The sequence below is a fragment of the Rhodospirillales bacterium genome (genome assembly GCA_016710335.1).
Lineage (GTDB): Bacteria > Pseudomonadota > Alphaproteobacteria > Rhodospirillales > Defluviicoccaceae > JADJXQ01.
Map to the genome: position 1 here is coordinate 1 of JADJXQ010000026.1, position 57,671 is coordinate 57,671.

The 57,671-nt window shown below is 65.8% G+C and carries 46 protein-coding genes and 4 pseudogenes (1 of these 50 running past the window's edge); 23 read left to right on the plus strand and 27 right to left on the minus strand.

Going from position 1 to position 57,671, the window contains the following annotated elements; all coding sequences use genetic code 11:
• Window positions 1-91 precede the first annotated feature (91 nt).
• From IPM60_17675 to IPM60_17700, 6 genes and pseudogenes are all read left to right on the plus strand, one after another.
• A pseudogene (locus tag IPM60_17675) lies at window positions 92-250 on the plus strand (transposase).
• Window positions 251-663: 413 nt separating this feature from the next.
• Window positions 664-1,215, plus strand: a complete 552-nt coding sequence (gene petA / locus IPM60_17680; GenBank protein MBK8909620.1) for a ubiquinol-cytochrome c reductase iron-sulfur subunit — start codon at window positions 664-666, stop codon at window positions 1,213-1,215.
• Between the two features lie 76 nt (window positions 1,216-1,291).
• A pseudogene (locus IPM60_17685) lies at window positions 1,292-2,499 on the plus strand (cytochrome b N-terminal domain-containing protein).
• Window positions 2,496-3,110: a cytochrome c1 gene (locus IPM60_17690; GenBank protein ID MBK8909621.1), complete on the plus strand. Its 615-nt coding sequence runs from the start codon at window positions 2,496-2,498 to the stop codon at window positions 3,108-3,110. Before IPM60_17685 ends, IPM60_17690 begins: the two are co-directional and overlap by 4 nt.
• Before the next feature lie 214 nt (window positions 3,111-3,324).
• Window positions 3,325-3,729: a hypothetical protein gene (locus tag IPM60_17695; protein ID MBK8909622.1), complete on the plus strand. Its 405-nt coding sequence runs from the start codon at window positions 3,325-3,327 to the stop codon at window positions 3,727-3,729.
• A complete protein-coding gene (locus IPM60_17700; protein ID MBK8909623.1) occupies window positions 3,729-3,926 on the plus strand; it encodes a hypothetical protein in 198 nt (65 codons plus the stop codon). The genes IPM60_17695 and IPM60_17700 overlap by 1 nt, the downstream gene beginning before the upstream one ends.
• 150 nt (window positions 3,927-4,076) lie before the next feature.
• On the opposite strand, the gene IPM60_17705 is transcribed toward IPM60_17700, so the two are convergent.
• Together IPM60_17705 and IPM60_17710 are read right to left on the minus strand one after the other, a co-directional pair.
• Entirely contained in the window at window positions 4,077-4,475 is a 399-nt protein-coding gene (locus IPM60_17705; protein MBK8909624.1) for a hypothetical protein, read from the minus strand.
• A gap of 144 nt (window positions 4,476-4,619) precedes the next feature.
• Entirely contained in the window at window positions 4,620-6,731 is a 2,112-nt protein-coding gene (locus IPM60_17710) for a bifunctional aldolase/short-chain dehydrogenase (GenBank protein MBK8909625.1), read from the minus strand.
• 127 nt (window positions 6,732-6,858) lie between these two features.
• On the opposite strand from IPM60_17710, the gene IPM60_17715 reads away from it, so the two are divergent.
• The 7 genes from IPM60_17715 (at window position 6,859) to IPM60_17745 (ending at window position 16,382) form a co-directional block, all read left to right on the plus strand.
• Window positions 6,859-7,569, plus strand: a complete 711-nt coding sequence (locus IPM60_17715; GenBank protein ID MBK8909626.1) for a Crp/Fnr family transcriptional regulator — start codon at window positions 6,859-6,861, stop codon at window positions 7,567-7,569.
• 5 nt (window positions 7,570-7,574) lie between these two features.
• Window positions 7,575-9,860: an adenylate/guanylate cyclase domain-containing protein gene (locus IPM60_17720; protein ID MBK8909627.1), complete on the plus strand. Its 2,286-nt coding sequence runs from the start codon at window positions 7,575-7,577 to the stop codon at window positions 9,858-9,860.
• A gap of 138 nt (window positions 9,861-9,998) precedes the next feature.
• Complete coding sequence (locus tag IPM60_17725; protein ID MBK8909628.1) at window positions 9,999-13,274, plus strand: TonB-dependent receptor; 3,276 nt, start codon at window positions 9,999-10,001, stop codon at window positions 13,272-13,274.
• Between the two features lie 101 nt (window positions 13,275-13,375).
• On the plus strand, window positions 13,376-13,747 hold the full coding sequence (locus IPM60_17730; GenBank protein MBK8909629.1) for a hypothetical protein: 372 nt from the start codon (window positions 13,376-13,378) through the stop codon (window positions 13,745-13,747).
• A gap of 305 nt (window positions 13,748-14,052) precedes the next feature.
• Window positions 14,053-14,853 (plus strand): DUF2189 domain-containing protein, encoded by an 801-nt coding sequence (locus IPM60_17735; protein MBK8909630.1) that lies wholly within the window; start codon window positions 14,053-14,055, stop codon window positions 14,851-14,853.
• Window positions 14,854-15,291: 438 nt separating this feature from the next.
• Entirely contained in the window at window positions 15,292-15,552 is a 261-nt protein-coding gene (locus tag IPM60_17740) for a hypothetical protein (GenBank protein ID MBK8909631.1), read from the plus strand.
• A gap of 452 nt (window positions 15,553-16,004) precedes the next feature.
• The gene (locus tag IPM60_17745) at window positions 16,005-16,382 is read left to right on the plus strand and encodes a hypothetical protein (protein ID MBK8909632.1); all 378 of its coding nucleotides are present in this window, start codon (window positions 16,005-16,007) and stop codon (window positions 16,380-16,382) included.
• Between the two features lie 6 nt (window positions 16,383-16,388).
• Here the strand turns inward: IPM60_17745 and metC are convergent, their stop codons facing one another.
• The 3 genes from metC to IPM60_17760 are packed head-to-tail and all read right to left on the minus strand — an operon-like array spanning window position 16,389 to window position 19,476.
• Complete coding sequence (gene metC / locus IPM60_17750; protein MBK8909633.1) at window positions 16,389-17,585, minus strand: cystathionine beta-lyase; 1,197 nt, start codon at window positions 17,583-17,585, stop codon at window positions 16,389-16,391.
• On the minus strand, window positions 17,563-18,474 hold the full coding sequence (gene sseA, locus IPM60_17755) for a 3-mercaptopyruvate sulfurtransferase (protein ID MBK8909634.1): 912 nt from the start codon (window positions 18,472-18,474) through the stop codon (window positions 17,563-17,565). The genes metC and sseA overlap by 23 nt, the downstream gene beginning before the upstream one ends.
• Window positions 18,475-19,476, minus strand: coding sequence for a cysteine synthase A (locus IPM60_17760; GenBank protein ID MBK8909635.1), 1,002 nt, complete (start codon window positions 19,474-19,476; stop codon window positions 18,475-18,477). It abuts the gene before it with no gap.
• A 271-nt stretch (window positions 19,477-19,747) separates the two neighbouring features.
• On the opposite strand from IPM60_17760, the gene IPM60_17765 reads away from it, so the two are divergent.
• Window positions 19,748-20,950 (plus strand): hypothetical protein, encoded by a 1,203-nt coding sequence (locus IPM60_17765; protein ID MBK8909636.1) that lies wholly within the window; start codon window positions 19,748-19,750, stop codon window positions 20,948-20,950.
• Window positions 20,951-21,080: 130 nt separating this feature from the next.
• Here IPM60_17765 and IPM60_17770 read toward each other — a convergent pair whose 3' ends face one another.
• The gene (locus tag IPM60_17770) at window positions 21,081-21,716 is read right to left on the minus strand and encodes an NUDIX domain-containing protein (protein MBK8909637.1); all 636 of its coding nucleotides are present in this window, start codon (window positions 21,714-21,716) and stop codon (window positions 21,081-21,083) included.
• A 124-nt stretch (window positions 21,717-21,840) separates the two neighbouring features.
• Between IPM60_17770 and IPM60_17775 the strand changes: the two genes are divergently transcribed.
• The 5 genes from IPM60_17775 (at window position 21,841) to IPM60_17795 (ending at window position 30,106) form a co-directional block, all read left to right on the plus strand.
• A complete protein-coding gene (locus IPM60_17775) occupies window positions 21,841-23,151 on the plus strand; it encodes a proline--tRNA ligase (GenBank protein MBK8909638.1) in 1,311 nt (436 codons plus the stop codon).
• 31 nt (window positions 23,152-23,182) lie between these two features.
• Window positions 23,183-24,406, plus strand: a complete 1,224-nt coding sequence (locus IPM60_17780) for a lipoprotein-releasing ABC transporter permease subunit (protein ID MBK8909639.1) — start codon at window positions 23,183-23,185, stop codon at window positions 24,404-24,406.
• Window positions 24,399-25,091 (plus strand): ABC transporter ATP-binding protein, encoded by a 693-nt coding sequence (locus tag IPM60_17785; GenBank protein ID MBK8909640.1) that lies wholly within the window; start codon window positions 24,399-24,401, stop codon window positions 25,089-25,091. The genes IPM60_17780 and IPM60_17785 overlap by 8 nt, the downstream gene beginning before the upstream one ends.
• Window positions 25,092-25,428: 337 nt before the next feature.
• Window positions 25,429-28,842 carry a hypothetical protein gene (locus tag IPM60_17790; protein ID MBK8909641.1) on the plus strand — a complete coding sequence of 1,138 codons (3,414 nt, stop codon included), beginning with the start codon at window positions 25,429-25,431 and terminating at the stop codon, window positions 28,840-28,842.
• A 106-nt stretch (window positions 28,843-28,948) separates the two neighbouring features.
• Window positions 28,949-30,106 carry a divergent polysaccharide deacetylase family protein gene (locus tag IPM60_17795; protein ID MBK8909642.1) on the plus strand — a complete coding sequence of 386 codons (1,158 nt, stop codon included), beginning with the start codon at window positions 28,949-28,951 and terminating at the stop codon, window positions 30,104-30,106.
• A 201-nt stretch (window positions 30,107-30,307) separates the two neighbouring features.
• Here IPM60_17795 and IPM60_17800 read toward each other — a convergent pair whose 3' ends face one another.
• The 8 genes from IPM60_17800 to IPM60_17835 form a co-directional block, all read right to left on the minus strand.
• Complete coding sequence (locus tag IPM60_17800) at window positions 30,308-32,263, minus strand: bromoperoxidase (GenBank protein MBK8909643.1); 1,956 nt, start codon at window positions 32,261-32,263, stop codon at window positions 30,308-30,310.
• 191 nt (window positions 32,264-32,454) lie between these two features.
• Complete coding sequence (locus IPM60_17805) at window positions 32,455-33,168, minus strand: hypothetical protein (protein ID MBK8909644.1); 714 nt, start codon at window positions 33,166-33,168, stop codon at window positions 32,455-32,457.
• 54 nt (window positions 33,169-33,222) lie between these two features.
• Window positions 33,223-34,713, minus strand: coding sequence for a UdgX family uracil-DNA binding protein (locus IPM60_17810; protein ID MBK8909645.1), 1,491 nt, complete (start codon window positions 34,711-34,713; stop codon window positions 33,223-33,225).
• 16 nt (window positions 34,714-34,729) lie between these two features.
• Window positions 34,730-35,965, minus strand: coding sequence for a putative DNA modification/repair radical SAM protein (locus tag IPM60_17815; protein MBK8909646.1), 1,236 nt, complete (start codon window positions 35,963-35,965; stop codon window positions 34,730-34,732).
• An 87-nt stretch (window positions 35,966-36,052) separates the two neighbouring features.
• Window positions 36,053-37,099, minus strand: a complete 1,047-nt coding sequence (locus tag IPM60_17820; GenBank protein MBK8909647.1) for a YihY/virulence factor BrkB family protein — start codon at window positions 37,097-37,099, stop codon at window positions 36,053-36,055.
• 451 nt (window positions 37,100-37,550) lie between these two features.
• Window positions 37,551-39,851 (minus strand): hypothetical protein, encoded by a 2,301-nt coding sequence (locus tag IPM60_17825; protein ID MBK8909648.1) that lies wholly within the window; start codon window positions 39,849-39,851, stop codon window positions 37,551-37,553.
• A 151-nt stretch (window positions 39,852-40,002) separates the two neighbouring features.
• Window positions 40,003-41,181 (minus strand): CoA transferase, encoded by a 1,179-nt coding sequence (locus IPM60_17830; protein ID MBK8909649.1) that lies wholly within the window; start codon window positions 41,179-41,181, stop codon window positions 40,003-40,005.
• A gap of 9 nt (window positions 41,182-41,190) precedes the next feature.
• The gene (locus tag IPM60_17835; protein MBK8909650.1) at window positions 41,191-42,342 is read right to left on the minus strand and encodes an acyl-CoA/acyl-ACP dehydrogenase; all 1,152 of its coding nucleotides are present in this window, start codon (window positions 42,340-42,342) and stop codon (window positions 41,191-41,193) included.
• Between the two features lie 325 nt (window positions 42,343-42,667).
• Between IPM60_17835 and IPM60_17840 the strand changes: the two genes are divergently transcribed.
• The 4 genes from IPM60_17840 to IPM60_17855 all read left to right on the plus strand — a co-directional run bounded on the left by IPM60_17840 (window position 42,668) and on the right by IPM60_17855 (window position 45,236).
• Window positions 42,668-42,946 (plus strand): type II toxin-antitoxin system RelE/ParE family toxin, encoded by a 279-nt coding sequence (locus tag IPM60_17840; protein MBK8909651.1) that lies wholly within the window; start codon window positions 42,668-42,670, stop codon window positions 42,944-42,946.
• Window positions 42,947-42,957: 11 nt separating this feature from the next.
• A complete protein-coding gene (locus IPM60_17845; protein MBK8909652.1) occupies window positions 42,958-43,245 on the plus strand; it encodes a HigA family addiction module antidote protein in 288 nt (95 codons plus the stop codon).
• Window positions 43,246-43,472: 227 nt separating this feature from the next.
• Window positions 43,473-43,682, plus strand: coding sequence for a cold-shock protein (locus tag IPM60_17850; GenBank protein MBK8909653.1), 210 nt, complete (start codon window positions 43,473-43,475; stop codon window positions 43,680-43,682).
• A 261-nt stretch (window positions 43,683-43,943) separates the two neighbouring features.
• Window positions 43,944-45,236 carry an NAD(P)/FAD-dependent oxidoreductase gene (locus IPM60_17855; protein ID MBK8909654.1) on the plus strand — a complete coding sequence of 431 codons (1,293 nt, stop codon included), beginning with the start codon at window positions 43,944-43,946 and terminating at the stop codon, window positions 45,234-45,236.
• Between the two features lie 39 nt (window positions 45,237-45,275).
• On the opposite strand, the pseudogene gltA reads toward IPM60_17855, so the two are convergent.
• The 13 genes and pseudogenes from gltA to nifK form a co-directional block, all read right to left on the minus strand.
• A pseudogene (gene gltA, locus IPM60_17860) lies at window positions 45,276-48,294 on the minus strand (NADPH-dependent glutamate synthase).
• A gap of 48 nt (window positions 48,295-48,342) precedes the next feature.
• Complete coding sequence (locus tag IPM60_17865; GenBank protein MBK8909655.1) at window positions 48,343-48,705, minus strand: nitrogenase-stabilizing/protective protein NifW; 363 nt, start codon at window positions 48,703-48,705, stop codon at window positions 48,343-48,345.
• Window positions 48,702-49,853 (minus strand): homocitrate synthase, encoded by a 1,152-nt coding sequence (gene nifV, locus IPM60_17870; protein ID MBK8909656.1) that lies wholly within the window; start codon window positions 49,851-49,853, stop codon window positions 48,702-48,704. The genes IPM60_17865 and nifV overlap by 4 nt, the downstream gene beginning before the upstream one ends.
• A gap of 14 nt (window positions 49,854-49,867) precedes the next feature.
• Window positions 49,868-51,070: a cysteine desulfurase NifS gene (gene nifS / locus IPM60_17875; GenBank protein MBK8909657.1), complete on the minus strand. Its 1,203-nt coding sequence runs from the start codon at window positions 51,068-51,070 to the stop codon at window positions 49,868-49,870.
• 74 nt (window positions 51,071-51,144) lie between these two features.
• Window positions 51,145-52,068, minus strand: coding sequence for a Fe-S cluster assembly protein NifU (nifU, locus tag IPM60_17880; GenBank protein MBK8909658.1), 924 nt, complete (start codon window positions 52,066-52,068; stop codon window positions 51,145-51,147).
• 13 nt (window positions 52,069-52,081) lie between these two features.
• The gene (locus IPM60_17885; protein ID MBK8909659.1) at window positions 52,082-52,405 is read right to left on the minus strand and encodes an iron-sulfur cluster assembly accessory protein; all 324 of its coding nucleotides are present in this window, start codon (window positions 52,403-52,405) and stop codon (window positions 52,082-52,084) included.
• Between the two features lie 112 nt (window positions 52,406-52,517).
• Window positions 52,518-53,132 (minus strand): annotated as a pseudogene (locus IPM60_17890) (nitrogen fixation protein NifQ).
• Window positions 53,133-53,162: 30 nt separating this feature from the next.
• Entirely contained in the window at window positions 53,163-53,465 is a 303-nt protein-coding gene (fdxB, locus tag IPM60_17895; GenBank protein ID MBK8909660.1) for a ferredoxin III, nif-specific, read from the minus strand.
• A 46-nt stretch (window positions 53,466-53,511) separates the two neighbouring features.
• Window positions 53,512-53,985 carry a NifX-associated nitrogen fixation protein gene (locus IPM60_17900; protein MBK8909661.1) on the minus strand — a complete coding sequence of 158 codons (474 nt, stop codon included), beginning with the start codon at window positions 53,983-53,985 and terminating at the stop codon, window positions 53,512-53,514.
• Entirely contained in the window at window positions 53,985-54,416 is a 432-nt protein-coding gene (nifX, locus tag IPM60_17905; GenBank protein ID MBK8909662.1) for a nitrogen fixation protein NifX, read from the minus strand. The genes IPM60_17900 and nifX overlap by 1 nt, the downstream gene beginning before the upstream one ends.
• 55 nt (window positions 54,417-54,471) lie before the next feature.
• The gene (nifN, locus tag IPM60_17910) at window positions 54,472-55,851 is read right to left on the minus strand and encodes a nitrogenase iron-molybdenum cofactor biosynthesis protein NifN (protein ID MBK8909663.1); all 1,380 of its coding nucleotides are present in this window, start codon (window positions 55,849-55,851) and stop codon (window positions 54,472-54,474) included.
• Window positions 55,848-57,242 (minus strand): nitrogenase iron-molybdenum cofactor biosynthesis protein NifE, encoded by a 1,395-nt coding sequence (nifE, locus tag IPM60_17915; protein ID MBK8909664.1) that lies wholly within the window; start codon window positions 57,240-57,242, stop codon window positions 55,848-55,850. Before nifE ends, nifN begins: the two co-directional genes overlap by 4 nt.
• A gap of 63 nt (window positions 57,243-57,305) precedes the next feature.
• Window positions 57,306-57,671 carry the 3' end of a nitrogenase molybdenum-iron protein subunit beta gene (nifK, locus tag IPM60_17920; GenBank protein ID MBK8909665.1) on the minus strand. It continues 1,173 nt past the right edge of the window, so the window shows 366 of its 1,539 coding nt (coding positions 1,174-1,539); its start codon lies off the right edge, out of view — the gene reads right to left on this strand; its stop codon occupies window positions 57,306-57,308.

Consider the following 57,671-nt stretch of genomic DNA (forward strand, 5'->3'; position numbering starts at 1 on the left):
CCCTTGCCTCCGGCCGTACGGGATGTAGTGACAGGGGAGGGTGGATGGTGTAGAACGCATGGCGAACGGGTGGTTTGAGGAGGCGTTTGCCATGGGTGATTTTCCGCGCTCGGTGCTCGAGTTTCTGCGACGTTTTCCCGATGACGCGGCGTGCGCCGCCTATCCGGCGGACGCGCGCTGGCAGGACGGCTTCGTCTGTCCGGGGTGCGGTCACCGTAAGGCGTGGCAACTGGACACCAAGGCCTGGACTTCATGAATGCGCCGGCTTTGCAACGGGCCCGGGCGGGTTCGCATGGCGGTCATCGAGCAGGAATCCGCGGGGCCCGATCATATCTGCCGCGACGCCGAGACATGCAGCAGTGCGCATCATGGCGCCGGCGTTCCGAGGATGTCCGGGCTGGAAAGGGCGAGGCGCATGCCGCGACCATGGCAGCGCCGTTGAACCTTTGCAACGTAGGGCTTTTCCGCTATACGCAGCGGCGTCCATGCCGCAGTCACGGGTGCGGCCGGTGGACGTGCCGGATCGGCATTGATTTCGTTTCGGTCCTGCGGGTATGCTGCACCGCAGCATTGACGTTGGACCGCCGGGGTGTAAATGGTGAGGGAGCCAGCGTCTCGCAGGGCGAGCTCCGGCCCGCTCACGGGCAACAAGAGGTTGTTTCCATGGCACACGCAGCTTCCGACTCTCCCGGGCACTCTGGCGATGGCGAGTCGCGGCGAGATTTTCTTCTGATCGCCACCGGCACCGTCGCCGCGGCCGGCGTGGCGCTCGCGGTCTGGCCGTTCATCGACAGCATGAATCCGGCCAAGGACACGCTGGCGCTGGCCACCACGGGCGTCGATTTGTCACCCGTGGAGGAAGGCCAGAGGATTACGGTCGTTTGGCGGGGCAAGCCCGTATTCATTGATCATCGCACTGCCGAGCAGATCGAAGAAGCGCGGGATGTTCCCATCGATCAGCTGGTCGATCCGCAACCGGATGCTGAGCGGGTTCAGAAGCCGGAATGGCTGGTGATGATCGGGGTCTGCACGCACTTGGGCTGCATTCCTCTCGGTCAGAAGTCCGGCGATCCGAGGGCGGAATTCGGCGGCTGGTTCTGTCGTGTCACGGCTCGCACTACGACGTCGGGTGGAATCCAGAAAGGGCCGGCATGCCCCAATCTCGTCGTGCCTCCATACGAATTCGTCGACGACACCACCATCCGCATCGGCTGAAAGACCCAAGGCCATGGCAATTCCAGAACCGTCCCATCAATGGAAGAACCCGGTGATCCGCTGGGTCGATGACCGCATGCCGGTGTTCACGCTGATGCAGGATCACCTCGTCGACTACCCGGCGCCGGGAAACCTGAACTATTGGTGGAACTGGCTCGCTGGCGGGAATCGTGCTGGTCATCGCCGATCGCCACCGGCATTTTCCTCGCCATGCACTACACGCCGCATGTCGACTACGCGTTTACCAGCATCGAGCGCATCATGCGCGACGTGAACTACGGCTGGCTGCTGCGCTATCTGCACATGAACCGCGCGTCGATGTTCTTCCTGGTGGTCTACATCCACCTGTTCCGCGGGCTCTACTACGGCTCCTACAAGGCGCCAGGGGAACTGCTCTGGATGCTGGGCGTGTTCATTTTGCTGGCGATGATGGCGACGGCGTTCATGGGCTACGTGCTGCCGTGGGGGCAGATGAGCTTCTGGGCGGCGACGGTCATCACCAACCTGTTCTCCGCCATTCCGCTGATCGGCGAGCCGATCGTCACGTGGTTGTGGGGCGGCTTCTCGGTCGCCAATCCCACCCTCAACAGGTTTTACGCCTTCCATTATCTGCTGCCGTTCGTTGTCTTCGCGCTGGTGTTCCTGCACCTGTGGGCGTTGCACACCACCAAGTCCAACAATCCGCTCGGCATCGATGCAGGGGGCCGCAGGACGACCATTCCCCTCTCGCCGTACTACACGATGAAGGACGCCTTCGGGCTCGGGGTGTTCCTGATCCTGTATTTTTTCTTCGTGTTCTTCATGCCGGATCTGTTCGGCGAGCCGATCAACTATGTCCCGGCCGACCCGATGGTCACGCCGGCGCACATCGTGCCGGAATGGTACTTCCTCCCGTACTACGCCATTCTGCGGGCGATCACCTTCGACGTTTGGTTTGTGCCCGCCAAGCTGATCGGCGTGATCCTGATGTTCGGCTCCATCCTCATCCTGCTCGTCCTGCCGTGGCTCGATACGTCCAAGGTGCGGAGCGCCCGCTTCCGGCCGCTCTACCGCCAGTTCTTCTGGATCTTCCTGCTCGACTGCATCCTGCTCGGCGTCGTCGGCGCCAATCCGCCGGAGGGGGCGTGGATCTGGATCGGTCAGATCGCAACGGCCTACTATTTCGGCCATTTCCTGATCGTGATGCCGTTGCTGGGATGGTTCGAGCGGCCGACGAGGCTGCCGTCCAGCATCAGCGAGGCGGTGCTCAAGCACCCTCAGCCGGCCATGGGAGCAGCGGAATGAACCGCCTCGTAGCCGCGGCCGTCGCGGGCCTGCTGACGGCTTTCTCCGCCACGGACGGACGGGCGGCGGAGGCGACTCCTCCCGCCGAGGACTGGAGCTTCGGCGGGATCTTCGGCACCTTCGATCGCGGCGCGCTGCAGCGCGGCTTTCAGGTCTACCGCCAGGTCTGCGCCAGTTGCCACGGCGTCGACCTGATCGCGTTCCGCAACCTCACTGATCTCGGCTACACGCCGGAGGAAGTGCAGGAGATCGCGGCGCAATACGAAGTGGAGGACGGTCCCGACGAGGAGGGAGAGATGTTCATGCGGCCGGGCAAGGCCGCAGACACCTTCCCGTCGCCATTCCCCAACGAGCAGATGGCGCGCGCCGCCAACGGTGGCGCATTGCCCCCCGACCTGTCGCTCATCACCAAGGCCCGCGCTGGCGAATCGGTGTTCAAGGCCACCAAGTTCCGCGAGTACGGCACCGACTACGTCTACGGGATCCTCACCGGCTACAAGGATGAGGTGCCGGAGGACGTCGAACTGATGGAGGGGATGTACTACAACGAGTATTTCCCGGGGCATCAGATCGCGATGGCGCCGCCGCTCTACGACGAGGCGGTGGAGTAGCGCCGATCGGCACCAGGAAGCGACGCTGGAACGGATGCTTCCCGCGACGTCGCCACGTTTCACCTGGGCGGTGGACCCTAATTCCGAGGAACGCAAGCAACTCGGCATCAAGGCGTCCTGTTCGCATCGTGCTGACGGTGATGCTGTTCGCGCTCCGAAGCGGATCTGGGGACCTGCACTAGCAGGAGCAGGAGCAGGAGCGGGAGCAGAGGGCATGGGTGTGCCTCGAGCCGCGATCCTCGCCGTCGTGCTTGCGTTCATGGCGCTAATGGCTCCGGCGCGGGCAGAGACGCCGCTGACAGATCGTGACATTCGGCAGTTCATCGACTCCATGCCCGAGATGCGGGCGATCGCGGAAAAGCACGAGCAGGAGTTCCGGCAGTACCGCGACGAGTTCGCGCGGGATCCCAAGGCCAACTCGGAGGCGCCGTTCAGCAAGGCCCTCGCCGGCGTGCGGTCGTCTCCCGCCTATGCCGAGGTGGACGCCGCCGCCCGTCGCTACGGGTTTGACGGCGCCGCCGATTGGGGACGCAAGGCGGACCGCATCTCGCCTACATCGCTCTGGAAGTGGAGCGGCGTCGTCCGGAGATCGAGGCCGGCTTGGCCGCGGCCCGCTTGATGATCGAGAGCAATACGCGGTTCTCGGCCGAGCAGAAGCGCGCGATGCTCGCCCAACTGCAACAGGGCGCCGCTTTGATGCAGGGGTGGGAAGCGCCGGAAGCCGACAAGGTCATGGTTACCCGCCACCGCCCCGAATTGGACGCCGCGCTCCGCGCGACCGTCCCGGAGTTCAACCCCGGGTTCGGCATGAGGTAGCGGCCGCAGTCTGCCTCGCCGCGTCGGCCACGCCTCCTCGCAATGACCGTCAAGGAAAGCGCGGAGAGCCGCTTCCGGCACGCGACGTCATTGCGGGCATGGTCGCGGACCATGGGCGGCAATCCACGAAAGCAGCATGACCGGCGCCGGTCAGTTGTCCTTGGCGCCCTCTTTCACCCAGTCGGACAGAATCTTGACCTGGGGGTCGAGGAGGGGGCGCTGGTTGTGGGGCATGCGCAGTTCCGGCGCCGCCTTGCCGGCGACGAGCCGCACCAGGTTGCTGCTCATCGGGTCGCCGGGGATCACCATCGGACCGTACTTGGTGCCGGCCATGACGCCCTCGTAGGTGGTCAGGTCGTAGCCGCTCTTCTCATAGCCGTCGCCGCCGGGGGCATGGCATTCGGAACAACGGCTGTTGAGAATCGGCAGCACGTCGAGATTGAAGCTGACGGGAAGGTCGGCCGCCGCAGCCGGCCCGCTCATGACGCCGCCCGCAGCGGCCAGCACCCCTGCCCCGAATGCGATGCCCGTAGTCCAGTGTTTCTTCATTGCTCGAAATCCCCTTGAGATGGCGTGGCGGTCCCGCCGCAACGTTACGTCGCGTCGGACCCACGCGTTCCCGAGATTAGCACCCGAACATCCGCAACCCAACCGGGACGCCAGATCTGCGGATGTTTTTTCGCGCTGGCCGTTTCACCGAACCGCCGCCGCGATGTTGCCGCCGTCGACGGTGAGCACGGCGGCGGTGGTGCGCCGCGCCAGCGCCAGATGAACGAAGGCGCAGGCGACGTCTTCGGCAGTGACCTCTGCGCCGAGCAGATTTCCGGACATGTAAGCCGCCTCGCTGACGCCGCGCGCATCGGCCCGGTCCCGCACCATGTCGTCGGTGAGCAGGCCGGTGCGGATTCGGTCGGCATTGACGGCCGAAGCGCGGATGCGGTCCCTGCCGTGGTCGATGGCGTATTGGCGCATCAGCGCCAGGGTCGCCGCCTTGGGCAGGCCGTAAGGACCGAAATCGGGGCCGGGATTGAGGGCCTGCTTGGAGACGTTGAACAACAGACAGCCGCCGGTGCCTTGCGCCCGCATGATGCGGACGGCGGCCTGGGCGACCGTCTGGTGGGCCCAGAAGTTGAGCTCGAAGCTCTGGCGCAGCACGTCGTCGGGGACCTCGCCGATTCGCCCCTGCCAGGCGGCGCCGGCATTGGAGACCACGATGTCCACCCCGCCGAAGGTTTCGGCGAGCCGGTCGAACGCCGCCCGCACCGCCGACCGGTTGGTGACGTCACAAGCCAGGCCCAGGCCGCCGTTGGCCCTGGCGACAGCTTCAGCTTGTTCGCCGTCGCGGTCGAGCACCGCGACTTCTGCGCCCTCGGCGCGGAACGCCGCCGCGGTCGCCGCGCCGATGCCGGAACCGCCGCCCGTGACGACCACGACGTGGCGGGCGAGGGGCTTCTCCGTGGCCTTGCCGAGCTTTGCCTGTTCGAGCGACCAGTATTCCATGTCGAAGGTGTCGGCCTCCGGGAGCACTTCGTAGCGGCTCATGCTCTCGGCGGCGCTGATCACCTCGACGTTGGTCTCGGCGAGATCGGCGGCAATCGCCGCTGCCTTGGCCGAGGCGCCAAGGCCGAACAGGCCGAGTCCCGGCACCAGAATCATCCGCGGCGCAGGATCCAGTTCCTGCTTCGGCGGGTCATGACGGGCGTTGTTGCGCGCGAAGTAGGCGTGATACTCGGCGACGTAGGCGGCCATCGCCGCCTCCGCCCCGGCCCGGAACTCCTCCAGGTTATCGGCCGCCGGGGTCGGCACGATCAGCGGCCGGTGCTTGGTGCGAATAACGTGGTCCGGCGTGGCGGTGCCTTGCTGGCTGTAGCGGGCGAGATCCGGCCCGTTGACGAACGCCAGGATCTCCGGCCCGCTGCGGAAGTCCAGGATCCACCGGCGAACATCGCCGTTCCCGGCGTCGATTGCGGCGAGGCCGCGCAGGATCGGGGCGACGGCGGCGACCGGCGCCGCGGCGGCCGACGGCGCTGCCGCCGCGGGCCGCGCCTTTGCCGGGAACAACCTGCGCCGCGCCCGCGCCAGCGCGCCGCCATCGGCGTCACCGCCGTCGCGCCGGGTCCGCGCAATGCGCGCCTCGGCTTCCGACACCTTGTCGATCATCCGTCGGTAGGCCTGCTCGGCGCTGTCGCCGAAGGTGAAGACGCCGTGCTTCAGCAGCACCATGCCCTCCACCTCCGGCGTCTCCCGGAACGCCTCCATGGCTTTCTTGGCCAAAGCGAATCCGGGCATGATGAACGGGACGTACGCCATCGTCTCGCCGAACACCTCCCGGCACAGCGCCTCGCCGTCCGGCTGATCGGTCAGCGCCAGCACAGCGTTGGCGTGGGTGTGATCGATGTAGCGGTGTGGCAGGAAGGCGTGCAGCAGCGTCTCGACGGACGGGTTGGGCGCCGTCGAGTCGAGCAGGTTGCCGCGCAGGGCGTTGACCATGGCTTCGTCGGACAGCGCATCGAGTTCGGCCAGTTTCTGCAGCGGAGCGAGGCGCACCGCCGGCAGGCCGGCCGGCTCGATGGTCGCCATATCCCAGCCGCTGCCCTTGACGCAGATCACATCCACCGGCTCGCCGTTAATCTCCCGCATCGTCGTCTTGACGGAGGTGTTGCCGCCGCCGTGGATCACCAGCCTCGGTTCGCCGCCGAGCAGGCGGGTGGAATAGGTGCGCAAGGCAAGGTCGCGCTCGACCCTTTGCTCGGCGTAGCGCCTGACGGCAGCGTCAGCTTCGGTGTTCGACCAGCGGTTCTGCATGATGTGGTGTCTCGTCCCTGTCCCTGTTGGCCTGGCGTCGGCGCGATGGTCTATGTATCGCCGATGAGGCCTGTGTTACAATCGGGTGGAGCAAACAGGCCCATGTCATTGTTGGAAGCGCTTACTCATGAGTGACAAGCGCCGGGCGTTGCGGGACGTCTTTGCACAGCACAACCTGTTGGGCGTGTTCTCGCCGGAGGATCTCGACCGTTTGGCCGCGGTTTCGCTGACGCGTACCTACCGCCCGGGCCAGAATATCTTTCTGAAAGGGGACCTGGGCGATTCGATGATGGCGGTGCTCTCCGGCCGAGTGCGCATTTCCTCCAACTCCGCGGACGGCCGCGAGGTCGTCCTGGCGGTGCTGGAACCCGGCGAACTGATGGGCGAAATCGCGATGATCGATGGCGGGGAGCGCACCGCCGACGCTGTCGCCCTTGCGCCGACCGATTTGTTGATCCTGTCCCGCCGCGATTTCCTGCCGTGCCTGAGGCAGAGTTCCGAGGCGTGCTGGAAGCTCCTCATGATTATGGCCCAGCGCCTGCGCCGCACCGACGAGCAGGTGGAGGACATGAGCTTCCTGCCCCTCAAGATTCGCCTCGCCAAGCGCCTCCTGTTCCTTGCCGACCACTATGGCGAACCCAGTGGCGCGTCGATCCGCATCTCCATCCACCTGCCGCAGCAATTGCTGGCCAGCATGGTGAGCACGTCGCGGGAGGCGGTAAACAAACAGCTCCGCGCCTGGCACGAGGCCGGCGTGGTCGACGTTAAACGCGGCGTCATCATCGTGCTGGATCGTGAAGCGCTGGAAGACGTCGTAAGCGAGGAGCCGCAGCGCTGAAGCTGATGCCGTTCGGCTTCCGGTCGAGCCGCGCCAAAGGACCGGACGGCAGTGCGGCCCGGTGGGCGCGGGGGTGTCTGCTCGGCCTCGCGACCGGGCTCGGCGGCGCCCTCCTCGCCGCTTCGCCTGCGGGTACGGCATTCGAAGAAACACTCGGTTTGTCGTGGCTGTTCAACATCCGCGGACCGATCGCGGCCCCGCCCGACATGGCTGTCGTTACTCTCGACCGGGCGACGGCGGAAACGCTGCAGCTCTCCCATCGCTCGTCGGATTGGCCCAGGACCCTTTACGCGGAGGTTGTTGACTCGCTGACGGCGCGCGGCGCCTCGGTCATCGTGTTCGATATGATGTTCGACACCGCCGGCTCCGCTGCGGAGACTGCGGCGTTTGCAGAAGCCGTAGCGCGGGCCGAGCGCGTCGTCCTGTTCCAGCCGCTGCGCACCCGCAAGAGGCCGGTGACCACCAGCAGCGGCGGCGGCGGCGCATGGCTGTGGCGCGAGACACTGGTGTCGCCGGTGCGGCAACTGGCGGTCGCCGCCCGCGCTCTGGCGCCGTTCCCGCTGCCCAAGGTGCCCGCCCGGGTCAGCCGCTTCTGGAGCTTCAAGCCGTCGGTGGGCGATGCCCCGACCCTGCCGGTCGCCGCCCTGCAGGTCCTCGCCCTGCCGAGTCTTGGCGGCTGGGCACAATTGCTCTCCAACGCCGGAGCGCCCGGCGCCGATCGGCTTCCGATGTCCGGGGAGGCGCTCGCCGACGCCGGCGCGGTGCGGGCCTACATGCAATCGCTGCGTCACATGTTCCTCAACGATCCCGGACTGGGGGTGCGGATCAGGGCATTGTTGGCGAACCGGGAGCCCTCTCCCGAAAGCCGGCTGTTCGCGGCGCTCGCCGGCGCCTACGCGGGGGCGGACAGTCATGTCCTCAACTTCTATGGTCCCGCCGGCTCCGTCCGCACCATTCCCTACCACCGCCTGCGGCGGGGCGAGGCCGGGGGCGATCCGGTGAGGGACGATCTGGCGGGCGCCTGCGTATTCGTCGGCGTTGCGGAGCTGTATTCGCCGGAACAGCAGGATGCCTTTCACACCGTCTACTCAAGCGCCGACGGCATCGACATCAGCGGCGTCGAGATCGCGGCGACCGCGTTCGGTAACCTCCTCACCGGCCGGACCATGCGTCAGGCGGGAGCGGCGGCGGGCGCGGTCCTGGTGTTGGCGCTCGGAATCGTCGTCGGCGCCGTCGCCTACGTCCTGCCGGCGGCGACCGCGGTGCCGGCCGTCGCCCTAGTGGCCGGCGGTTATGTCGCTGCGGCCCAATTGGCGTTCAACCGCGCCGACCTTTGGTTGCCGCTGGCGACCCCGGTGCTGGTCCAGCTTCCGTTCGCGTTGCTGGTGGGCGTGCTCGGCCAGTACCTCCTGGCCCGCCGGCAGCGGGCTCGCGCCGGCCGCGCCATCCGCTACTTCGTGCCGGAGGCGGTGGCGGCGGCGCTGACCGAGCGCGACCTGGAGCCGAGCGCCCTCAACCGCGTCGTCTACGCCGCGTGCCTCGCCAGCGACGCCCAGGGCTACACGGCGTTTTCGGAGAAGCTGGAGCCGACGGCGCTGGCATTGATCATGAAGGAGTACTTCGACGCGCTGGCGGAAGCGGTGCGGCGCCACGATGTGGACGTCTGGGCGTTCGTCGCCGACAGCCTGATGTGCGCCTGGACCGCCGCCGCGCCTGACATCGCGGTGCGCCGCAAGGCCTGTCTGGCGGCGCTCGACGCCCGCGCCGCCATGGATCGCTTCGCACGGGAGCGGACCGGGGGCCGTCTCATGACCCGCATCGGGCTCCATGACGGCCAGGTGCAGGTGGGGCCGGCCGGCGGCGGCGGCCGCTTCGTCTACAACGTCACCGGCGATCCCGCCAACACTGCAGCGCGCATCCAGAACCTTAACAAGCGGCTCCATGCGAAACTCCTCGCCAGCATGCAGGTAGTGGAGGGCGTGGACGAGGTGCTGGTCCGCCCGCTCGGCGACTTCCAGATCGTCGGCAAGGCGGAGCCGATAGCCATTTGTGAAATCATTACGCATCGCAGCACCGCGACCGCACACCACCTCGAGGTGTGCGAGCGCTTCGAGGAGGCGCTGGATGCCTACCGGCAGCGGCAGTGGACAACCGCCGAGGACCTGTTTGCCGTGGTGCTCGATCTCGAGCCGCACGACGGGCCGAGCCGCCTCTACAGGCAAGCCTGCAAGCGCAACCAGATGTTGCCGAGAGGTGCGGCCTCGACGGTCATCACCGACAGCCGATCCTGACTCCGGGCGCGACACTCCGAGACGCAAGACTTGAGATCATGCTTGTATTCGAGAGTTGTTTTCTGGACACTCATGGACTTCGCGCAAGAAACGTCTTCGACGGCAACAGGTGTAAGAAGAGGCGCGGGCGGGGAAACGATGATTATTCCGCGATGGCGCTGGCTGCTCGGGGTTCTGGGCGCCGTCTGGCTTCTTTGCAATCCTGCGGCAAATGCCGCCGGGCCGTGCAACGACCCGGTGGGCCGGGTCGTGTCGGCGGAGGGCGTGGTCGACGTACGGCGCTCCGCGGCTGGCGACTGGCGACGGGCTGATGCCGAGACGCTGCTGTGCGCGGGCGACATGATCCGGGTCGGCGACAACGGTCGCGCTGCGGTCTCATTCTTCAACGACGGAGTCATCCGCCTCGACCAGAACTCCAGCCTGCGCCTGCTGACGGAGACGTCGCAACAGCGGACCTTCCTGGAACTCCTGTCGGGGGCGATCAATTTCTTCAGCCGGCGGCCGCGCTCGCTCCAGGTCGACACGCCTTATGTGAACGCCGCCGCCGAGGGCACCGAGTTCGCGGTTCTGGTTGGCGGCGGGCGCACCGAGATCGTGGTGTTCGAAGGCCGGGTCGTCGCCGCCAACGACCAGGGGCGGCTCGAACTGGGCAATGGCGAGGCCGGCGTTGCGACTGCCGGCACCGCGCCGAGCCGGATGGTCGTGGTGCGGCCGGCCGACGCGGTGCAATGGGCGCTCTACTACCCGCCGATCCTGGCGCTGCCGCCAGAGGAACCGGGGCAGGGGCAGGGGCAACTCATCGCGCAATCCCACGTGCGACGGGCCGCGGCCCTTCTCAACGTCGGTCGGGTCGCGGAGGCGGAGGCGGCGGCGGAAGCGGCGCTGGCCGCGGACCCGTCGGCGGGGTTGGCGTGGTCGCTGCGCGCGGTGATCGCGGTCGCCGCCAACGATCGTGCGCGGGCGCTGACGGCGGCGCGCCAGGGTGTGGCGCTGGCTCCGGACGCGGCGGCGGCGAAGATTGCGCTGTCCTACGCACTCCAGGCCGATCAGCGGCTGGAGGAGGCGCGCGACGTGCTGCAGGCGGCGGTGGAGCAGAGCCCCGGCGACGGCTTGGCGTGGGCGCGGCTCGCCGAGATCCGCCTCGCGCTCGGCGCTCGCCAAGAAGCTTTGGCCGCGGCGCGGACGGCGGAAACCCTGGCTCCGACGCTGGGGCGAGTGCAGACCGTGCTCGGCTTCGCGGCGCTCACCGCATTCCGCTACGACGACGCGGCGCTGGCGTTCCGGCGCGCCGCGGTGCTCGATGCCGCCGATCCGCTACCGCGCCTCGGGCTCGGCCTGGCGAAGATCCGCGGCGGCGACCTGGAGGAGGGCCGGCGGGAACTGGAAATCGCCGCTGGTCTCGATCCCGGCGATTCGTTGGTGCGCTCCTACCTCGGCAAGGCCTACTTCGAGGAGCGGCGGGACGCTTTTGCGGCGCGGGAACTGGAGCGCGCCAAGGAACTCGACCCGCTCGATCCCACTCCCCACCTCTACGACGCCATCCGCAAGCAGACCGAGAATCGGCCGGTCGAGGCTTTGCGCGACATCGAGCGCTCGATCGCCCTCAACGACAACCGCGCCGTCTACCGCGGCCGCCTGCTGCTCGACAAGGACCGCGCGGCGCGCGGCGCCAGCCTCGGGCGCATCTACGAGGACTTGGGGTTCCAGCAACTCGGCGTCAACGAAGCCGCGTGGTCGCTCGCTCTGGCGCCGAGCGATGCCAGCGCCCATCGCTTCCTCGCCGATCTCAACCGGACGCGCCCCCGCCACGAACTGGCGCGGGTGAGCGAGCTCTTGAAGTCGCAGTTGCTGCAGGACATCAATATCAACCCAATCCAGCCCAGCTTTCTCGAAACGGATCTGAACGTGATCTCCCGCGGGGGGCCGGGGTCGCCAGGGTTGAACGAATACACCCCGCTGTTCGAACGCAACGAGGCGCACCTGGCGCTGTCCACCGTCGCCGGAAGCAACCGCCGCTGGGGCGGCGAGGCGATTGCGTCGGGCGTCTACGATGGCTTGTCGGCCAGCGGCGGCCATTTTCACCTCCAGGACGACGGCTTTCGCGATAACAACGACTTCGCTGTGGATTTGAGCACCGTGTTCGCCCAGGTCGCCGTTACGCCGAACGCCAGCGTGCAGGTCGAGGCCCGGCGCGAACGGCGGGACCAGGGGGACCTGATCCTGAACTTCGATCCGGCGGACTACCGCCCCGACTTTCGTCAAGAGATCGAACAGGACAATGTTCGCCTGGGCGGCCGGCTGTCCTTCGCGCCCGGCTCGGATCTCCTCGCTTCCGTCGCCTATGGGCGACGCGAGAACCGTCTGGAGGACCTGCCGAGCTTTCAGGACGACGTGATCGAGGACGAGGGCTATCAGGGCGAGATGCAGTACATCGTCAGCGGCGACAAGTACAATCTCTCCGTCGGCGGCGGGCTCTACGACGTGGACGTCACCGAGCGCTTCCAGTTGGATGGCATTACCTCGAAGCCCGACGTGACCCACCAGACCGTCTACGCCTACGGCAACGCCACGCCTTTCGATGATGTCGTCGTGACGCTGGGGTTGAGCTGGGCGTCGTTCCGGCAGGAACGGGATGGCGAGGAGGAGATCGATGTGGACGGGCTCGATCCGAAGCTCGGCGTGCAATGGAACGTCACGGACAGGCTGCGCCTGCGCGCGGCCTACCTGGAGACCGTCAAGCGGCCGCTGGTGATCGAGCAGACCCTGGAACCGACGCAGGTCGCCGGTTTCAACCAGTTCTATGACGACCTGGACGGCAGCGAGTCGCGCCGCTACGGGGTCGGGCTCGATGTTCGTCTGCTCGATGATCTGTACGCCGGCGCGGAAGCGTCCCGGCGGACCATCGACATCCCCATTCTCACCCCCGCCGGTTTCCCGACGATCCAGGAAACGTGGGAGGAAGACCTCTACGCCGGGTACGTCTATTGGACACCCGGCGACCGCTGGGCGGTGCGCGCCGCTGTCGAGGCCGAGACATTCGAAAGGCCGGAAACGACGTTCCTCGGGTTCTCGTTCCCGTTCCCCGGCAGCGTCGAGACGGTCATGGTTCCGGTGTCGGTCAACTATTTTCATCCGAGCGGGTGGTTTGCGGGCGCCAAAGGCACGTTCGTCGACCAGACGGTCGACATCTCCAGTTTCTCCGCCTATCCGGAAGACAGCGACTCGTTCTTCCTGGTCGACGCCGTCATCGGCTACCGTCTGCCGAAGCGGCTCGGCATCGTCAGCGTCGAGGGACGCAATCTTCTCAATCAGCAGTTCCGGTTTCAGGACGACAGCTTCCGGTCGTCCACCCGGATCGGCCCGATGTTCGTGCCCGAAACCACGGTGCAAGCCCGACTGACATTGAATTTCTGACTGTGCGCTCTTGAACTGGACACTGCGCGGCGCTCGCGGCCGTGGCCGTGCCGCCCGGATCGTCGGGCGAACCTTGAACCTGGTGAACGAGGAGGTCATCGATGGCAAAGAAACCCGGAATGTCCGACGTTCGTTGGAGAAACGTCTTCGACAACGAAGCCCACGCAGCGCGATCCCTGAAGCCCGGAGACAAGCGGGTGGAAGTGCCCCCCGAGGACGCGCCCAAGACCCTGGAAGAGCACCTGGCGGATATGCAGGCGGACTACATCGTCGCGTTTTCCGAAACGACGGGGAAAATGATGTCATTTTGCCCCTCCGATACGAAGAAGGTCTACGCGATCAGCGACCCCGCGGACCTCGGAGTCAACGCCTTCGAGATCCGGTGCGTCGAGGCCCCGGTGTCGGTTCTGTTCAAGGGACCGGACGGCTGTCGTCTGGTCTGCTCGGGCAATCGATGCCGGATCGTCTGCTGAGCGTACGTGAGGCGGGCGCCGCGACCCCACAGACCGGGAACAACGCGCAGCGGTTGTTCCCGTGTATCCGCGGTCGACTGGGAAGGGAAAGCGCCGCTTTTTCGCAGGTATGATGCGGATCTGTACCGCCGTGTCAGCCTTGTGTGAGTGATAACGCAGGGTTTGTGGCGAACTCCGCGCCCGAAACGTCACCCTCGTCTCCGGTCGGACCGGGGTCAGCGTCATGAACTGAAACGGACGGTAGTCGACGCGCCCGCCCAAGCCGCTGGTGCGCCGAGATGGCCGGTGACGGCAGGGAGGAAGAGATGGCCGAAAACGAAGCGCCAGCCGGGCAAAGTGCGGCGCGTGGAAATGTGCTGCCCTACGCCGATCGGATCAACACGGTCCGCAGCGACGAGCCGTTCAAGTGGCTGGCGGCCGGGTGGCGGGATTTCCGCCGGTCCGGCCTGGTCAGCCTCGCCTACGGCCTGATCTTCGTCGCCGCCGGCGTGGCCCTCACCATCGGCCTTTACGCCGCGGACTTCGCGTATCTCATCGCGCCGCTGATCGGCGGCTTTCTCCTGGTCGGCCCCGCTCTCACTGTCGGCTTCTACACCATCAGCCGCGATCTGGAGGCCGGCCGCAAGCCGAGCCTCGCCCGGGCGCTGACTGCCTGGCGCGCCAATCCGGTGCATCTGCTCGGGTTCGGCTTGGCGCAGGTGCTGTTCATGATCATATGGGTGCGCCTCGCGGTCATGATCTTCGCGCTGTCGTTTCCGTACCAGTCCATGGACCTGCAAAGCATGGTCAACGCCGCCCTGTTCAGTGTCCAGGGCAACCTCTTCCTGATGATTGGCACCCTCGTCGGCAGCGTCATGGCGACCCTCGCCTTCACCTTCAGCGTGGTGTCGTTGCCGTTGATGCTCGATCGCAAGGCCGACATCGTGCAGGCGGTGGTGATCAGCGTCGTCGCGGTCATCACCAACATCCGGGTCATGGTGGTTTGGGCGGCGCTGATCGTGGTGTTCACCATCGCCGGATTGGCGACGTTCTACATCGGCCTGGCGGTCACCCTGCCTCTGATCGGGCACGCGAGCTGGCACGCCTACCGCGCCTTGATACGCTGAAGCCCTCGTTCGAAGTGACCCCGCACTCCTGCGGGCATCGAGAGGCCTCGTCCACAGACCCTGTGGATAAGCCTGTCGATAAGGGTGCCGCTTTCATATCTATGTCTCGGTTCCGCCAAGCTTTTGGCCCGTGTGCCCGGATGTTGGGCGTTTGCTTAACCCCTTGATATCGCTGATTTTTCGGCGGGTCCTGAAAAAGCAATGCTTCCCTTGCATGTCGATTTCCATTCAGAACCGCAGGCAGGAGCGGCAAACGCGGGGTTGTGAAAAACTCATGCAGACGTCGACATCGAATACAGCCGGTATAAGAAGAACAACAACGCACTTTCACGCCCGTGCTCTTGCATCTCGGAATAGGCACTCAATTCAGGACCTGTTAACCCCCAACCGGGTATTCCTTGACTCCGTGTTTTTTGCACATGGCCAAGGATCATCGAAGTGGCGCACACCTTCCTGTCGCGGTTGTCGAAGGGCATTTCAGGCGCAAGTTCCATCGAGTACGCCGCGATCGTGGCGTTGATCGGTATCGCGTTGTCGTTCGCCTCGGTGCCGCTGAACAACGCCCTCATCGTCGCGTCCGATAGCTTGGACACGGGTTTGCAGATCGCTGGTGGTCAGCAGCCGCAGCGCGCCAGCGACGCCGACCAACGCGGGCCGGCCCCCGCCAGGCGTGCGCGCGCGGCTGATCGTCGACAATAGGCGCGGGTGTGATGTGCGTCACATCCTATGCGAGCAAAATCTGCCATAACACTTCCTGTCAGGGGCTCTCCCCCCCCCCACTCCTGACATCCCCGCGAGGGGACGCCGGGCCGCTACGGCGGCCCGGCACCCCGCGACGGTGCCGGGTGACCCGGCACTCCTCTCCGCCTTCCCGCGCGCCGTTTACCAAGCCTTCAGCGTTGCTCTGTAAAGTCCCTTCGTGTCGTGCAACGGGAGGGCGTGGATCCCACTTCCTTCGGCACGCACAGCCAACGAAGGCCTTCTCCACAGTGTCGAGCGGTAGCGGCAGGATCGAAACAATGGTTACTAGTCAACAGCTTATCGAAGTGAGCTTACAAGGGCTGATGAGGCAGCAGAGTGCCGCGGTGCAGCCTGGGGTCGACGGAACGGCCGTACGGTGTATGAGCGAGGAGCAGCGTCGGCATCCGCGCATGACCACACCCGAGATGGAAGTGGTCCTAGACGGCAAGCCGCACCTGACACTGAACTGGAGCATGGGCGGCATGGTGCTCGAAGGCTATGCCGGCCGCCGCGCCACCGGCGCGTTGCTGACCATCGAGCACATACGCGCGCTCGGCGGCGAGATGACGCCCGTCCGCGTGCACGGGCGCGTGTTGCGCAACGACGTCCACAACAAGCGCCTCGTCATCAGCCTGTTGCACATGGACAGCGCAGGCCACGATCTGCTGATGAGCTTCATGGAAGAGCGCGTTCGACGGCTGCGCAAGCTCCGCTCCGCCGACGCCGATTCCTCGTTCGCGAGGCCTCGCATCGTCGCCGGCGCGGCAAGCTCCGGCGTGGCAAGGTGAGGCCTCTCAGCCGACGGCGTTCAATCTCTCGAAGCCCGCGGAGAGATCGGCGATGAGGTCGGCTGGATCCTCCAACCCGCAGTGCAGACGGAGGCAAGGGCCTCGGCCGGTCGAGCGTGTTGCGGTGCGCGCCGTCGACAGGTCGAACGGGATGATCAGGCTCTCGTAGCCGCCCCAGCTGTACCCCATGGCGAACAGCTCCATATGGTCGAGCATGGCGGCTACGGCATCGGCGCCGCAAGGGCGGAGCTCGATCGACAGCAGCCCGTTGGCGCCGGAGAAATCCCGCTTCCAGATGTCATGGCCGGGCGTGTCGGTCCGCGCCGGGTGCAGGACCCGCGCCACCTCCGGCCGATCGGCCAGCCAGTCCGCGACGGCGAGCGCCGTCTCCGCATGGCGGCGGAGGCGCACCGCGACGGTGCGGAGGCCCCGCAGCGCCAGATAGCAGTCGTCCGGTCCTGCCGCCGTCCCCAGCAGCGACGTCATCCGCTTGACCCTCGGGAACATCGCGTCCGTCGTCGTGATGACGCCCAGCATCGCATCCGAGTGGCCGACGATATACTTGGTGGCGGCCTGGACCGACACGTCCACCCCGTGCGCGAACGGCTTGAAGGTCACGCCGGCGCTCCAGGTGTTGTCCAGAATCGCAACGACTCCTCGGGCATGCGCCGCCTCCGTCGCCGCTGCAACGTCCTGCACCTCATAGGTCAGCGAGCCGGGCGACTCCATGTACAGCACCCGGGTCTCGGGCCGGAACAGCGGCCCGATGTCGGCGCACGGATCGAAATAGGTGACCGCAATCCCGTACTTGGCCAACACCGTGTCGCAGAAGCGGCGGGTCGGGAAGTAGACGGTGTCCGCGACCAGCACATGATCGCCGCGACCGAGAAAGGCGAGCAGGGCGGTGGTGACGGCAGAGAGTCCCGAGGGCATGGCGATGCTGCGCGCGCCGCCCTCGAGCGCCGCGACCGCCTCTTCCAGAGCGAACGTCGTCGGCGTTCCGCGGCGGCCGTAGCGGGTGCCGTCATAGGGGGTGGCGTCGGCGTGCCGGAGCGCCGCCACGGTTGGGTAGACGATGGTAGAGGCGTGGTAGACGGGGGGATTGACGATGCCGTGATTGGCGAACGGGTTCCGCCCGACCGCCGTCAGGAGGGTGTCGATCGATACATCCGTATCCGCATCATCGCTCGACCGGCGTGTCATCGCGATTGCCCCATTCCGCCCATGAACCGTCGTAGACCGCGGCGTTGCGGTTGCCAAGAAGATAGGCAGCCAGCGCCGTGGTGCAGGCGGTGACGCCGGAACCGCAGGTGCCCACCAACGGTTGCCGCCAGTCGACCCCTGCCCGCCGGAACACGTCGGCAAGTTCCACCGCAGGCCGCCATACCCCGTGCCGCTCGGCGTCGACGAAGCTGGCGAACGGGATGTTGACGCTGCCGGGAATGTGGCCGCACTGGCGCGCCGGCCGCGGCTCCGGGTCTACGCCGCGGAATCGCCCGGCCGGGCGGTTGTCCACGATCTGCTCCTGCGCGTCCCTGCGTCGGCCCTCCACAGTGGCCAACATGTCATCGATGCTGCGGACCAGTTCCGGACGGAAGCCGGCTTCGTAGCGGGCGCGGCGCGGCACCGCCGGCTGGTCGCTGACCGGGCGGTTGCTGCTCAGGGGCCGGCCCTCGGCCTGCCATTTGGGAAGGCCGCCGTCGAGGACGCCGACGGCGCGGTGCCCAAACACCCGGAATGTCCACCACACCCGGGGCGCCGCCATCGACCCCGGCGCATCGTAAGCGATCACCATGGTTTCGTTGCCGATGCCGAGGCCGGCCGCGATGGACGCGAAGCGCTCCGCCGGCGGCAGCATGTGGGGCAGGGGCGAGGTCTCGTCGCGGATGCCGTCGACGTCGAAGAACGCCGCGCCGGGGATGTGGCAGCGCCGGAACTCTTCCCGGGGTTCACGGCCGGCGCCCGGCACGTGGAAGCTCCCGTCCAGCACCCGCACGCGCGGATCATCGAGATGCGCGGCGAGCCACTCGGTGCTCACCAGCGGGCCGGGCAGGCCAGCGCTCGCTGGAGCGGACGTGCGCGAGTCGGTCATCTACGCAAGCCAATCGGGGACAGGCAGGCCCTTGGAGCGAAGGAAGGCCGGATTGAACATCCTGCTCTGGTAGCGGGTGCCGAAGTCGCAGAGGACGGTGACGATGGTGTGTCCCGGGCCCAGGTCGTAAGCGAGGCGGATGGCCCCGGCGACGTTGACCCCGCTCGACGGGCCGAGGCACAGCCCTTCGTGCTTCAGCAGGTCGAACGCGACGGACAGCGATTCCGCGTCGGGAATGCGGTAGGCGCGGTCCACCTTGGCGCCCTCCAGATTGGCGGTGATCCGGCCCTGGCCGATGCCCTCGGTGATCGATTCCCCCTCCGCCTTCAGCTCCCCGTGTGTGTAGTAGTGATAGAGGGCCGCGCCCGGCGGATCGGCGAGGCCGATGACGACGTTCGGGTTGCGCTCCTTGAGAGCGATGCCGACCCCCGCCAAGGTTCCGCCGGTGCCGACAGCGCAGATGAAGGCGTCGACCCTGCCATCGGTCTGCCGCCAGATCTCCGGCCCGGTGGTCTCGATGTGCCCCTGGCGGTTGGCGACGTTGTCGAACTGATTGGCCCAGATGGCGCCGTGCGGCTCCCTCGTCGCCAGCTCTTCTGCGAGGCGCCCGGACACCTTGACGTAATTGTTGGCATCCCGGTACGGCACCGCCGGCACCTCGCGAACCTCGGCGCCGCAGAGCCGCAGCATGTCTTTCTTTTCCTGGCTCTGGGTTTCGGGGATGACGATCACCGTCCGGTAGCCGCGGGCGTTGGCGACCAGCGCCAGGCCGATGCCGGTGTTGCCGGCCGTCCCTTCGACGATGACCCGTCCTGGCTTCAGGAGCCCGCGGGCTTCGGCGTCGCGAACGATGAACAATGCCGCCCGGTCCTTGACCGAACCGCCCGGGTTCAGGAACTCTGCCTTGCCGAGGATATCGCAGCCGGTCTCCGCCGAAGCGCGGCGCAGACGAATCAACGGCGTGTTCCCGATGCTGTCTACGAAACCGTTGCGGACGTCCATGCGTATGATCCGATCCACTCGATCTTTGCTGCGGTAGTTCGATTAGGCCGACGGATCGGGCTCATCCGTCGCCACCGAGCCACGTGCGGCTGGACTGTAACCAGCGCCGCGGGTGCAATCAAGTTGCAGTCCCGGCCTCGGCGCATGGCCCGAGCGGCTGCATCCATGGGCAGTACAACATATCAGGCGTGCTCGTAACGATGGACAAGATCGTGCCAAGGGATTATCCACCTGACGCGATCCCCGCGCCAACCATGGAGCACGCTGCGGAATGTCCACCTTCGGGTTCAGAAAGAAGACATTGGTGATTGCCGGCACGCTGATGCTGGTGATCGGATTTGCCAGCCTCGCCATTGCCTATCAATTCCGCAGCGATTTGCGGCGGGAATACAACAGGCTGATCGTCTACAGGCCGATGTCCCCCGACAAGCTGGGGGACGGCGGTCCGGCGTCGCAGATGATCCTGTTTCACACCGGCGGCATCACCCAGGACGAGCAGGGCAACGTCTACATCACGGACCGCGGCGCGACTGCGTCTACCCGGCCGTTCCAGGGCTCGATCCTCTGGAAGATCGATCCGCAAGGCATTGCTCACGCGATCGCGGGCAGTGGTCATCAGGGAAAAGCCGCCGGCGGGGGCCGCGCGCTCGAGACGGACATCACGTCGGGCGAAGGACTGGCCCTCGATGCGGAGGGCCGGCCGGTGTTTCCCGATCATCGCAGCGACGTCGTGTTGCGCGTCGAGCCGACGGGCCACTTGAGCCGCATCGCCGGCACCGGCGAGAAGGGCTACGCGGGTGACGGCGGCCCCGCCGTCGACGCCAAGTTCGATCGCCCCTATGACGTTGCATACGATTCGAAGGGCAACCTCTACGTGGTCGACGAGGGCAACCACGTCATCCGCCGCATCGACGCCGACGGCATCGTGACCACCGTCGCCGGCAATGGCACGGCCGGCTACAGCGGCGATGGCGGTCCCGCGACGCAGGCCCAATTGAACGAGCCCTACAACATCGCTTTCGACGCCCAGGACCGCATGGTGATCGGCGACAGCGCCAACAATGTCATCCGCCGGATCGACGAGAACGGCATCATCACGACCATCGCCGGCACGGGGCAACAGGGCTACTCCGGCGACGGAGGCCCCGCGACCGAGGCGACGCTGAACCTGCCGCAGGCGGTGAGGTTCGCTGCCGACGGGCGTCTTCTGGTGGCCGACGAGCACAACCACGCCATCCGCGCCATCGACGCCGACGGCACCATCACGACCCTGATCGGGAACGGCACAGCCGGCCGCACAACGGAAGGCACGGCGGCGAAGGAGGCCCAACTGAACGATCCCGAGGGCATGATCCTCCGCCCGGATGGCTCCATGCTGATCCTCGACGCCCGCAATTTCCGGGTGCTGGCCGTCGATCCCGCGGGCACGGTGCACACCTTCGCCGGCCGCGGATCCGCCCCCAACCACCCCTAGCACCACCAGTGCACGGACCCATTCGAGAGACTCAGTCGAATCGGTCTAGAGCGCACGAGAGTCGAGAGGTTACGTGCAGCAATGGTGCATTCTTTTAATGCGCCGCTGCACGAGCGGGGCGGCAGCCGCGCTAAGGCCACATCGCGCGCAGGCGTTCGCGGTTGGCCTGCAGCCAGTAGAGGGCGACGGCGGCGGTGGCGTTGGGGAAGCGGCCGTCGGCGAGCCAGCGGAACGCCTCGTCGGTTGGCACGACCACGACCCGGATGTCTTCATGTTCGTAGGTGAGGCCAAATGTGCCGCCGGCGTCGGTCGCATCGACCCGTCCGCAGTAGATGGTGATCGTCTCGCTCGTGCATCCGGGGCTGGCGAGGATGCGGCAGGCGAACACCATGTCCTGGACCTCCAGACCGGCCTCCTCGATCGCTTCGCGGCGCGCCACGTCCTCCGGCGTCTCGCCTTCGTCGATGATCCCGGCGACCACCTCCAGCAGCCACGGTGACATGCCGGCGGCGATGTCGATCGACTGCGCCGCCGCGTAGGCGCCGGGGCGAAACTGCTCGATCAGCACCACCTCGTCGCGCACCGGATCGTAGAGGATGACGGCGACGGCATGGCCGCGCTCCAACACCTCGCGCACCATCGGCTCGCTCCAGCCGCCGGCGAACAGCCGGTGCCGCAGTCGATAGCGGTCCATCCGGAAATAGCCGCGGAACGGCGTCTCCCGCTCGATCACCTCGACATCGTCACGGCTCATGCCATCGTTCATCAAGCACTCCTAGACTGCGAGCCGACGCCGCACCCGGCGGCAGCGCCATTGCGACCCGGCCGGTCATGACCTAAAACCCTCGACGAGACAAGCACCTCTCCCTGCGCCAGAGGATCGTCCGAACATGCGGCTCTCCACCTACTTCCTGCCGACCCTCAAGGAGACGCCGGCGGAGGCCCAGATCGTCTCCCATCGCCTGATGCTGCGCGCCGGCATGATCCGCCAGGCATCGGCCGGAATCTACTCGTGGCTGCCGCTGGGGTTGCGGGTGCTGAACAACATCGGGGCCATCGTCCGCGAGGAACAGGACCGCATCGGCTGTCAGGAAATGCTCATGCCGACCCTGCAATCGGCCGAGCTGTGGCGGGAGAGCGGCCGCTACGATGACTACGGCCCGGAGATGCTGCGCATCACCGACCGCCAGGAACGCGACCTGCTCTACGGCCCCACCAACGAGGAGCAGATCACCGACATCGTCCGCGGCACGGTCCGTAGCTACCGTCAGCTGCCGAAGCTGCTCTACCACATCCAGTGGAAGTTCCGGGACGAGATCCGCCCCCGCTTCGGCGTCATGCGCGGTCGCGAATTCCTTATGAAGGACGCGTACTCGTTCGACCTGGACGCGGCTGCCGCCCGCCGCTCCTATAACAAGTTCTTCGTCTCCTATCTCCGCACCTTCGCTCGCCTCGGCCTCAAGGCGATCCCGATGCGGGCCGACACAGGACCGATCGGCGGCGACCTGAGCCACGAGTTCGTCATCGTCGCCGACACCGGCGAGAGCGAGATCGCTTGTCATCGCGACTTCCTGGAGATGGACTGGGCCGGCGCCGACATCGATATGGAGGGCGACCTGCAGCCCATCGTCGACGGCTTCACGTCAAAGTACGCGGCGACCGACGAAGAGCGGGATGCGGAGCGCGAACGGGCTCTTGGCGACGCTTTGGCCACCGGGCGCGGCATCGAGGTGGGGCACATCTTCTACTTCGGCACCAAGTACTCGAAGCCGCTGGGCGCCGCCGTTTTGGGACCGAATGGCGAGGAGGTGGTGCCGGAAATGGGCTCCTACGGCATCGGCGTCTCCCGCCTGGTCGGCGCCATCATCGAGGCGTCCCACGACGACGCCGGCATCGTCTGGCCGGAGAGCGTGGCGCCGTTCCGTGTCGGCCTGATCAACCTCAAGGCCGACGACCCCGGGTGCGGCGAGCACTGCGAGAGCCTCTATCGGACACTCACCGCCCGCGGCGTCGACGTGCTCTATGACGACCGTGCCGAGCGTCCGGGGGTCAAGTTCGCCGAGATGGACCTGATCGGCCTGCCGTGGCAGCTCGTCGTCGGCCCCCGCGGACTCAAGGCCGGCACCGTGGAGCTGAAGCGCCGCGCCGGCGGCGAGCGCCACGAACTCACCCCCGACGCCGCCCTTCAGCAGTTCGGCTAGGACCGGCGCGGTGTTCTCCGCCTTCGAATGGATGGTCGCGGTGCGCTACCTGCGCTCCCGCCGGCGGGAAGGGTTCATCTCGGTCATCGCCTGGTTCTCTCTGCTGGGCATTGCCTTGGGGGTCGGCACCCTGATCGTGGTGATGGCGGTGATGAACGGCTTTCGCCAGGAACTGCTGTCCCGCATCCTCGGCCTCAACGGTCACCTCAGCGTCCTCGCGCAGCCGGCCGGCATCGCCGATTACGACGTACTGGCGGGCCGCATCATCGGGCTGCCGGGGGTGATCGCCGTCAATCCGCTGGTGCAGGGGCAGGTGATGATCACCGCCGCCGGGCAGGCGCGCGGCGCTCTGGTGCGGGGTGTCCGCCGCCACGATATCGAGGAGCGGGACCTGCTCGCCGACAAGATCACCCCCGGTGCCCTCGACGCACTCGAGCGCGGGGAGGGAGTCATCCTCGGCAGCCGCCTCGCCGAGAATCTCGGAGTCATCGCCGGCGACGAGGTGACGCTGATCTCGCCCCAGGGCCGCACCACCGCGCTCGGCACGGTGCCGCGGGTGCGCCGCTACAAGGTCGCCGGCACTTTCCAGATCGGCATGTATGAATACGACTCCAACATCCTGTTCGCTCCGCTGGAGGCCGCGCAGACTTTCTTCCAGATGCCCGGCCGGGTGAGCCACCTGGAGGTGTTCCTCGACGACGCCGACAAGGCGCCGGCGCTGGCGCCGCGTCTCGCCAAGGCGCTCGGGCCGGAATACAGGATCTACGACTGGCAGCGCGCCAACTCCGGCTACTTCACGGCCTTGCAGGTGGAGCGCAACGTCATGTTCCTGATTTTGACCCTGATCATCCTGGTGGCGGCGTTCAATGTCATTTCCAGCATGATCATGCTGGTCAAGGACAAGGGCCGCGACATCGCCATCCTCCGCACCATGGGCGCCACCCGCGGCATGATTCTCAGGATATTTCTCATCGCCGGCGCCAGCGTCGGCGTCATCGGCACGGCCGTCGGCTTCGCCGGCGGCGTCGCCTTCGCCGCCAACATCGAGACGCTCCGCCAATGGATCGGGGCGCTGACCGGCACCGACCTGTTCTCCGCCGAGATCTATTTCCTGTCGCAACTGCCGGCCGAGATCGACCCGCTCGAGGTGGCGCTGGTGGTGGCCATGGCCCTCCTCCTGTCGTTCGCCGCCACCCTCTATCCCTCGTGGCGCGCCGCTCGCATCGATCCCGCCGAAGCGCTCCGCTATGAATAGGCCCGCGAGCGATCCGGCGTTCCGCCTCGACGGCGTGGTGCGCACCTACCGCCAGGGGCAGACGCGGCTGGAGGTGCTGAAGGGCGTCGATCTGACGCTCAACGCCGGCGAGGTGGTGGCGCTGGTCGGCCCGTCCGGCGCCGGCAAGTCGACGCTGCTGCACGTCGGCGGCCTGTTGGAGCCTCCCGACGGCGGCGAGGTTTATATTTCCGGCCAGGCCTGCAACGGCCTCGGCGACGACGCCCGCACCCGCCTGCGGCGGCACAACATCGGCTTCGTCTACCAGTACCACCACCTGCTGCCGGAGTTCTCGGCGCTGGAGAACATCGCCATCCCGCAGATCATCGCCGGCGAGGGCAGGGGCAAGGCGCTCGCGCGGGCGCGGGCGCTCCTCGGCGAACTGGGCCTTGCCGCGCGCGCGAGCCACCGTCCGGCGCGGCTATCCGGCGGCGAGCAGCAGCGGGTCGCAATCGCGCGGGCCATCGCCAACGAACCGCGCCTCCTGCTCGCCGATGAGCCGACCGGCAACCTCGATCCCCACACCGCCGACGGCGTATTCACGGTGCTGCTCACCCTGGCGCGCGAGGTCGGCCTCGCCGCCCTCGTCGCCACCCACAACCCGACCCTCGCCGCCCGCATGGACCGCACCCTCCGCCTCGACGACGGGCATCTGGTCGCCGCGTAGGGCGGGGTACCGAAGCGTAGCCCCCCGCACCGTGCCATCATCATCACGGGAAGCTGAAGCGACGACCCCCGGGCTCACGGCAACGCCAAAAGCGAAGCCGACGCGGCGATTGAGCAGCCGACGTAGGCCCGCGAACTGTCCGCGTTCGATCAATCCTCCTGGCAGGAAGCGCAACGCTGCTGGACGACGCAGCGGCTCCTTCAGTTCCAATGCCGCAATCGATAATCATTACCGTCTAAGTACTTCTCTGAAATAATTCTTGCAATTGCGTGGCCGATTGGTAACGTCATTTCAAGAGGAAGCATGCGCGCGCAGGAAAAGACAACTATGCGGCGCGATGGGGCGACAGGAAACGAGGGAGGGTTGCATGCCGATTGCCAAGCCTATGCCTACGCCAAGAAACACACCCACGCCAGAAACTGGCTCGGAAGCGACACAACACAGCGACACACAGATCGTGGAACATACAGAACTGCGCTTGGCAGCCAACGAAGTTAAATGGCCAAACTTATCTAATGGTCATCTGCAGCTCGTTCTTGTAAAGGGCGAGATTCAAGACGAAATAGAGGTTCTGGCGCCTGACAGCAAAACTTTCGGGAAATGGCAATATCCTGATATCCGTGATCACACGAACACAGAGCATACTCGGCATTTCAGTGATCCAGAAAAGTATGCCTTCCGCGCTTTTTCGGATTCTGAGCTTGGTGGCCGCAATCCAGACGATGTGTGGAAAATATTAGCGGATCTACATTTAGAGTTCACGGAAAAAGGAAAGAATATATCGTACGATCTCAACCAAAACAGTAATTCCTATATAAACACGGCGCTAAGTGTTGTGGGGCTGGATGTCGACGATTATGTGGCCGACGCAATGCCCCCAGGCATTGCGAGGTTCTGGGGGTTGCCGAGGAATGTACTTGAAAGTCGAGACCCCGGCGCGAAGCTGCATCTAAATCTTGAGGGCACAGTAGGCGACGACATCATCAACACTGGCCTAGGCAACGACACGCTACAAGGGGTGACGGGCGACGATTCGTTGTCCGGCGGCGGTGGTAATGACATTCTTAGCGGCGGTAATGGTAGCGATACACTGGAGGGTGGCGTCGGGGGCGACACGCTTAACGGTGACGGTGGCGACGACTCGCTGTCCGGTGAAGGCGGCAATGACGAACTTGCCGGAGGCGAAGGTAGCGATATCCTGGACGGCGACATCGGGAACGACGATCTCAACGGCGGCGAGGGCGCCGATTCGTTGTCCGGCGGCAATGGTAATGACGATCTTACCGCAGGCGAAGGTAGCGACACCCTGTACGGCGGCCTCGGGGACGACAATCTTAGCGGCGGGGAAGGTGACGACTACCTGTTCGGTGGTTATGACCGCAGTGTTTACGACCAAGGCGTTTTGACAGAAGAGCAGGTGAGAGGCATTCTAGAGCCGTACCGGAATGGTTTTCTTACTTACGCCGAAGGTAGTTCGGATGATCTAACGCAAGACGGATACACGGCAGAAGAATGGGACGAATTTGTCGTCAGGACGGTGTATACTGCGACGAACCCCGGCTGGGCGGCAGGACTGGGTGTTTCGCCGACTAAGCCGCCAATCGGATTGTTCAATGATTGGTATAAAGAAAAACATGGAGACGTTGAATTATATCATCCAGGCGGGGACCAAGATTATCGCAATGTAATTGGAGACCATCTGCTCGGCGGTACCGGCCAGACGGCCCACATCGGCCTGCAAGCCGTATACGGCAATGGCGAGTTGATCACCCACGGACCTGGAGCAGGCACGATAGACCTTCAGGCTCCTGGCTACTTGGGGCCCAACTACAACCAGCCCGGTAATACCGATCATTTGGGGTGGGACATCATCCCGTTCGAGGAGCTTGGGTGGGAACTCTATCACCAGCTCGGTTGGTCGCCGGTCAGCCAGTGGCCGAAGGACGAGGCGCCGGAGTACTGGGGCCGGGACGGCGCCGATGACCTCATGGGCGGGGCCGGCAACGACACCTACGGTTTCATCTTGGGCGGCCAGCACGACATCATCACGGACGACGGGCGCATCAACGACGATCAGGACGTCCTCGAAATCTATGGCGGTGGGTGGCTCGATAACATTCTCGAGGATCTCGAGTTCAGTTTGGCCGGCGACGGCTCCGATTTGGCCATGACGGTCAGGGGTACAACTGATCAGGTCACTATTCTGGATATGAACGACCCGTCCAAGCAGGTCGAACATCTTCATTTGTGGAACGCGGATCAGTCGCAATTAAATGTGGCGTCACTGCCGGGAATTTATACCGGTCTGCTTCGAGATGCCTTGTTGGGGCGTACCGACTGGCCTTTTATAGGGGTCGATAACAAAGGCGTGATCGGGCTCTTCGACCCGGCGGGCGGGGGCCAGAAGCAGGTCATCGGGAAAGCCGGGGTCACTCTCTTCGACATCGACAGCCGGTACGACGGCAAGTTGTTCGGCGTCACCGCGAATGCGTTCTATTCCATCGACGGGACAACCGGCGCGGCAACGTTTATAAGTCGCTTGCCAAGCACCAGCGCGAACTCGCTGGAGATCGCGGCAGACGGCACCGCCTACGTCGCCGACCCGAGCGGCAATCTGCTTTCGATCAACACCTTCACCGGGGACAGCACGCACCTCGGTCCCATCGCAAGCGGCTCCGCGCATGCGCCTTTCAGCTCAAACAACTTCGGTGCTTCGGGCGACCTGCAGTTCGTTGAGGGCAATCTTTTTATGACGTCGACGGCAAGAGAACTCGTCAATGTCAATTTAACTGAACCGACCGCCTCCTCGAGTGTCGGCCCCTTCGAGATCTCCGAGGATCTCTATGGCCTCGCCTTGTCGGAACATCATGGCCTCATGGGTTTCGGCAGCAAGGGCGGAGTCTACGATATCGACGTGAACACCGGCAAAGCGCAACTCATTACCAAATACGCGACCACGTTTAACGGTGCTGGGACGTACATAGTCCCTGAACCCAATACCCCGCCCGACATCGTCGCTACCAATCAGGAACTCAAATTGGGCACGTTCGAGAACGTGTCGTCGTGGTTCTCGGCCACCGATGCCGACGGCGACACCATCGACTGGTGGGCGGTCTACGACTACGACAGGGCGTCGACCAGCGGCTCGTTCCGGGGCAGTGGCGTCGCGCCGAACGACAGCGCCATCGAGGACGGCACGTTCCCGGCCGAGAAGGTCATACGCCTGACCAGCGAGCAGTTGGCGTCGCTCGAATTCGGTGGCTCTGACGAACGTGGCACCGAAGCCTTGGCTGTGACCGCGTGGGACGGCACGGAGTGGGGCGATTGGGCAATCTTCGGCGTCACCGTCGGCTTGCCGGATCTCGCCAACACCTCCTGGGACGTCGCCGGGCTCGATGTGCGCGGAAACGATTTCTCCGACTCGAAGTTGTACTTCACGGAGCAGGACCAACAGTACGGCGATGGCGTCCTCAAGGGCTTTTTCGATTGGGATGAAGTCACCAACAGCATTTCCGGGCGCGAACACTTCGTCGGCGACCTGCACGGCTCCAAGCTGACCTTGCACGGAACGGCGCTCGAGGATGCCACCAATCTGGTACTTGGCGACTACCGGCACCCTGACCGACGACGCGTACGGGATCGTCAACGGCCACTGGAGCGGTTTCGGCGGCATACCGGGAGACTGGTCGGCGGTGATCGACGTCGTCGCATAAGCGTGCTGCAGCGGGTCCGGTCCGGAGAATACGTGTAACAGACCCGCTGCACGTTCGCTCTTCTGATCCGCACGTTGTCGCTGTGGTTCAGAGCACCCTCCGGATCCCGGTTGACGGGTCGAAGGGGGTCGGATATGGGGGGCCATGGTTGCATGGCGGCGATGGCTCTTTGCGTTGATCACGGGCCGGCTCATCGCCGCGCTCCGACGGCCGCACCGGCCATTGATGCTGCTCGGGTTGGCCGCGGTTGCGGCACTCGTCGGCTATGGGTTCGGCACGGCGCTGCACAGCGCCAGCAACGCAGCGTCGATCCCGTCTCCGCCGGTTCCCATGTGGATCGGGCCGCTGGAGCCCGCGTCCCTGCGGACGGCGGGCGCTTCCTCCGCCGAGCCCGCGCCGAACAACGGCATCCTCCCGCAGCACGCCCCCAGGCAGTACGAAGAGGCGTTGCCGATCGAGTCCTATGAGCCCGGCGAGGCCGCTCCAGCGGATCTGCCGAGCGCAACGCCGCCGGCAACGATGGCTTTGCTGCACCCAGGGTCGGAGGCGCAACCTGCATGGCGCCGGTTTGCTGCCGCCTCGCCGGAGCGCAACGGCCGCCCCATGGTCTCCGTGGTCATCGACGACCTTGGCATGGACCGCCGCCGCACGGCCCGCACCATCACCCTCCACGGGCCGCTGACGTTGTCGTTCCTGCCCTATGCGGGCGACCTTCCGGACCAGACGGCGCGGGCGCGGGCCGGCGGACACGAACTCCTGGTCCACGTCGGCATGGAGCCGACCAGCGCTTTCGTGGATCCAGGCCCGAACGCTCTGCTGACCGGGCTTGCGGCTGCCGAGCTGCGTCGGCGGCTGGTCTGGGGACTAGCCCGCTTCGACGGCTACGTGGGCATCAACAACCACATGGGGAGTCGCTTCACCGCCGACCGAGACGGCATGACTGTGGTGATGGAGGAACTGGGCAGCCGCGGGCTGTTGTACCTCGATTCGCGCACCACCCCAGAAACCGTGGGACCGGACGCGGCTCGGCGGGCGGGGGTGCCGTTCGCGGAGCGAAGCGTGTTTCTCGATCCCCTCGGCGGCGTCGCCACCGTGCAGGACCAGTTGAGGGAAGCCGAGGCCGTGGCACGCCGCCGGGGAACCGCTGTCGCCATCGGCCACCCCCACGATGAGACGCTCGACGCCCTGCAGGCGTGGCTCCCTGGCCTCGATGCTCGCGGCATCGCCCTCGCGCCGCTGTCGGCGGTGGTCGCGGCACCATCCGCCCCGACCCCTCCGCCGCTCCACATCAGCAAGCGATAGACGCAGGCACCGCTTGCGCGTCAACGCGCGGCGGATCGAACGTGATCTCCGAAGCCCGATGCGGAACGCTTGATGCTGGGGTGTGCCGGCTTGGCTGCGGCAGGCCGATCGGCTTCACTAAAGCGCGGCCGCCACGCGCGCAAGTCGGGGCCCGCGCCCAATGGCGCGAGACCCCGTCGCAGTCATATGGAGCGATTTCGATTACGCAGCCGCCTTCCCGGCTGAGCCGTTGACCGGCTGCACCTCGCCGTCGGCGATGACCACGCACTGTCCATCGAAGGTAGTGAGAGAAACGCGGAACGGATCCTTCGGATAGAGCACCGACTGCTCCTGCAGGATGCCGAGGGCGATGGCCTCGCCGAGCCGCAGGCTGTCGATGTAGTCGCTGTAGTAATGGACGCCCGCCATGTTGCGTCCGATGGAGATGTTGGCCGCGAGCTTGTTGAGTTCGTCGCCGACCCGCAAGTAGTCGAGCGTGTCGAAGTTGGCGGCGAGGTCCTGGATCGCGCTGCCGTCGGCAGTCGGGACGAAGACCACCTTCTGCCAATCCTCGGCGGTGATCTGCTCCGCCGACACCACTTCGACGGCGCCGGTCTGGCAGTTCCGGGCGATGCAGGCATCTTCGTCGAAGAACGCCTTGAGGATGGTGACGCAGGCGCCTGCCACCGTGGCATGTCCGGCGCCGTAGGCCGGATGCATCGGCGAGCCCTCCGGGAACGCCATCGGCAGCAACGGCAGGTCCGTCGCCCCCGCGATGCCGCTTTGCGCGCCGAGGTAGGCGTCGTGCCGCGGCGTGTTCTGGGCGGCGTTGTGCTGGCCGACGCGGTCGAGCAGCATGATGTTGGCGATCTCTGCGGCAAGAGCGTCGTGGAAACGAGCGACACGCTCGCGCGCCCGCTTCGACAGCGCCGGGTCCGTCAGCACCCCGGCGTGGTGTGCCGCCACCAGCCCGGCGAGCGCTTCCGGGCGGAGACGGAGATGCATGTTGAACTTCTGGAAACGCACCGCCTTGAGGCCGCGCGTCGCCACCTCGGTCACCATCGACAGAATGTGCGGGCCGCCGAACAGGGCAAACCCCTCCGTGTGCCGGGTGCGACCGAGGACATCCGAGAAGTTCGGGTCCCGCGGCGCTCCGACGTTGAGCAGCCAGATGCAGGCGTTGAGGTAGGCCTCGTAGAGCGCGTCGAAATGAACATACGTCGCCAAATCCCGAGGCGTAGCGATGAAGCGGAACTGGCCGGCCGGTTCCGACACGTAGGTCTGCACGCCGCCGCAGTTGGCGCCGTTCTGCACGTCCAGCCATTCGTTCCAGTGGGTCATGTAGTCCTTGCCGTGGGTGGCGACGCGCACCCGCATGTCGGCGCGGATCGACCCGTACTGCAGTTGGCCTTGCTCCTCGGTCAGGACGCCGCCAAGGTGGCGATTGCCCATCAGCATGAACTGGCTGAGGTAGGGTCCGACCCGGTCGCCGGGGGTGTGGCCGCGGAACACCGTCTGCCGACAGACCGTTTCGGCTCCGGTGAGGCGTCGGCGGCGGGGGTGGCTGCCGACGGCGTCGGCGTAGAACGGCAAGGCGCCGAGATGGTTAACCGCCTCGTCGACCGCCGCCGGCGTTCCCGGTTCCGAGTAGTCGTCGAAGTGGCGGAACGGCTGGTCGCGGAGAAGCGCCAGCCAATAGACCTCCGCCATTTCCGCGACCAGTTCCGGGTTTGCATTCACATGATGATTGGCGGACTCGGCGAGCGTCGGGGCCGGCGGCATGGTCACCGCCTGGGGGTCAGGCCCCTGCAGGGCGTAGACGAAGCCGGCGGTCGGCGCCTCCCACCGTCGGTGCTGGCGGTCGGCATCCAGGCTGTCGAGCCCGGCCCGGTCCGTCCCTGTCCCGCCATGAAAATGCCATGTCGCACTGATCGGCACGTTGAGGTCGAACTCGAGCGTGTGGCCGGCGTTGATGGCGGCGCGCAGCCGCAACGGGTCGTCGGCGTCGGCGACCAGACCATCCGATGCGCGATGCGGCAGCCCTTTGGTGAAACTCATCAGAGAGCGGGCGCCGCGATAGCCCTGCTCCTCGCCGTTGGTGATGTGGGCCGGATGGGGCCGTTCGTAAGCAATGTCAGCCGCCAAATGGCGGACCTGACGAGCGTCGATTTTCCTCATGGTCTTGCTCCCAGCTAGACGGGTGAAGCGAGATTCCCCAGCGACGCTGCTTTGTGCTGGCACCGATTTGGATGCGCCGGTGCGTTGTTCTGCGTCAGTGCAAGAACCTACCAGTGGATCGATGGCCGTACTGTGAAGAGGGTCACATATGGGCCAGAGAATTAAGCCGTGCCCAGCGCCGGCGTTTACGGCTATTTCTTGAGGAAGCCGATCAATCCCTTGAAGGCCGTGCCGAGGGCGCTGAGGCCGATCAGGCGCACGATCACGAGCAACAGCGGTAGCACCATCAGCTCGAACAGCGGGCTGGCGGCTACCCTGCTCTTGAGACTCTCGTAGTAGCGGACATGGTCGTCGGGAAAGACCTGCGGGGCGGCCAGATCGCGCGTCAAGTACCACCAGTAACCGCAGAGCAGGAACGCCATGGCGGCGAGGAACTGGATGCCGATCACGGAGCCGACCGTCCCGTTCTTCCCCATCGCGTTCTGCACCTGAAACGCCAAAGCGAAGTAGGCGAACGCGATGAGGACATACCCGCCCCAGGCTTCCGCCGCCAGCCAGCCGAGCACCGCGGCCAGCAACTGTGGCCTCGTCTCATACTGAAAGCCGAGAAACCCTAGCCCGGCGAGCACCGCCAGAACCAGGAAGGCCGTGAACGCCGCCCCATCGTCCTGCAGCGACATCGGTCGCCTGAGCAGGCTCCTCGTCGGGTCCGAAATCTTCACCAGGACCCTCAATGGGTCGCCGTCGGTGGCAACCAATTCCACCTTCTCGACCTTGTATTCCTTGCGCTCGGCCGCGGCGGCGATCGTTACCCGCTTGTGGAAACCCTGGTCGCCGTTCAGCAGACCCTGACACCTGGCGATCGGAGCGTCCGGATTGCGTTCGTAGAACACGGTCTCCACCATGCTGTCTGCTCCTCGCGCGCCCACCAACTGAGTGACGTCACAATATTCCGTTCTTCAAGAGCAACGTTGACCAACATTCGGTCGGCCGGCGCGCAGTTCTTGCAGATGCGCGGCGGCGGCTTCGAGATCGCGGCGAAAGCTGTCGGTTTCCGCGGCTTTGGTTGCAGCATCGGGGAGGCGCAACAGGTAGGAAGGGTGGATGGTGAGGAAAACCGGCGTTCCGGCTTCGGTGTGTTCGATGGCGCCGCGGCGCCTGAGTATGCCCTTGCCGGTGCCGGTCAGCGATTCGGCGGCGGTGGCGCCGAGGGCGACGATGAGGCGCGGCTGGACCAGCCGCATCTCCAGATCCAGCCACCATCTGCAGGGCACGATCTCGCCTGCATCCGGTTTCTGGTGCAGCCGACGTTTGCCGCGCGGCAGGAACTTGAAGTGCTTGACCGCATTGGTGACGTAGACGGTGCTGCGATCGATGCCGGCCGCGTGGCAGACGCGGTCGAGGATCTGGCCGGCGGGACCCACGAACGGTCGGCCGGCGAGGTCCTCCTGGTCGCCCGGCTGCTCGCCGACCAACATCAACTCGGCATCCGTCGGGCCTTCGCCCATCACCACCTGGGTCGCGTTGCGATAGAGTGGGCAGCGGGTGCAGGACCGCGCTGCCGAATGCACTGCGTCGATGGTGTTAAGATTGTCCACGTCCTGCTCCTCGCTCGAGGTTCGATCAAGGCCCGCGCGGCGATTCTGCAGCCGTGCCGCACGTGCCGGCGGGGCTGTCGGTGCGGCGGCGCGCATGGCTTGCGCCCGGCCTTCCGCCCCGGCGATCATGTCGGAGATCTGCCGCGTTTCCGGCATGTTGCGCCAGTAGGACTTGGGCATCCCGGTCTGCATCGCCTTCACCTTCAACCGCGACGGATTGAAGATGTTACGGAAATACGTCGCCCACAGCTCCTCGGCCGCGTCCTCGGGCAGCGGCGGTTTCGACTGCCCGTCCGCGAAGCCGAGGGCGCCGTCCTCGAACGTGGCGGTCAGATCGGGCGTCACGATGCGCCAGTCCATGTCGCCGAAGCGGCTCGCGAAGAACGGCGCGGTAGGCTCCAGCGTATAGTGGGCCGGCTCGAACCAGGCCGCGAAGCTGCGGCGCTCCGCGTCTGGTGCGCCGATCTCCCGGAAGCGGACAAACGCCTTCATCTTGTGCTGGCAGCGGTAGACCGCCTTCTGCATGGCGCGAAGACGGGCAAGCAGCGGGTCGGCCTGATCGTCCATCAGCGCGGGACGATCCTTGACCCGCCACAACAGCGTATAGAGCCAGGCGAAGCGTTCCGGGTCCCGGTGCCAGACGACCGCACCGGCGAGGCGGATGAACGATCTGGGCACCACGGTGGTGGCCGCAGCGGATCCCACTCCCATGTCGGGGGCGAACAGGTCCGGCGCGGCGCCGCCATACGCCCAAACCACCTCTTCCGGCTGCAGACCTTGCGCGAGGCAGCCGCGGGCGGCGTCGCGCCAGGCCGTTGCAGTCGCTCTGCCTGGAAGCCGGATGGTTTGCATCGCCGCAGCGGCACGCTTACAGCAGCGCCAACTGCTCGGGCGGCGGCGCAAAGCGGGCGCGAAGCTCGGCGCTGTCGGTCAAGGCGCCCGGCGTCCAGTCTCGCATCGTGACGAACGGGCGCGCTTTCTTGAGGGTGGCGCCCAGCTTGCGCAGGTCTTCGTAGCCGAGTCGGCGGTGGCGGCGGGTCGCGAGTATGCGGGTCACCGTCTTGACGCCGAAACCCGGCACGCGGAGCAGCATGTCGCGGGCGGCGGTGTTGACATCCAGTGGAAAGTGGCCGCGATGGGCCAGGGCCCAGGCCAGCTTCGGGTCCATGTCGAGGTCGAGGTTGCCCTCGGGGGTCACGCCAGTGATCTCCGCCACGTCGAACCCGTAGTACCGCATCAGCCAGTCGGCCTGGTAGAGGCGATGCTCCCGCTGCAGGGGCGGGCGGATCAGCGGCAGCGCCGCCGCCGCGTCGGGAATAGGCGAGAATGCCGAGTAGTACACCCGCTTCAGCCGGTAGCTGGCATAAAGCCGCGCCGAGTTCTCGAGTACCGTCGCATCGCTCGACCCATCCGCCCCAATGATGACCTGTGTCGACTGCCCCGCCGGTGCAAAGCGTCGCGGCCGCCTGCCAGTGTGGCTGCGCTCCGTGGCGCTTTCCCGGCGCAAACGCACGTTGGCCATGGCGGTGCGAATCGTCTCGGGCCGCTTGTCCGGGGCCAGCCTCCGCACGCTGTCGTCGGTCGGAAGCTCAATGTTGATGGACACCCGGTCGGCATAAAGTCCGGCTTGCTCGGTCAACTCCGGTGCGGCGTCGGGGATGGTCTTCAGGTGGATGTAGCCGCGGAAGTTCTCCACCTCCCGCAGTTGTTTGACGATGCGGACCATGTCCGACATCGTTGCGTCCGGCGACACGACGATGCCGGACGACAGGAACAGCCCTTCGATGTAGTTGCGGCGATAGAACTCGAGGGTGAGCTTGATCACCTCGTCCACGGAGAACCGCGCCCGCGGCACGTTCGACGACACCCGGTTCACGCAATAGGCGCAGTCGTAGATACAGAAGTTGGTCATCAGGATTTTGAGGAGCGAGATGCACCGTCCATCCGTTGCGTACGCATGGCAGATGCCGGTGCCGGGGTTCGAGCCAAGGCCCTTGCCATCTCGACTATCCCGCCGGGCGCCACCGGACGACGCGCACGATGCGTCGTACTTCGCCGCGTCGCTCAGGATCGCCAACTTCTGCCGCAGGTCCAACCGTGCCATGCGTTCACTATAAGTTCATGGCTAACGGTGCGCAAGGCCGGATGGGCAGATCCGGCCATGCCGCCCTCGACTCCGCCTCGAGCCGTCCTACCGCGCGGTCGCTACGTGGTCGGCGGCGTAGGCGCCACGCTCGCCCATGGGCTTCTCCGGCCCCGCGGTCGTGTCGCGCGCTGTCTGGTGCTCCATTTCGCCGTTGATCTCGGCGCCCAACAAGAAAACATAGGCGCTGATATAGAACCACATCAGAAGGATCACCACTGCCCCAAGGGAGCCGTACGTCTTGTTGTAGCTGTCGAAATTGGAGACGTACCAGGAGAACAACCCGGATGCGACGATCCACACCACCACGGATCCGGCGGCGCCCCAGCTCACCCAGCGCCAGCGCGCCGCGTCGCGGCTCGGGCCGTATCGGTAGAGAAAGGCCATGCCGATGATCGCCAGGATCAACAGCAGCGGCCAGCGCAGGAGAGAAATGGCCGACTGCACCGCATCCCCGAGGCCGAGATTGCCGAGCAACGCCGGCGCGACCACGATCGCCGCCAGGGTGACGATGACGCCGAGAATGGCGCCCACCGTCAACAGGAGGGCCACGACGTTGAGCTTGAAAAACCCGCGCTGTTCCTCTTCATCGTAGGCGATGTTGAGGGCCGTCATCATCGCCTTGGTGCCCTTGGTGGCGCTCCACAACGCGAGCAGAATGCTGCCGATCGCGACGAGGCTGAGCTTGCCTCCGCCCGCCGACGCGACGGCCGCGAGCTGCCCCTGAATGATGGAGAGCGCCGCTTCGGGGACAATGCCGGCCAGCGCCTGTGTCTGGTTCTGCAGTTCCGCAGGATCCATCACCATGCCGAAGATCGCGACCAGCGCCGCCAGCGCCGGGAAGATCGCCAACAGGGCATAAAATGCAACGCCTGCGGCCACCAGGCCAATGTTGTCCTTGCCGACTTCGTCCTTGACCCGCATGAGCACATCGCGCCAGCCCCGCGCCGGGATCTCCGACGGCTTCTCTGCGGAACCACCCGAAGCGCCACCGCCGCCGGTCCCGGTTGAGCCGCCGCCCTGGCTGGCACGCCGATGCTCCACCAAGCGCCGATGCTCGGCGCGGCGCTCCGTCCTGGATTTGATCCTCGCCATGACGCCTCTTCCCCTCGCCGTCAGAATGCCCCTGCGAAACGTCCGGTTCGTTCAGAAGTTCCCGCCAGTGCGACGACGCGGTCGATCTCCATCTGTGCCCGCCTCTCCCTCCGCCGACCTCATGAGTGACCACGTACCTGCCATTGCCGAACAGCTTGACGTCTGAGTAAGAGGCAATGCGGACGCTCTGCCCCCTCGCCAACGGGAATGGCTACAGCCCAATGTGCTACCGTTTTCAGCCAGATGGAGAGGCTATCCGGGCAATATCGATGTAGTGGTCGGGGAGCGGCGGGGTGGATTGCCGCAATAGGCCTGCATCATCTGCTTGGCTGTAAAAACAATATTGACGACACGAAAGGGAGGATGACGGGCTTTGGCCTGATCCGCCCCGCGTCTACAACCGGGGCGCTGCGCTTGCGGCAGGGCGCCTGGCCCCGCTGGTGTGTCCTGCTCACCGTGCCGCCGGGGCGAGGGCTCGGGCGATCTGGTATGTGCGCAATGCTGAGCGGAAGTCCGCCGAGGCTTGATCCCAGTCGCGGTAGAACGTCTCGAACTCGCGGTTGAACCTCTGGCTGTGATCATCGAGGACCGCGAGTTTCTTCGCCATGTCGCCTTGCAGTTCCTTCAGCTTGTCCAACACCACCTGCATGTAGCCGGAAGGCGTTGTCTTCAACCGGTCGCTCTCCAACATCCTCAAATAAACTCGGAGCTGGCTTTCCTGCAGCGGCGTGAAGCTCTGCCGCCAAACGGTGAACACCTTACCGTCGACGTAGTCGCGGATCTTGGTATTGAGCATGGGATCTTTCGGGTCGAGCCCCGCGAGAAACTCGTGGAATGCCTTCGTCTCCAATCCGACCGGGAGGCGCACGCCCGAGGGAAAGAACTTCAGCAGTGCCGATAGCGGACCGTGCCCCTCCCGATAGGTGTCCGGGAAGGTCTCGAAGATCACCATGGCGTCGCGCAGTTGCGTGTGCCGATCGACCAGCATCTCCATCCACGCCTTGCCCTCGGCGTAGATGGCGCGGGCGCGGGCCTCGGCGAGAAAAGCCTGCATGGTCTCCCGGAAGAAGGCCGGGTGGTTCTCGATATGCCCTTCCTCAAAGATCCGGAGCGCGGACACGGAGAGGTCGGTGCCGTTGTCCATCGCAAGCTGCAGGTTCGACCGGCCGGAGTCGGCGAGCAGGCGCGCGTCGCCGAACGATGCGCCGCCGGCTGGATGGAACTTGCCGCTGGCCGTCTGCATGGCCGTGATGGCGTCTTCCGCCGCCTTGTCGAAGCGCTTCCGCGCATAGAAAATGTTCACGTCGTCGAGTGTCATTGGCAGGAACGCCGCGACCTGCGGCCTGTCCCGGATCAGATACTTGTAAAGATCGTTCTGCCGCCCGCCAGCGGCGGCGAGCGCCTTGTTTTCCGGCATGAAGCTGCCTGACTGCTTCAGGCGCTCGCCCTTCTCGAGTCCCGGCAACCAGAGAACGCCATCAAGGCCGAGGCTACCAACGATTTCGTTTGCGGTGCCCTCGGCAACGGCGACACCATCCGCTTTGCGGACCAGCCCGATGTAGCGGCGCGTGGTGCGGACGCGGAACGGTTTGTCGTACTTCGCCGGATTCGACGACCACTCGCCCCTGAAGCCGCCGGCGTAGTAGGTCGGCGCGTACTCGACCGCGATGCCGAACTGATTCTTTTTCGGGCGGGGACGGCCGGGGCCGTAGATGGCGTTCATCGATTTTTCGAAAAGGGCGAACCCGCAACAGTCGTTCACCGTCGCCGTCATCTTGCAGGCGAGGTAAGGCTTGCCGTCTTCGTGCTCCGTGTACCCCGGACCCTGCGGGCACGGTTGCGCGTTCAAGCCGGGTTTGATGTCCGGATAGGCGTCCAACTCCAACGCCAGCGGGGTCAACTCGCGCCAGATCTCCCGGCGGAACGCCGCAACGACATCCTGTTTCGCCTTCAGGACGTCGCCATCGTCGGCATTGGGATCGAACGAGTCGTAGGAGCCGCTGAGCGTGAACGCGCGCAAGGCGCCGAAGTTGCCCTCGATCGCCTTCGTCAGCTTGGCGTTCTCGGCGTCCATCGCATCGAAAAGCGCCTCGCCGTCGCCGCGCAGGCGGCTTTGCGCCATGGTGATCACGTCGGCGCTCGGCATCCTCACGCTCGGCGCGCCGTGGGGCGCCACCGATACATCGCCGCGGCCGTCGAGAAACAGGTACACGTTGGTCAAGGCGCCGACGGCCGGAAAAAAGCCGCCGACGCTGTTGAGAGCGCCCAAAAGCGCAGCGCCGAGCACATCGTCTCCGCCCGGCGGCGGCGGCGTGGCGCGGACGATGTTGCCCTTCTTCAGCTTCTCACCGACATCCGTCAGCGCCACACCGTAGCCCAGCCGCAACGAGTGGCTGTAATCCTGGGCGGTGCCGGCGTACTGCTCGACGATGTGCTGCTTGCTCGCCCAATCGTCGAGGGTCGCCAAGGCCCAGCGTTCGGCGACCGTGGGATTGCTGTTGCTGGTCTTGTAATTGTGCACCGTGTTGAGGTTGAGCTTCTCGGGGTTCTGGCGCGGATCAAAGCCCAACCGGCGAACAAGTCCGCCCACGTCCTGACTGAACCCGAAGCGGTACCCGTTGTCGGCGCCGGTTTCCGGCGTCTCGTACTTGCCGAGGATGGTGAGAAGGACGTTGTCCGCCGAAAATGCAGGGGCTGACGCCGCCGTGCCGAGCGCCGCGGCCATGCCGAGCGCCACCGCCAAGAAACGCATCGAGGTGCCTCCCGCGTCCTGGCCGAAGTTATCCGGCCGCCATTGCCAGAGCGGACCCCTGGTCCGGAACGAGGAATTCCGCACCTCGGAGTTCCAGTAAAGAAAAAGCTACACTCCTTCGCCGCAGCGGCCAACCCGCAATGGGCCCCCGTCAGATCGCGTTGTCCTTCGCGAGCGCCGCGATGTCGTCGGCGCTCAGCCCCAGTTCAGCCAGGATCGCGCGGGTGTGTTGCCCAAGCTCCGGGACCGGACCCATGAGGGGCGCGAAGGCGCCGCTGCCGCCGGGTGGCAGCAGGGCGGGGAGGGGACCCGCGGCGCTGTCGATCTCGACCCAGCGGTGACGGGCGCGAAGCTGGCGGTGGGACCAGACGTCGTGCATGTCGTTCATGCGGGCGCTGGCAATGCCCGCCGCATCGAGCCGCGCCACCACTTCGTCACCGCTCAGGCAGGCGAACGCCGACAGGATAATGCCACGGAGCGCCGCCGCGTTCTCGGCGCGCGCCGCGTTGGTCCGGAAGCGGGGATCGGCGAAGAGCGCCGGATCCTCCAGCACCTTGTCGCAGAAGTTCCGCCATTCGCGGTCGTTCTGCAGTCCCAGCATCACCACCTTGCCGTCGCCCGCCGCGAACGGACCATAGGGCGCGATCGTCGCGTGGCTGCCGCCGGTGCGCGCCGGCGGCGGCGCATCGTCCGAGGCATAATAGAGTGGAAAGCCCATCCATTCGACCATGCACTCCAGCATCGACACGTCGATGCTGGCGCCTTCGCCGGTCTTCCCGCGGCTGATCAGCGCGGCAAGAATGGCCGAATAGGCGTACATGCCGGAGGCGATGTCGGCGATGGAAATTCCGGCCTTGGAGGGCGTGTCCGGCGTGCCGGTGACCGTGAGGAACCCGGCCTCGGACTGGATCATCAGATCGTAGGCCTTGCGGTCCCGGTCCGGCCCGTCTTCGCCGTAACCGGAAATGTTGCAGACGATCAGGCGCGGATTGTCCGCCTTAAGGTCATCGTGGGTGAGGCCGAGGCGGGCGGCGGCGCCGGGCGCCAGGTTCTGCACCAGCACGTCTGCCTTGCCGATCAGCCGTCGCAGAATTGCGCCCGCCTTCGGGTGCTTGACGTCCAGCGTCAAGCTTTCCTTGGACCGGTTGCTCCAGACGAAGTAGGAGGAGAGGCCCTTGACCCGCGTATCGTAGTGCCGCGCGAAATCCCCAACCCCCGGACGCTCGATCTTGATGACGCGCGCGCCGAGATCGGCGAGATGGCGGGTGGCGTACGGGGCCGAAAGCGCGTGTTCCAGCGCCACGACCGTGATGCCGTCGAGCGGTCTCATGAAAGCACCTCAGAACGAACGGGGCAGGCCGAGCACGTGCTCGGCGACATACGCCAGGATCAAGTTGGTCGAGATCGGCGCCACCTGATAGAGGCGGGTCTCGCGGAACTTGCGCTCCACGTCGTATTCGTTGGCGAAGCCAAAGCCGCCGTGGAACTGGAGGCAGGCGTTGGCGGCTTCCCAGCTCGCCTTGGCCGCAAGGTACTTCGCCATGTTGGCCTGGGCGCCGCAAGGCTGGTGGGCGTCGAACAGGCGGCAGGCCTCCCACCGCATCAGGTTGGCGGCCTCGACCTCGATGTGCGCCTCTGCGATGGGAAACTGCACGCCCTGGTTCTTGCCGATCGGGCGGCCGAACACCTGCCGTTCCTTGGCGTAGGCCGTCACCTTGTCGATGAACCAGTAGCCGTCGCCGATGCATTCGGCGGCGATGAGCGTGCGCTCGGCGTTCAGCCCGTCCAGGATGTATCTGAAGCCCTTGCCCTCTTCGCCGATCAGGTTGTCCTCGGGGATCTCGAGATTGTCGAAGAAAAGCTCGTTGGTCTCGTGGTTGACCATGTTGGCGATCGGCTTGACGCTCATGCCGTTGCCGACGGCCCGATGCAGATCGACCAGGAAGATCGACATGCCCTCGGATTTCTTTCGGACCTGATCCAAGGGCGTGGTGCGGGCGAGGAGGATCATCAGGTCGGAGTGCTGGACGCGGCTGATCCACACCTTCTGCCCGTTGACGACGTAGCGGTCGCCGGTCTTGATGGCCTTGGTGCGGATCCGGGTGGTGTCGGTGCCGGTCGTCGGCTCGGTCACGCCCATCGACTGCAGGCGCAATTCGCCGCTGGCGATCTTCGGCAGATACGCTTGTTTCTGCGCCTCCGAACCATGCCGCAGCAGCGTCCCCATGTTGTACATCTGGCCGTGGCAGGCCCCGGAGTTGCCGCCGGAGCGGTTGATCTCCTCCATGATCACCGACGCCTCGGCGAGCCCCAGCCCCGATCCGCCGTACTGCTCCGGGATCAGCGCCGCGAGCCATCCGGCCTCGGTCAGCGCATCGACGAACGCCTCCGGATAGGCGCGATCCTCATCGACCTTCCGGTGGTATTCCGGCGGGAAGGTGGCGCACAACGCGCGAATCGCCTCGCGTAGGTCTTGATATGTCTCGGTCATGGCTGTCCTCGGACAAGCGGTGCTGTCGGGCGGGGCACAGGATGCCCGCTCCCGCCCGTCTTGAAAACCGGCTTCAATGAAGCGCGCATCCCAGTTCTTGATCTTTCATCCCGGGACGATCCGCCGCCGCGCGACCCGCCTGATTGGCCCGGCAGAGGCGCCGACGACCTCCAAGCCGACGAGCGTGCATCGCCTAGTGCACAGACCCATTCGGTCGAATGGGTCATAGTGTGCACGAGAATCAAGAGTTGCGTGCAGCAATGGTGCATTCTTTGGATGCACCGCTGCACTAGCTTTGCGAGAGGCGATAGGTTACACTACGCTCATGATCAGGAGCTTCCGCCACAAGGGGCTCGAGTTGCTCTACGAGAAGGGCGACAGGCGGAGAGTGTCGGCGGAACAGGTCGACAAGCTCGAGCGCATCTTGGCGCGGCTCGATCAGGCCGCAGAGCCGCGCGGAATGGACTTGCCCGGCTACCGTCTGCACCCCTTGAAGGGAGACATGGCGGGCTTCTGGTCCGTAACGGTCAACGGCAACTGGCGCGTTGTCTTCCGTTTCTCCGACGGGCACGCAAGCGACCTTGATCTGATCGATTACCATTAGGAGGACCGAACATGGCAATGAAGAACCTGCCGCACCCCGGCCTCGCGGTCAGGCACGACTGCATCGGGCCACTGGGGCTGACGGTTGCGGAAGCGGCGAAGCGCCTTGGTGTGAGTCGCAAGCAGCTCTCCGATCTGGTGAACGGACACGCGGGCATCTCCCCCGAAATGGCGATCCGGCTCGACAAGGCTTTCGGAGGCGGCGCGGAAACCTGGTACCGCCTACAGGCCGCTTACGACATGTCCCGCGCGATGGAGCACGCCGACGAAATCAAGGTCGAGCGGCTCACCGCGGCTTAACTCTGCAAGATCCGGTCGACGGCGAAGACAGGTCATGCGGCTTGGCGATGATCCTTGCACCCGGGGTCGGGACACCCCATATCTACTTCAGCTAGTTTCTGACGGTTCTGTTTCCGGTTGATGCTTCGCTCTGTGCGTTGCCTGTTCATTCCCTGAAAAGACGTTGAAGCTATCTCGCGCCCGGGCGTGTCGCCCGGCGCGTCATTCATTTATGTGAGGCAACAGACATGAGCACTGGAACAGTAAAGTGGTTCAATCCGACCAAAGGCTTTGGTTTCATCCAGCCGGACAACGGCGGCAACGACGCATTCGTGCACATCTCCGCCGTCGAGCGGGCCGGACTGCGTAGCCTGAACGAAGGTCAGCGGGTCAAATACGAGATCGTCGCCGGCCGCGATGGCAAGAGTTCGGCGGAAAACCTGACGCTCGCCGACTGATTTCGATCAAGAGCGGTGAACACGAGCCCCCGGGGAGACTCGGGGGCTTTTTGTTGGTGCGCCCGGCATGGGCCACAATCATAACCGCCCGGCATGGAGCCCGGCGGCATCGGCCATGGCGGGGGTTCTACGGCGCGTTCTCTTCCAAAGGCCGGCGCTTGAAGTCCTCGGGCGCGGCGATGCCGGCCTCGACGATCTCCAGCCGCACCGTTCATGGCTCTGTAGCTGGAACCACTATACGTGTGGCGGGTTGATCCGGTCATGGAAAAGCAAGCGGATGAGGCGATACCGGAGGTCCCCGGAGAACCCGGTGCACCTCTCCTGCACCGGGATGTGGTGATCATCGGCGCTGGGTTCGCGGGCCTCGCATGCGCGAAGAAGCTGGGCGGGAGCGCGGTCTCGGTACTCGTGGTCGACCGCCATAACTATCATCTGTTCCAGCCGCTGCTCTATCAGGTCGCCACGGCGGCACTTTCGCCGGCCGACATAACTGAGCCGATCCGCAAGATCCTGAGCCCCTACGCGAATGTAGATGTCGCCATGGACGTCCCGGTGCAGGTGGACACCGGTGCTCGCGTCGTGCGGTTCGCCAACGTGCCCGCGGTTCACTATCGCTGCCTCGTGCTCGCGACCGGGTCGGAGTACAACTACTTTGGGCGGGACGAATGGAAGGCTGTTGCGCCTGGCCTCAAGACAATCGATGACGCGCGTGAGATCCGGAGCAGGCTCCTGCGCAACTTCGAGGACGCGGAAACTTGCACCGACCCGGTACGCCAGCGGATGCTCATGACCACCGCGGTGATAGGAGGCGGCCCCACCGGTGTGGAGATGGCCGGCTCCATCGCCGAACTCGCGCGCTGGACGCTTGCGCGGGACTTCAGGCACATCGATCCGACGCAGGCGCGCACGCTGCTTGTCGAGGGTGGGCCGCGGCTGCTTTCCGCGTTCCCGGAGGAGCTTTCGCATTATGCCCGGTCTCAGCTCGAGAGGCTGGGAGTAACGGTCCTCCTAGGCCGCAACGTCGAGAATGTGACCGCCAGCGGCATCACGGTGTGCGGAGAAGACATCCCGGCCGCCCTCACCGTGTGGGGGGCCGGGATCCGCGCCACGCCGATTGCTGAGTTGATCGGCGTGGCGGCGGACAGGGTCGGCCGCATCAGAGTAGCAGCCAACCTCGCGGTCGACGAGCTGGCGGATGTTTACGCGCTCGGCGACATTGCGCTGCTGGAGCAGGACGGTAGCCCACTGCCGGCGCTGGCCCAGGTCGCTAAGCAGCAGGGGGAGCACCTCGGCGCGAACCTCGAGCGTGCGCTCATCGATGGCGTCCCTGTCCCCGAGTTCAGGTTCGATAACCGGGGCAACACCGCGGTGATCGGACGCAACGCCGCTGTTTTCGACTTTGGCAAGCGCCGCATGAAAGGCCGCTTGGCCTGGTTTCTATGGGCGCTCATCCACGTCTACTTGCTCGTCGGCTTCCAGAAGCGGTTGCTGGTGACCATGCAATGGGTGTGGCGATATTTCACCTACCAGCGCGGTGCCCGGATCATTCGGTGATCGCCGCCAGCCATGGCCGCTTCAGCATCGGCGCACGCTTTACAGCAGGCCCGGTTTGCCAATCTGGCGGCGCTCCAGCTCGGTGGCGAGGAGAGCGGCGTGATCGCGCTCCTCGGCCGCCAATTCGCGATAGATCTGGCGGGACGGGTTGTTCCCGGACATCCGCCGGCTTTCGTCCGCGAAGAAGCGGGCGGCGCGTTCCTCGCAGGCAATGGCGATGCGGAGAAGGGCGAGAGGATCGCCCGGCTGGCGCTCGATGCCGCCGTAAATGGCCGCTCGCGCCAGTGCGCTGCGGGCGCGTTTTCGTCCGCCGCTGCGGGTGGCGCCGAGATATGGTAGCGGCGCGACAAGGTGGCGAGGTGCTCGCCTTCCATTTCGGCCAATCCGGCGAACAGCGCCCGCAGATCTGGCTCGGCCTCCGCTTCTTGCGCCCCCTGATAGAATGCCTGACCGCCCAACTCGATCTCGAACGCGATACGAATCGCCTCCAAATCATCCTGGTCGTCGTGGTTGCGGTGGTCATGCGTCTCGAGCACGCCGTCGCAGTGCGGGCAGCGGCCATAAGGGAAAGCGAAGCCTTCGCTGACCTTGGCGCAGTCCCTGCACCGCCACGCGAGAGTGTCGGTGCCGCAGCAGATGTACATTTCGGGGCCTTCGATGGGCTCCCGGCATTTCGGACACAACACGCCCTTGACTCCTTCTACAAGACGTCCGCCGCCCCTTCGGGCGTTACGGCAGGCACCGGCGACGGCGGCACGAACGCTTCCACGGAACTCGCCGTCACCGGCCAGCGCCGTTTCGGGTCGCCGAGGTAAGCGGCGATGGCACGAGCCGCATTGCGTCCGGCGCCCATGGCGAGGATGACGGTGGCGCCGCCGCTGACGATATCGCCGCCGGCAAACACGCCGGGAATGTTGGTCGCCTGGGTGTCCGCGTCGGCCACGATGTTGCCCCAGCGGTTGAGCGCGAGATCGGGCATCGACTGGGCGATGATGGGGTTGGCCTGGGTGCCGAGGGCATAGATCACCGTGTCGCAGCCCAGGTCGACGGTCTCGCCGGTCGGCATCGGGCGGCGGCGGCCGCGCTCGTCGGGCTCGCCCATCTGCATCTTCTGCACCTTCATGCCGCGGACATCGCCGTCGTCGTCGGTGTGGATCTCCAGCGGCGAATGCAGGAAGAAGAACTCGACGCCCTCCTCCTTGGCGTGGCGCAACTCCTCGATGCGGGCCGGGGCCTCGGTTTCGGTGCGGCGGTAGACACAGCGGACGGTGCCGACACCGAGGCGCTTGGCGACGCGCAGGCAATCCATGGCGGTGTTGCCGGCCCCGATGACCACCACGCTGTCGCCGATGCCGATGGGTGTGTCGAGATAGGGAAACCTGTCGCCGCCCATGAGATTCACGCGGGTCAGGAACTCGTTCGCCGAGTAGACCTGCCCAGCGTATTCGCCGGGGATGCCGAGGAACGACGGCGCGCCGGCGCCGGCGCCGATGAACACGGCGTCGAAGCCCTTGCCGTTGAGGAGCTGCGGGATGGTGAAGGTCTTGCCGACCACCTTGTTGGTCTCGAACCGGACACCCATCGCTGCAAGCCGCGCCACTTCGCGGTCGATGATGTCCCGCGGCAGGCGGAACGACGGGATACCGTACTTCAGGACACCGCCGACCACGTGCAGCGCCTCGAACACCGTGACGTCGGCGCCGGCGCGGGTCAGGTCGGCGGCGGCGGCGAGCCCGGCGGGGCCGGAGCCGACGATGGCCACCGAGCCCAGCGGCGCGGCAAAGCTGGGGCGCGGGGCTGCCGGTACACGGCCGTGATCGCCGACGAAACGCTCCAGGCGGCCGATGGCGACAGAGTCCATCTTGCGGGCGATGACGCACTGGCTTTCGCACTGGGTCTCCTGCGGGCAGACCCGGCCGCAGATGGATGGGAACAGGTTGCTTTCGTTGATGACGCCGAGTGCGCCGTCGATGTCGCGGACGAGCAGGTGGCGGATGAAGCGCGGGATGTCGATGGAGACGGGGCAGCCGGAGATGCAGGTCGGCTTCTTGCACTGGATGCAGCGCTCCGCTTCCTCCAACGCGTCGGCGAGCGCGTAGCCCAGGTTGACTTCCTTGAAATTGGCGGCGCGTTCGACCGGATCGCGCTCGGGCATGGCGACCCGCGTCTTGCGCAACTCGGTCAGCTTCTTGTAGCTGCGCTTTTCGTCCTTGAAGAGGGTCTTCTCCAGGTTGCAGACGTGAGCGTAGGCGTCTTCGGCGGTCCGCTCGTGGCTCTTGAACCGCTTCTGGCGAGCGATCAGCTCCCGGAAATCCACCGCGTGCCCGTCGAAGTCGGGGCCGTCGACGCAGGCGAAGCGGACCTCGCCCCCAACCGTCACCCGGCATGAGCCGCACATGCCGGTGCCGTCGACCATGATCGCATTCAACGACACCATGGTCTTTGCGCCGAACGGGCGGGTGGTCTCCACGCACGCGTTCATCATCGGCAGCGGCCCGATGGCGACCACCAGATCCGGCGGATCGCTCTCCAGAACGGTGCGCAGCGCGTCCGTTACCAGGCCCGGCCGGCCGAAGCTGCCGTCGTCGGTACAGACGATCAACTCATCGGAATGCTCGTGGAACCGGTTCGCCCAGAACATCAGGCTCTCGTTGCGGAAGCCGATAATGCCGGTGGTCCGGTTGCCGGCCGCCTTGAACGCGCGAAGCTGCGGGTAGACCGGCGCGACGCCGAGGCCGCCTCCGACCAGCACCACATGGCCGACCGGCTCGATGTGCTGCGGCAGGCCGAGCGGGCCGACGAAGTCCTCCACCGTGTCGCCGGCGCGGTAGCGGTCGCGCATCTCGAGCGTCGTCTTGCCGAGCGCCTGGATCACCAGGGTCACGGTTCCCTTGTCGCGATCGAAGTCGGCGACGGTGAGCGGGATCCGCTCGCTCCCTTCGTGCAGGCGAACCATGACGAAATGCCCCGGCTCGGCCGCTAGCGCTACGTCGGGCGCCGCGATCTCCCACAGGAACGTGGTGTCGGAAAACGCCTCGCGGCGGGTGATCGTGTACATGAACCCAGTCTCCCTGAAACCCGATGGTGCCGCCGGGCCGTCCGGCGCTCAGGCGCCTGATGGCTCCGCGCCGTGTTGCCCCGTGCCCCGCACCGCGGTCAGTGGAATCATCGTCTGCCGGACGGCCTTCGCCGATGCGCCGGCGCGGTGGAAAACGGCGAACACCTTCTCGGTCCGGGCGTCGGAGGCAACGAAATCGCGGTAGGCGCGCGCCAGATAGGCGGCCATCGTCTCTTGGAGCGCTGTTTCGTCCATCGCCTCGAGATCGGAACTGGACAGTCGGTCGTGCAGCCGTTGCAGGATGTGCAGCCTGTTGACGTCCACCACCCGCTGGTCATAGGCAATTCCGAAGTGGTCGAGGAAGTCTTCAGCGGTCTCCAGGGACTTGAGCGTGCCGAGCAGCGTGGTCATGGCGCATCCTGTGTTGCAAGACATGTGTCCTCGTAGATGGATCTGAGCACCGCGGGCGCCGGCGCCTGCTTGGTGCTGACGGCGTGTGCGCGGATGCGCTCCAGCACGATCCCGGCCTGACCGTTCCCCAGCGAGAGGCCGAGACCGCCGAAGACATGACTGACGGAGGCGGTGCCGGAATGCTTGCCGAGCTGGATTTCGTGATTGCGCCCGAGGCCTTCCGGATCCAGGGCCTGATAGGTGTGGCGGTCGCGCAGCAGTCCGTGGACGTGGATACCGGCCTCGTGGGTGAAGACGGACGATCCGACGATGCTCTTGTTGGGTGGCACCGGCCGGCCCGAGGCTTCGGCGACCAGGTCCGAAATGGCGTGCAGACGCCGGCGGTCGATGCCGGTGTCGAGGCCGTAGAGCTGGGCGAGGGCGACGACGGCCTCTTCCAGCGGCGCATTGCCGGCCCGCTCGCCGAGACCGTTGACGGTGGTGTTGATGTGGCTGGCGCGGGCCCGGACCGCGGCCAGGGAGTTGGCGGTGGCCAGCCCCAGATCGTCATGGGCATGCATTTCCAGTTCGATGTCGGAGCGCTGCCGCAGAGCGGAGATGGCCTGGAATGTCGAGAACGGGTCAAGAACCCCAAGGGTGTCGGCGAAACGGAAGCGGTGGGCGCCGGCCTCTTCGAGATGCTCGATCAACCGAAAGAGATGCTCCGGATCGGCGCGCGACGCGTCCTCGCCGCCGACCGCGACCGTGAGGCCAAGGTCCCGCGCGAGCCGGACGATATGTACGGTGTGGGCAATGGCCCAATCCCGATCGCGCCCGAACTTGGCGTGCAGCATGATATCGGAAACCGGCAACGACACGTTGACCGAAGTCAGGCCGCAGGCGACGGCTGCATCAAGATCCTCGGCCGACATGCGGCACCAGCCAAAGAGCCGGCAGCGCAAGCCCGCATCGACGACGGCGCGGATGCACTCCCGTTCCTGCTCTCCCATGCCAGGGATGCCGACCTCCAGCTCCGCCACTCCGGCGGCGTCCAGCGCCGTCGCGATCGATACCTTTTCGGCCGCCGTGAAGGCGACGCCGGCGGTCTGTTCACCGTCACGCAGCGTCGTGTCGTTGATCACCGGGGTGGGATGGCGTTCAGAGGTCATGGTCGTGCGATCCGTTACGCGTAGGCCGGCGTGAAGCCTGCCGGGGCTGCACCGCGTTCCGACCAGAACGGCGACATCTCGCGCAGGAGTTGGACGATCGGCGGCAGGACCTCCAGCACGCTGTCGATCTCCGCTTCGGTCGTGTCGCGGGACAGGGAGAAGCGGATGGAACCATGGGCAGCGGTGAACGGCACGTCCATGGCCCGCATCACGTGCGACGGCTCCAGCGATCCGGACGTGCACGCCGATCCAGAGGAGGCGGCGATGCCGGCCCGGTTCAGATGCAGCAGGATCGCTTCGCCCTCGATGAACGAGAAGGCGATGTTCGAGGTGTTGGGCAGGCGGTTGTCGCGGTCGCCGGTGACGAAGCAGTCGCCGATCCGGTCGACGATGCCTTTTTCCAGCTTGTCGCGGAGGGCGCGAACCCGGCCGTTCTCATCGGCCATATGGTCGAGCGCCAGTTCGCACGCCCTGCCCAGGCCGACGATGCCGGTGGTGTTCTCGGTGCCGGCGCGGCGTCCGCGCTCCTGGTGCCCGCCGCGCAATAGCGGGCGGAAGCGGGTGCCGCGGCGGACGTACAAGGCGCCGGTTCCCTTCGGGGCGTGCAACTTGTGGCCGGAGAGCGACACCATGTCGATGTCGGTATTCTTGACGTTCATCGGCACCTTGCCGACCGCCTGCACCGCGTCCGAATGGAACATTATCCCGAAGACCTTGGCGAGGCGGGCAAGCCGCTCGACCGGGAAGATGGTCCCCGTCTCGTTGTTGGCCCACATGATCGAGGCGATCGCCACACGCGGCGACAGGACGGCGGCGAAGGCGTCGATGTCGAGCCTGCCCTTGCTGTCGACCGGAATGACGTGGAGGCGGTATCCCTCCCGCTCCTCCAGGTGGCGGCAGAGCGAGAGGACCGCCGGGTGCTCAACGGCGCTGGTGACGATCTCGCGGCGATCCGGCTGTGTCTGAAGCGCGCTGATGATCGCTGCGTTGTCCGACTCGGTGCCGCATGAGGTGAACACGATCTCATGGTCGAATTCGGCGCCGAGCAGGGCCTGGAGGTGCGACCTGGCTTCGCCGATGTGACGGCTGACGCCGTCGCCGAAGGAATGCATCGAAGACGGATTGCCGAAGCGCTCGGTGAAGAACGGCAACATGGCCTCGACGACCAGCGGGTCGACGCGGGTGGTGGCGTTGTTGTCGAGATAGATTCCGTTCATGGCAGTATCCGTTGCTCTGGGCCGTGCAGGTTGGCCGAAGCTTCGTATGGGCGGCGGGAGCGGTCGGTTTCGGTTCAGGCGTACAGGGCGGCTGCGGTATCCGGTACGACCCGAACCGCCCGTCCGAAGCTCGGCACGAGACGCTCTCGCAGGCCGTGCAAGGTGGCCGATGCCATCTCGCAGTTGGCGCACGTGCCGGACAGTTTCACCGTCACCAGATCGCCGGCCACGTCCACCAGCTTGACGTCGCCGCCGTCGCGCAGGAACGTCGGCCTCACCTCATCGATGGCTTTCTGAACCCGGAGGATGCGCTCGACGCTCGTCATTCCCGCCGTGCCGGAAGGCGCGGGCGACGGTACAGCGAACCGCGGCGCCGGAGGCGCTTTCCGGAAGGCGGTGTCCGCGGCGAGACTGCCGTCGGCGACCATGGCGGCGTTCATGGACAGCAGCACGTCCTCAAGCTTCTCATGGCAGGTGGCGCAGCTTCCGCCGGCCTTGGTGTAGGCGGTGACCTTGGTCATCGTGGTCAGGCCGTTGCCGCGGATCGCCCGTTCGAGCATGCCCTGCTCGACGCCGAAGCACTTGCAGATCAACGGGCCGTCGTCGTGAGCGTCCGCCTCGGCGGTTTCACCGCGATAGTTGGCGATCGCGGCGCGCAAAGCCTCCGCGCCCATGACCGAGCAATGCATCTTCTCCATCGGCAGGCCGTCGAGATAATCGGCGATGTCCTGGTTCGAGACCGCCAGCGCCTCGTCGGGCGTCTTACCGGTGATGAGTTCGGTCAACGCGGACGACGACGCGATAGCCGAGCCGCAACCGAATGTCTCGAACGTTGCCCGGTCGATTCGCCCGGTGGCTTCGTTGACACGCACCATCAGCCGAAGCGCGTCGCCGCAGGCGATCGACCCCACTTCGCCGACGCCGTTGGCGTCGTCCAGGACGCCGACGTTGCGCGGATTGAAAAAGTGATCTTTGAGCTTCTCGGAATAGTCCCACATGGTTCGCCCGCCCTCAGTTCGAGAAGGACTTGCCGCAACTGCAGAGGTCCTTCGCATTGGGGTTGTCGAACACGAAGCCAGAGGCTTCGACGCTTTCGACGAAGTCGACGCGCATTCCTTCGACGGAGCTTTGGCTGTTCGGATCGACGTAGACCTTGAGATCGCCGAACGCGTACACCCGGTCGCCGTCGCAAGCGGTGCGCTCCAGGCTGAGACCGTATTGCAGCCCTGAGCATCCGCCGCTGTTGACCATGATGCGGAGCCCATTGGCATCGGTTTCCGCACCCTCGATCAGGCGCCGGAGCGTCTCCTGGGCTCTGTTGGTCAGTTCCACCATGTCTCGCTGTCCTTCAGCCGTCTTTGCCTTTGGCAAATGCTCAGCAAGCCGTATGCCAAGCGCCTTACGCATTGTTAAGTCGAGAGAAGGGACGGAGCAGGGGCGACAATCCTCAACGCGGGCGTCCGGTTTGTCGGGTGTCCGACACGTCGAACTGCAACACCGACAACGGCTCGCCGGCCTCCGCGCCAAAGCAGATGCCGACGTCCGTACAGGCATCGCAGGTGGGCGCCTTGCAAATGGCGACGCCCTCCCGTTCGCAGAGCTGGCGGTAGAAGAATTTCTTCCACTTCATGTCGAGGCGGTTCAGCAGCCTGAGACGGTGGAAGTGACGGTCCATCAGAGTGTTCAAAGCATCCCGGTCGAACAGGCCGAGATCCTGCCAGAGATGATTGGGATAGAGGGAACGGCGGGCGAGGATGCAGGCCAGCCAGTCTTCCTCGACGCGCCCGCAGGCGCGGTGGTCGAGCAGCAGCCGCCGAAGGTCCGGCTCTTAGATCTCGTCGTCGCCGGCGGAATCGCCCCGGGTCCGGGCCGGCAGGTACCGCCAGCAGCCGGGGAAATAGGCGTTGAGCATGTGGGCAAGCGCCAGCGGCGCGAGGCCCAGCGCCTCCGTCAACGGCCGCCGCGCGTCGGAGAGCCCGATCGCGATGGCGCAGGAAAACACCATGCGGTCGAACGGGTCGCCGCGGCCGGCGTGCCATAACCGCTCGACGAGCGGGGCCATGGAACCGTCCCCCTGCGGATCGCGCCCGGTTCAGGCCGCGAGAGCCTCAGCGGCCGAAATCAAGGTGATCGACTTGGATCCGCAAACCTGGACGCAGGCCTCGCAGCCGATGCAACGGCCTTTTGCGGCAATCGTCATGACCATGCGTTCGGCTTCGTCGTCGTCAGCCGGAACCAGGTCGTCGTCCTCCGTCATACCCATCATGGCGAGGACGCCATGCGTACAAACCTTGTAGCACCGGCCGCAACCGATGCAGGTTTCCTCATTGATCGCTTCGATGAACTTGGGGTCCCACGGTGTGCCGTCGCGCCTCGTCGGTGCCGAGATCGGCATGATCGTTCTCCTCAGATTGCATTGGACGAATGCTGCGCCCGGTTGCTTATGCCGCATCCCGCGCGACGGCTGGGTAGCGCTCGATCCCTTGAATGGCTTCCGCCACCAGCGCCTCGCCCGCGTCGGCCAACGCTTCCAGCGACTCGAACCCGAAGCGATGGACGTCGCGAAGCGTGCGGCTCAGCACGACGAGCCTCCCGACGCTCATCATGACCCGGCCGAAGCCCTCCCCCGAGATGCGGATCAGCGGCATCGCGTCGAGACCGGTGTTCCGGGTGACTGCGTAGGCAACGGCGATATAGAACACCTCGATCCGCCACAGCACCTTGGGGTCGGGATCGCCGACGATCGGTATCGCACGCCGCTGTTCCCTGGTGATCACGAAGCCTTGCAGAACGTCGTCATCGGGTTTTTTTGCCCAAGCGCCGTAAGTGTCGTGCGCTCGCATGAGCTTGACCAGGGACTCCCGGTAGAGCGGATCCGGAGTCACCCGGTCGGCGGCCGCGCCTGCAGATGCCATCACGCGCGCTCCTCGACGCCGTCGTCAATGAAATCGAGCTGTTTCGCGGACTTGACGCCCATCGCCTTCCGCAGCCACGGCGGCGGAGAGGTTTTGAGCATCGCCTGGACCCGCGCCAGGATGGCCTCGATCGGCTCCGCCTGCGGCAGCTTGATCGGATGGATGCGGTGGTTCACCACCTTGGCCGCCGCCGGCCCGCCGATGGCGAGAACGAACAGGAGCGCGCAACCCGCGATGGCTTCGACGCGCGGAGTGATCCGGTCTTCGTCCGGTTCGGCGTGCCGGCCGTCCTCCTTGCTGGTGTCATCGAAGCGGGCGACCTCGACGAGCTGGGACTCGTCTTCGGTCACGCTGTAGACCACCATGTTGCGGGCGCCGGCGAAGTGCGCATCCATGGTTTTCATGTCGTTGGTGGCGAAAGCTACTCGCATGGGTCCTCCTTCCGCTGCTGCGCGCGGGTCACCCGCGGGGTCAACGAGGCGCAATCTAGGCATCGACGGCGGCTGCGCGGACGTGCGCCTCCCGGCCCCGACGCAGGTAGGGTGCGGGTTCGCTTCGGTTTTCGATGAGCAGGTTACCGAGGTCGAACAGCAACTCGCGGCTGCCGCGGTAGCCGACGCCGATCCGGTGTCCGGCGCCGAGCCTGTCGAACACCGGGAACCCCATCCGGTACAGCGGCGCGCCGATGGATGCGGCAACCGCTTCGGCGTGGGCGTTGGCAATGACGAGGTCGCAACCGCCCGGTGTAACCATCCTCTCGAGGTCCTCGAGGTCGCCCACCTGGAGCGCCTGGCATGGCGCCTTGGCCACGGCGGCCGTTTTCATGGTGGTGATCGCGGCCGTCACGTGCGCCCCCATTTCTTCCAGAAACCGGGTCACCGCGAGCAGGAGATCGGGCTCCAGGGCGACTGCGGCGGTTCGGTCGGTGAAATAGAAGTGCGCATCGAGCATTGCATCGATCAGCCGGCTGCGATCCCGTCGCAGCGCAGCCGGTGCAGGCCGGCCACTGAGATCGATCAGGGTCTCGACGAAACTGTCGAACGCCTCCAGCCCGAGCAGGCGGTCGAAGACCTGGAACGGCACGCCGGCGCGGCGTTCCAGCGCCTCTGCCGATCCCCGCATGTGCTCCCCGATCGCGAGTGTCATCTGCGACGCGCCCATGCAGGCAATTCTGTCGACCGAAACGCCGCCAAGGGATGTGGGCACGTATTCGTCCGGAACGTGACCGTCCAGGGAGCCCGACAGGTCCGGCAAGACGATCGCCGTCAACCCGAAGCTCTCGATGATGTCGCGAACGGCCTCCACATCCGCCGGGGTCATGTAGCTCGCCGGAAGCAAATTCACCTGGCGCAGTACCCGAGACGGCCCCTTTTCTTCGACCAGGGTGTCGATGATCGCCTGTACTGCGCTGGCCCAGCCGATTTCCAGGCTGCCGGCGAAGTCAGGGGTTGCGGCGTAGACCACGGAGAGGTCGCGCCACTCCGGGTGGCGGGGCATGATGCAGCGGAGATCGCCGCGCACGTCCTCGTCGCGGGTCTCGGTCAGCGCCGTCGAGCACAACCCGATCAATCGCGGCTTGGCGCGGTCATAGATGTTGCCGATCGCCTGCTCGATATTCTCGGCGCCGCCGAGGATGGCGCTGAGTTCGCTTACCGCGGTCGTCTGCAGCGGGATCGCCTCGCGGAAATGGCGAACCAGCATCACCAGCGCGAACGCCGTGCACCCCTGGCTGCCGTGGAGCAGCGGCAGGCTGCGGTCGACCCCGAGGAAAGCGAGAGCGCCCCCAAGCGCGGGGCTGGTTTTCAAAGGGTTTACGACGCAGGCCTTGAATCCGTTCTCGTTGCTTCCGGTTTGGGCGATGCTCATCGACGGGCTCCGGCGGTGTCCCATGGCGCCGGCCGACGGACCTGACGCCAAACAGGGTGATGAAGGGTCGCATCGATCTGACGCACCAGCGCCACCATGCCTTCGTAGCCGGCGTATGCGTGGTGGCGTTCCTGGTTGATGTCGAGCCAGGGGGTCTTGGTCTTGAGGGCGACGAACTGGGTGCGGCCGCCGGACATGAGGATGTCGGCTTCGCCGCCGGCCAGCATGCGATAGAGTTCGCCGCCGGGGATCTGGCCGAAACGGGCGGCATCCTCACCCATCAGCTCATCGATCCGGCGCTTGTCGCCATCTGTGGATTTGCGCACGGACGTCCCGATCACCGTCATGCCGATATCCTGCAAAGCGGAGACCACGGACCAGGATTTGACGCCGCCGGTGTAGAGCAGCACCCGCTTGCCCCGAAGGCGCTCGCGATAGGGGTCGATGCGCTTCCAGGCGATCGCTTCCTCGAGGGCGATGAGCGCTTCCGTGCGGGTGATCAGATCGGCGGGCGCGCCGCGGGCAACCAGCAGCCGTGCTATTTCGCGGAGTGTCGTGGATGTTTCGGAGATGCCGTAGAAAGATCCTTCGAAATACGGGATGTCGTAGCGCTCTTCCATGGCGCGGGCGAACGAGACCATCGCCTGGGCGCAGACGACCATGTTGACCCGGGCGCGGTGGGCGCTGGCGATCTCGTCATACCGGGCATCGCCGGTGATCGAGGCGAGGACGCGAATGCCGAGGCGATCGAGCAGGGGCAGGATCTGCCACAACTCGCCGGCGACATTGTAATCGCCGATGATGTTGATGTCGGTCGGCGTGGTCCGCTTCGGCTCGCGGGTGCCCACCACGCGGTCGAGCAGCACCTGGCCGGCGAGCTTGTTGCCGAGGTTTTTCGAGCCGACGAAGCCGGGGGCGTTGACCGGGATCACCGGCAGTCCCAGGCGTTCTTCCGCCGCCGCGCAAACCGCATCGACGTCATCGCCGATCAGGGCGGGCACGCACGTGACGTAGACGAAGATCGCCGCCGGCCGGTAGGTGTTCGCAACTTGACGGATCGCCCGGTAGAGCCGCTTCTCGCCGCCGTGAATGACGTCCAGTTCCGACAGGTCCGTGGTGAACCCTGTGCGGTAGATCTGCGGGCCGCTCGAGAGTGCGTGGCGGCTATCCCAGCTGTTCCCTTCGCAGGCGATGGGACCGTGGACGATGTGGGCGGCGTCGGTAATCGGCTGGAGCGCCACCTTGGCGCCGTCGAAGGCGCAGCCGCCGGCGGCTGCCCCGGGAGTGAGCGACTTGGAAGTGCAGCCGCGCTTGCGATCGGTTTCGCTCTTCGCCCGGTTTACGTCGCAACCCGGTTCGTCGAATGCCGTGGCGATACGCTGCTTCAGCATGCCGTCCTCGCTGAAGGACGGGGGCGGCAGTGGGCGCCGCCCCCAGGTTTTAGAAAGTCAGGGTCAACGGGTCAGATCGAAGCTGATGTCGGTGACGCCGGCCTCGTTGGTATCCGCGTCGAGACGATCGAGGATGGTATCGAGAATGCGCACCAGCACGTGAAGCCCGCCCTGGTAACCCCAGGTCGGAAAGCGGTGGTGGTGGTGGCGGTCGAAGATCGGGAAGGTCAGGCGGATCAGCGGCGTGCCGGTGTCCCGCTCCAGATACTTCCCATAGCTGCTGCCGATCAGGAAATCGACCGGCGCGGTGTTGAGCAAGGACCGCATGTGCCAGAGATCGCAAGCCGGCCAGACCTCGCAATCCTTGCCGTACGGCGACGACTCCAGCATTGCCTTCATCTGCTTCGCCCAGGGCTTGGTGCCGTTGGT

Bases quoted from the DNA above. Each gene is read 5' to 3' on its own strand.
- IPM60_17710 (MBK8909625.1), bottom strand. From the start codon at position 6,731: ATGCAGAACCGCTGGTCGAACACCGAAGCTGACGCTGCCGTCAGGCGC.
- IPM60_17865 (MBK8909655.1), bottom strand. From the start codon at position 48,705: ATGACCACGCTGCTCGGCACGCTCAAGTCCCTGGAGACCGCTGAAGAC.
- IPM60_17695 (MBK8909622.1), top strand. From the start codon at position 3,325: ATGGGTGTGCCTCGAGCCGCGATCCTCGCCGTCGTGCTTGCGTTCATG.
- IPM60_17775 (MBK8909638.1), top strand. From the start codon at position 21,841: ATGCGGCTCTCCACCTACTTCCTGCCGACCCTCAAGGAGACGCCGGCG.
- nifS (MBK8909657.1), bottom strand. From the start codon at position 51,070: ATGAACGGAATCTATCTCGACAACAACGCCACCACCCGCGTCGACCCG.
- nifE (MBK8909664.1), bottom strand. From the start codon at position 57,242: ATGCTGAAGCAGCGTATCGCCACGGCATTCGACGAACCGGGTTGCGAC.
- IPM60_17830 (MBK8909649.1), bottom strand. From the start codon at position 41,181: ATGAGACCGCTCGACGGCATCACGGTCGTGGCGCTGGAACACGCGCTT.
- IPM60_17790 (MBK8909641.1), top strand. From the start codon at position 25,429: ATGGGGCGACAGGAAACGAGGGAGGGTTGCATGCCGATTGCCAAGCCT.
- IPM60_17700 (MBK8909623.1), top strand. From the start codon at position 3,729: ATGATCGAGAGCAATACGCGGTTCTCGGCCGAGCAGAAGCGCGCGATG.
- IPM60_17840 (MBK8909651.1), top strand. From the start codon at position 42,668: ATGATCAGGAGCTTCCGCCACAAGGGGCTCGAGTTGCTCTACGAGAAG.
- IPM60_17720 (MBK8909627.1), top strand. From the start codon at position 7,575: ATGCCGTTCGGCTTCCGGTCGAGCCGCGCCAAAGGACCGGACGGCAGT.
- IPM60_17730 (MBK8909629.1), top strand. From the start codon at position 13,376: ATGGCAAAGAAACCCGGAATGTCCGACGTTCGTTGGAGAAACGTCTTC.
- IPM60_17885 (MBK8909659.1), bottom strand. From the start codon at position 52,405: ATGGTGGAACTGACCAACAGAGCCCAGGAGACGCTCCGGCGCCTGATC.
- IPM60_17745 (MBK8909632.1), top strand. From the start codon at position 16,005: ATGACCACACCCGAGATGGAAGTGGTCCTAGACGGCAAGCCGCACCTG.
- nifX (MBK8909662.1), bottom strand. From the start codon at position 54,416: ATGCGAGTAGCTTTCGCCACCAACGACATGAAAACCATGGATGCGCAC.
- IPM60_17715 (MBK8909626.1), top strand. From the start codon at position 6,859: ATGAGTGACAAGCGCCGGGCGTTGCGGGACGTCTTTGCACAGCACAAC.
- IPM60_17855 (MBK8909654.1), top strand. From the start codon at position 43,944: ATGGAAAAGCAAGCGGATGAGGCGATACCGGAGGTCCCCGGAGAACCC.
- IPM60_17825 (MBK8909648.1), bottom strand. From the start codon at position 39,851: ATGCGTTTCTTGGCGGTGGCGCTCGGCATGGCCGCGGCGCTCGGCACG.
- petA (MBK8909620.1), top strand. From the start codon at position 664: ATGGCACACGCAGCTTCCGACTCTCCCGGGCACTCTGGCGATGGCGAG.
- IPM60_17690 (MBK8909621.1), top strand. From the start codon at position 2,496: ATGAACCGCCTCGTAGCCGCGGCCGTCGCGGGCCTGCTGACGGCTTTC.
- sseA (MBK8909634.1), bottom strand. From the start codon at position 18,474: ATGACCGACTCGCGCACGTCCGCTCCAGCGAGCGCTGGCCTGCCCGGC.
- IPM60_17845 (MBK8909652.1), top strand. From the start codon at position 42,958: ATGGCAATGAAGAACCTGCCGCACCCCGGCCTCGCGGTCAGGCACGAC.
- IPM60_17725 (MBK8909628.1), top strand. From the start codon at position 9,999: ATGATTATTCCGCGATGGCGCTGGCTGCTCGGGGTTCTGGGCGCCGTC.
- IPM60_17765 (MBK8909636.1), top strand. From the start codon at position 19,748: ATGTCCACCTTCGGGTTCAGAAAGAAGACATTGGTGATTGCCGGCACG.
- IPM60_17835 (MBK8909650.1), bottom strand. From the start codon at position 42,342: ATGACCGAGACATATCAAGACCTACGCGAGGCGATTCGCGCGTTGTGC.
- IPM60_17780 (MBK8909639.1), top strand. From the start codon at position 23,183: ATGGTCGCGGTGCGCTACCTGCGCTCCCGCCGGCGGGAAGGGTTCATC.
- IPM60_17805 (MBK8909644.1), bottom strand. From the start codon at position 33,168: ATGGTGGAGACCGTGTTCTACGAACGCAATCCGGACGCTCCGATCGCC.
- IPM60_17795 (MBK8909642.1), top strand. From the start codon at position 28,949: ATGGTTGCATGGCGGCGATGGCTCTTTGCGTTGATCACGGGCCGGCTC.
- nifU (MBK8909658.1), bottom strand. From the start codon at position 52,068: ATGTGGGACTATTCCGAGAAGCTCAAAGATCACTTTTTCAATCCGCGC.
- fdxB (MBK8909660.1), bottom strand. From the start codon at position 53,465: ATGCCGATCTCGGCACCGACGAGGCGCGACGGCACACCGTGGGACCCC.
- IPM60_17760 (MBK8909635.1), bottom strand. From the start codon at position 19,476: ATGGACGTCCGCAACGGTTTCGTAGACAGCATCGGGAACACGCCGTTG.
- metC (MBK8909633.1), bottom strand. From the start codon at position 17,585: ATGACACGCCGGTCGAGCGATGATGCGGATACGGATGTATCGATCGAC.
- IPM60_17705 (MBK8909624.1), bottom strand. From the start codon at position 4,475: ATGAAGAAACACTGGACTACGGGCATCGCATTCGGGGCAGGGGTGCTG.
- IPM60_17770 (MBK8909637.1), bottom strand. From the start codon at position 21,716: ATGAACGATGGCATGAGCCGTGACGATGTCGAGGTGATCGAGCGGGAG.
- nifN (MBK8909663.1), bottom strand. From the start codon at position 55,851: ATGAGCATCGCCCAAACCGGAAGCAACGAGAACGGATTCAAGGCCTGC.
- IPM60_17810 (MBK8909645.1), bottom strand. From the start codon at position 34,713: ATGCAAACCATCCGGCTTCCAGGCAGAGCGACTGCAACGGCCTGGCGC.
- IPM60_17785 (MBK8909640.1), top strand. From the start codon at position 24,399: ATGAATAGGCCCGCGAGCGATCCGGCGTTCCGCCTCGACGGCGTGGTG.
- IPM60_17850 (MBK8909653.1), top strand. From the start codon at position 43,473: ATGAGCACTGGAACAGTAAAGTGGTTCAATCCGACCAAAGGCTTTGGT.
- IPM60_17900 (MBK8909661.1), bottom strand. From the start codon at position 53,985: ATGGCATCTGCAGGCGCGGCCGCCGACCGGGTGACTCCGGATCCGCTC.
- IPM60_17735 (MBK8909630.1), top strand. From the start codon at position 14,053: ATGGCCGAAAACGAAGCGCCAGCCGGGCAAAGTGCGGCGCGTGGAAAT.
- IPM60_17820 (MBK8909647.1), bottom strand. From the start codon at position 37,099: ATGGCGAGGATCAAATCCAGGACGGAGCGCCGCGCCGAGCATCGGCGC.
- nifV (MBK8909656.1), bottom strand. From the start codon at position 49,853: ATGACCTCTGAACGCCATCCCACCCCGGTGATCAACGACACGACGCTG.
- IPM60_17815 (MBK8909646.1), bottom strand. From the start codon at position 35,965: ATGGCACGGTTGGACCTGCGGCAGAAGTTGGCGATCCTGAGCGACGCG.
- IPM60_17800 (MBK8909643.1), bottom strand. From the start codon at position 32,263: ATGAGGAAAATCGACGCTCGTCAGGTCCGCCATTTGGCGGCTGACATT.